This is a genomic window from Streptomyces rectiverticillatus (assembly GCF_013394065.1).
GTDB classification, from domain to species: Bacteria; Actinomycetota; Actinomycetes; order Streptomycetales; family Streptomycetaceae; genus Streptomyces; species Streptomyces rectiverticillatus.
This window is the reverse complement of the sequence record NZ_CP040752.1, coordinates 5,188,992-5,246,387: the sequence shown is the minus strand read 5'-3', so window position 1 is coordinate 5,246,387 and position 57,396 is coordinate 5,188,992. Positions and strand designations below refer to the sequence as shown.

Here is a 57,396-nt window from a genome sequence, read left to right as displayed (position 1 = left end):
GGCGGGTGAAGCAACCGGAGACGGTGGAGTGGTCGCGCGTGCGCTACACCGGCTTCTCGTTCCTCGCGGTCGAGGCCGAGCCGGCCGCACGGGGCGGGCGCCCGCGGCTGCGGGTGACCGCACTGGCGGAGAACGGCGCACGCATCGACCACTTCGACGTCGTCCGCCCCGCGCGGCGGGGCTGACGGCGCACCTGCGGGCGCCCCCGGGGCTCAGTGGCCGGTCACGCCGCCGTTGTCCCGGCGGTCCAGCGCCCGCTGGAGTGCGGCGGCGGCGTTCATCCGGTCGATCGTGCGGTCGGTGCGGTCGGCCGTACGGGCGATGCGGCGGGTCCTGCGGACGGCGGTTTCGGCCATGGGAGTCACGTCTCCTCTGCTGCGTCTGCGGGAGGGGGCACCGGCTGCGGGGGCCCCGGGAACGGTGGGAAGAGCGCCGGGGAAAGGGCGGGGGCCGGTATGCCGCAGGGATCGCCTGCGCTCGCGCACGGGGCCGCAACCGCTTGTCGCTCGATGGAGCGCACGTTCGGCTTCCTCCACGCTAGGACAGCCGTACCGCGCTGTCTGCACAATTACTCGGGCTTCCTACTATCTGAGACGGCGGGCCGGCCGCGGCGCCCCGCAGGGCCGCCCGCAGGGCGCCTCGTACTGAGTTCTGCCCGCCTCGTACTGAGTAGCGGCTGAGTAGGGGTTTGAGTACCCCCGCCGATCCGCGGCCCCGCCCCCTGCGGCGAAAGTGGGGCCCATGAACGGCCTGTACGCACTCAAGCCCTGGTACGCGGCCCGCCTCGGCGGGCTGCGCGCCGCGCTCGCCCGGCGCGGCGTGTCACCGGACACCCTCACCGCCGCCGGCGTGCTCTGCGCGGCCGGCGCGGGGGCGGCGCTCGCGCTGCTGCCCGCACCGGCGGCCGCCGCGCCCGTCGCCCTGCTCCTCGCGGCCCGGCTCGCCTTCGCCAACCTCGACGGCGCGCTCGCCCGTGACACGGGGCGCACCACGCGCAGGGGCTGCGTCCTCAACGAACTCGGCGACCGCGCCGCCGATCTGCTCGTCCTCGCCGGCTTCCTGACACTGGCCCCGCTGTGGCTCGTGGCCACGGCCGCGCTCGCCGCGACGCTGCCCTCGTGGGTGTCCCTCGCGGGCGCGGCGGCGGGGGCCGAGCGGCTCAACGGCGGGCCGGTCGGCAAGACGGAGCGGTGCCTGCTGGCCGTCGTGGCCGCCGCCACGGGCTGGGCCGTGCCCGTGCTGGCCGTCGTGGCGGTGGGCTCGGCGCTGACGGCGGCCTTCCGGATGGGCCGGCTGCGGCGGGTGCTGGGCGAGGCGGATCCGGCCCGGTGAGCACGCTGTACACGAGCGACGTCCTGCCCCGTGTCATACCCGTGGTCGCCGGGGTGCTCGGCGCGGGCGGCCTGGCGGTGGCCTGCCTCCCCGCGCGCGTGGCGATGCGCCGCGAACTGCGGCGGCGCTGGCTGACCTGGGCCGTTGCGGCCCCCCTCTTCCTCGGGGCGATGTTCCTGCACGAGCTGGGGGCGACGGCGCTGGTCTGGCTGCTGGGGCTGATCGCGGTCGGCGAGTACGCCCGGCTGGCCCGCCTGGGGCGGGGCGAGCGGGCGGTGCTGCGCACCGCGGTGGTCCTCCTGCCAGTGCCGGCCCTGCTGGAGCGCTGGCACCTCGCGGACGCCCTCGGACTGCAGACCTTCGCCCTGCTCACCGTCGCGGGCGTGCTGCCCGCGGTGCTGTCGGGCGACACCGCACGGGGCGGCGAGCGCGCGGCCCGCACGGTCTTCGGCCTGCTGTGGATTCCCGTCGCACTGACCGGACTTGTGGTACTGGACGGCACGGCGATCGCCGTCGCCGTGGCGGTCGCGTTCGGCGACGTGGGCGCGTGGTGCGGCGGCATGCTCCTGCGCCGCCTCGGCGGCACCCTCGCCCGCCCCCTGTCCCCCCACTCCCCCGCCAAGACCTGGGCGGGCGTCCTCGGCGCGGGCATGGCCGTGGCCGCGGGGCTGGAGGCCGCAGGCGCCTTCACCGTCACGCTGTGGGCCGCGGTCCTGGCCGGCAGCGTCCTCGGCGACCTGCTCGAATCCATGCTCAAGCGGGAGGCGGGCGTCAAGGACGCCGGCACCTGGCTGCCCGGTTTCGGCGGCCTCCTCGACCGCATCGACTCCCTGCTCCTCGCCCTGCTCCTGGCCATGGTGGTGACGCTGTGACGACGACCTCTCCCTCCGGCACCCTGCGCACGGGGCGGCTGCGCCGCGTCCCGGCGGCACGGGCCGCACGAGCCGCACGAGCCGCACGGCGTGCACGAGGCGGGGCGTACGGGCGCCCCGGCACGGGGCCTGGCCACCGGCGCGGCCTCCGGGCGGCGGTACTCCGCAGCCGCCTGGGGAGGGCCGTGCGGGCGACGCGGCGGCGGCATGGGGCGGCGGCCGCGACCGGCGCCGGTCCGGGGCTTCGTCTGCCGGCGACGCTGCTCGGCCCGTACGGGAGCGGCCGGGCCGGCGAGCGCGCGTGGCGGACGGGCGGAGGCATCCGGGACCGGGCCGGCGGCGGCCCGGGATCAGGCGCCCCGTGCCCGGCCGCCGGCACCGACGACACCGACGACCACGCCGCCCCGCACATGCCGCTCCCGGCGGGGAACGGCGCCCGCCCGGGGCCGCCCCGTGCGGAAACCGGCAGGGCGACCGGGCAGTCGCTGGCGAACACCGCTGCGGGCCTACGCGGCGACGGCGCGCAGCCTCAAGCAGCCCACGGCACACTGCACCGCCGTCCGGCGGGCGACCCGGCCGGGGCACGCGGCGGGCGGCACTTCCGGGCGCGTGCGTGGGGCGGCCCGGGCGTCCGTTCCGTCTCGGCGTCCGGCCCCGTCGAGGCACCCGCGGGGCGGGCTCCCGGGGCTCCCCTTGCTCCCCGGACTCCCCGGACCCCCCGGACCCCCCGGCGGGCCGTTCTCGCCGCCTGGCTGCGCCGTGCCCTGTGGCTGGTGGCGCTCACCCTCACCGGTGGGGTCTCCCGGCGCGGACGCCTCCCGCGGGGCGGCTGTGTCGTCGTCGCCAACCACTCCTCGCACGCCGACACCGCGGCGCTGCTCGCCGCGCTCGATGCGCGCCACGCGCCGCTGATCGGGGCCGCGGCCGACTACTGGTTCGCCCGCCCGGGGCGGCGCCGGGTGTGCCGGTGGCTGGCCGCGGGGTTCCCCGTGCGGCGCACCGGCGGCGGGCTGGGCGACCTGCTGGGGACGGCCGGTGAACTGCGCGCGGGGCGCGCCGTGGTGCTCTTCCCGGAGGGCACGCGGGGGAAGGACGGCGGGCTCGGCGAGTTCCGCAGGGGCGCGCTGCTGCTCGCCGAGCAGGCGGGGGTGCCCGTGGTGCCGGTGGGGCTGGCGGGCACGGACCGGCTGCTGCCCAAGCACGGGCGGCTCCGCCCGGCCCTGGTGCAGGTGCGCATCGGCGAGCCACTGCGCGGCCCCGTCTCCCCCGAGCGGGCCCGCGCCGCCGTCGCGGAGCTCGCCGGCGAGGCGGCCGCGCGCCCGGAGCGGGACTCCGCGCTGCGGCGCCGTACCGCCGCGGTCGTGGCGTCCCGCCGGGGGCTGCCGCTCGCGTTCGCCTGGGCGTTCGCAGAGGCCCTGAGCTGGCCGCTGATGCCGGAGCTGTTCCTGGCCGTCGCCTGCGCGGCGGCGCCCCGTGCGGCGCTGCGGCTGTCGCTCGCGGCGCTGGCCGGAACGCTCGCAGGCGGGCTGCTCGCGCTGCACCTGGCCGCGTCCGGCGCCCATCTGCCGGCGCCGCTGACCACGCCCCGTATGCACGCGGAGGCGGCGGCGCAGATCGGCGTGGAGGGGGCTCGGGCGGTCGCGCACCAGCCGTGGAACGGGGTGCCGTTCAAGGTGTACGCGGCGGCGGCCGGGCGGGCGCGGGTAGCCCCCGGTGACTTTGCTGTGGAGGCGGGGGTGGCTCGCTCCGGGCGGACGGTGAGTGTGGGGCTGGCCTTTGCCGCGCTCGGTGTGGTGGGGCGGCGGTTGCGGCGGTTTTACGCCGTGTATCTGGGGTTGCTGGGTGGTGGGTTCGCGGTCGGACTGGGGCTGATTGTGACGGGGTGGAATTAGGAGGCCCCCGACCCGCCCCTTCCCGTAACCGGGGGCTCCGCCCCCGGACCCCCGGTCCTCAAACTCCCCCAGCTACCGCTGGGGGTGCCCCCAGACGGGCTGAGGGGTTACCGGAATGTGCATGAGGCCCCCGGTCGGCTGTTCAGCCGGCCGGGGGCCTCGTTCAGCAACGGGCAGGTCAGCCCATGTGCGGGTAGCGGTAGTCGGTCGGCGCGACCAGGGTCTCCTTGATGGAGCGGGTCGAGACCCACCGCGTCAGGTTGGACGCGGCGCCGGCCTTGTCGTTCGTACCGGAGGCGCGGCCGCCGCCGAACGGCTGCTGGCCGACCACGGCACCGGTCGACTTGTCGTTGATGTAGAAGTTGCCGGCGGCGAAGCGCAGCTTGGCCATGGCGTCGGCGGCCGCGGCGCGGTCGTTCGCGATGACGGCACCGGTCAGCGCGTACGCCGAGACGGACTCCATCTGGGCGAGCATCGCGTCGAAGTCGGCGTCCTCGTAGACGTGGACGGCGAGGACCGGGCCGAAGTACTCGGTCGTGAAGACCTCGTTCTCCGGGTCGGTGCACTCGATGACGGTCGGGCGGACGAAGTAGCCCACCGAGTCGTCGTAGGTGCCGCCGGCGACGATCGTGCAGGCCGGGTCGGCCTCGGCGCGGTCGATCGCGGCCTTGTTCTTGGCGAAGGCGCGCTCGTCGATGACGGCGCCGATGAAGTTCGACAGGTCGGTGACGTCACCCATGGCGATGCCGTCGACCTCGGCCGCGAACTCCTCCTTGAAGCCGTCCTCCCAGATGGAGCGGGGGATGTAGGCGCGGGAGGAGGCCGAGCACTTCTGGCCCTGGAACTCGAAGGAGCCGCGGGTCAGGGCGGTCTTCAGGACCGCGCGGTCGGCGCTCGGGTGGGCGACGACGAAGTCCTTGCCGCCGGTCTCACCGACCAGGCGCGGGTAGGACTTGTACTTCTCGATGTTGTTGCCGACCGTCTTCCACAGGTGCTGGAAGGTCTTGGTCGAGCCGGTGAAGTGGATGCCGGCCAGCTCGGGGTGGTTGAGGGCCACCTCGGAGACGGCGATGCCGTCGCCGGTCACCAGGTTGATGACGCCCTTGGGCAGGCCCGCCTCCTCCAGGAGCTGCATCAGCAGCACGGCGGAGTGGGTCTGGGTGGGGGACGGCTTCCAGACGACCACGTTGCCCATGAGGGCCGGGGCGGTCGGCAGGTTGCCGGCGATGGCGGTGAAGTTGAAGGGCGTGATCGCGTAGACGAAGCCCTCCAGCGGCCGGTGGTCGCTGCGGTTCCACACGCCGGTGGAGTTGGCGACCGGCTGCTCGGCGAGGATCCGGCGCGCGAAGTGCACGTTGAAGCGCCAGAAGTCGACGAGCTCGCAGGGGGTGTCGATCTCGGCCTGCTGGGCGGTCTTGGACTGGCCCAGCATGGTGGAGGCGGCCAGCGTCTCGCGCCAGGGGCCGGACAGCAGCTCGGCGGCGCGCAGGATGATCGCGGCGCGGTCGTCGAAGGACATCGCGCGCCAGGCCGGGGCGGCGGCGAGGGCGGCGTCGATCGCGTCCTGGGCGTCGGCCTGCGTGGCGTGGTTGAAGGTGCCGAGGACGGCGGCGTGGTTGTGCGGCTGGACGACCTTGAACGGCTCGCCGCCGCCCATGCGCTTCTCGCCGCCGATGGTCATCGGCAGGTCGATCGGGTTGGCCGCCAGCTCCTTGAGCTTGGCTTCGAGGCGGGCGCGCTCGGGGCTGCCGGGGGCGTAGCCGTGGACCGGCTCGTTGACCGGGGCGGGGACCTGGGTCACAGCGTCCATGGGTTCCGTTTCTCCTTCGGGGCTTTGCGGGGGGATGTCGGGGTTCAGCCCTTGGTGAGGATGGACCGGGCGAAGAACAGCAGGTTCGCGGGCTTCTCGGCGAGCCGGCGCATGAAGTAGCCGTACCAGTCGGTGCCGTAAGCCGTGTAGACGCGCATCCGGTGGCCTTCGGCGGCCAGTCGGACGTGCTCCTCGCTGCGGATTCCGTACAGCATCTGGAACTCGTACTCGTCCAGCTTGCGGCCCGCCTGCCGGGCCAGCTCCTGTGTGATGGCGATCAGACGCGGGTCGTGCGACCCGATCATCGGATAGCCCTCGCCCGCCATGAGGATCTTGATGATCCGGACGAACGCCTTGTCGATCTCTGCCTTGTCCTGGTACGCGACGGAGGCGGGCTCCTTGTACGCACCCTTCACGATACGCACACGGCTGCCGGCGGCGGCCAGGCGGCGGGCGTCGTCCTCGGTGCGGAAGAGGTACGCCTGGATGACGCAGCCGGTCTGCGGGAAGTCCTTCCGCAGCTCCTCGTGGATGGCGAACATCGAGTCGAGGGTCGTGTGGTCCTCCGCGTCCAACGTAACCGTGGTGCCGATGGCGGCGGCGGCCTCGACGACGGGGCGGACGTTGGCGAGGGCGAGCTCGTGGCCGCCCTCCAGGGCCTGGCCGAACATGGAGAGCTTGACCGACATCTCGGCCCGGGTGCCCAGGCCGAGCTCCTCGAGCCGGCCGATCAGCTGCAGGTAGGCGTCGCGGGCGGCGTGGGACTGCTCGACGGTGGTGATGTCCTCGCCCACGACGTCCAAAGTGACCTCGAGGCCCTTGGCCGCGGCGTCCTTGACGATCGGGATGACCTGGTCGACGGTCTCGCCCGCGATGAAGCGGTCGACGACCTGCTTGGTGCCCGGGGCAGCCGACACGAAACGGCGCATCTTTTCGCTGCGCGACGCAGCGAGGATCACGGGACCCAGCACGGGCACCTCCACGATGACGGCCGTCCCCACCTGGGGGAACGGCATAAGGAACTCATCGTGAAAACTAGAGATCACCCCGATCCTGGACCATCGACAGCTGTCACGCATCCGTGGCCCGGATCTCAGACAGATGTATGACAATGGTGACCTGTACATAGAACCTTGGGCTGATTCCGGGCCAAAATGACCCGCCGACGGTGGGCCGGGCAGCCCGCACATCGGGGGAAGGAGCGTGGCGGGGCCATGCGCGGCGACTATCAGCACCTCGTCGACGAGATTTCGGCGGCGCTCGGCGCCCCCGCGACGCTCGAGGACCGCGACTTCGTACTGATCGCGTTCGGCGCCCACGGCGGCGAGGACGACCTCGACGTGATGATGGACCCGGTGCGGACCCGCTCGATCCTGCAGCGGCGGTCCACCGCGGCCGTACGGGCGTGGTTCGAGGCGTTCGGCATCGCGCGGGCCCAGGCGCCGCTGCGGATCCCGCCGGACCCGGCGGCGGGGGTCTTCAAGGGCCGCATCTGCCTGCCGGTGCGCCACCGCGGCGTGGTGCACGGCTACGTGTGGCTGCTGGACGACGAGCACCTGGCCGGCCTGGACCTGAGCGTCCCCCACGCCGATCCGCGGCTCGCGCAGGCCATGGAGACGGCCGCCCGCATCGGCGAACTGCTGGCCGCCGAGGCCCGGGCGGGCGCGGAGCTGGGCGAGCTGCTGCGCGAGGTGCTCGCGGGGCGGCCCGCGGGGCGCGACGCGGCGGCCGCGGCGCTGCGGGAGGCGATGGGCCAGGCGGCTGACGGCCCGCTCGGGCTGGTCGCGGTGGCGCCCTGGGCCCTGGGCGAGGGCGAGCACGGCGAGGGCGAGGCGTCCGCGCCCGACGGCGTGGGGTCGGCGCTGGCGGGGCAGTCGGGGGTGGCCGCCCTGTGCACCGTGCCGGACCCCCTGCCCGACGGTTCGGCGGCGCTGGCCGCCCTGGTGCGGCTGCGCACCACGGCCACGATCGCTCCGGCCCGCGCCGCCGCCGAGCGGCTGCTGCGCTCCCCGCGCGCGGGGGCGGGCGCCGCACGGCGCGGCACGGCCGGGCTCGGCGCCCCGCGCCGCGGCCTCGCGGAGCTGCCGGAGGCCTGGCGCGAGGCGCTGGCGGCGGCCCGGGCCGCGGCCGCGGAGCCGCGCCTGGGGCCGGTGGCGGAGTGGGGTGACATCGGCCCGTACCGCGTGCTGGCCGCCCTGCCGGCCGGGGCCGCCGAGGACACCACGGTCCGCCCCCTGCTGACTCCCGCCCACGCCGAACTGGCCCGCACCGCCGAGGTGTTCCTCGACTGCGCGGGCCAGGCGGGCCGCACGGCCGCGGCCCTGGGCATCCACCGCCAGACGCTCTACTACCGCTTGGCGCGCGTGGAGCAGCTCACCGGCCTGGACCTGGACGAGGGCGAGGGGCGGCTGCTGCTCCACATGGCCCTGAAGGCCTCCCGCCTGTAGCGGCTCCGGGGTCCGCAGGTTGATGCGCAATGCCGGGAGATCAACAATGCCGGGTCATCGGCAGAATTCCGCTTCGGCAGCTGCCTGTTCGAGTGCCTGATCGCCCCAGTCGCTGTTCCGGTTGAGCGTGATGACGTGCTCGCCGTCGGCGGTGGCCGCTGTCCGGGTCAGGGAGCCGGGGACTTCGCTTGAGTGTCCCCAGACCTTCAGGCCGCATGCCTTGAGTCCTGCGGCAGGCGCGGGCGGCCGGTGCGGAGATCCGCCACACCGGAAGTGCCGTGCCGGACCTCGCCCGCGCTAGTCCTCCTGCACGGTGACGGCCTGGACGGGACAGGCGCGTGCCGCCTCCCTGACGAGCGGGTCGCCCCCGCCGTCCTCGCTGCCCGGGCGGACGAGGCCGAAGCCGTCCTCGTCCTGGTCGAAGACGCCCGGCGCGGTCAGGACGCACTGGCCCGCGCCGATGCACACGTCGGAGTCGATGGAGACGCGAAGAGAACTCATGGCGGATTCCGTTTCGACGGGCTCACCAGGCGACCGGGAGAGCGAGGAGTCCTTGCAGGGTATCGCCGGGCTTGACGGACACCTCGCCGGGAGCAACGGCGAGGCGCAGGCCCGGGATACGGGTGAAGAGCGCGGACAGGGCGATCTCCATCTCGGCGCGGGCCAGGTTCTGCCCCAGGCACTGGTGGACGCCGTAGCCGAACGCGACGTGGTGGCGGGCCGAGCGGCGGACGTCCAGGGCGTCGGGATCGGTGTAGGCGGCGGCGTCGCGGTTGACGACGGACGTGCCGATCATGACGCCGTCGCCGGTGCGCACGGTCCGCCCGCCGATCTCGATGTCCTGCGTGGCGACCCGTATCAAGCCGTCGGCGATGGACAGGAAGCGCAGCAACTCCTCCACGGCGCCGGGCATGAGGCCGGGTTCGGCACGAAGGGCGGCGAGCTCGTCAGGGTGTTCGAGAAGGGTGTACACGCCGAGCGCGATCATGTTGGACGTGGTCTCGTGGCCGGCGATCAGCAACAGCAGCACCATCATGACCAGTTCGTCGCGGTCGACCTGACCGTCGGCGAGGCGGTCGGCGATGAGCTCGTCGAGTAGGCCGTCGCCGGGCTCGGCCTCCTTGCGGTCCACGAGCCGGTGGAGGTAGTCGCGCAGGTCGTCACGGGCGGCGGTGGCCTCCGCGGCGGTCGGCGCCGCCAGCATCCGCCGGGAGCACGCCTCGAAGAAGTCGTGGTCGTCGTAGGGAACGCCGAGCAGGGCGCAGATCACCATGGACGGCACGGGCAGGGCGTACGCGGAGACGAGTTCCGCGGTGTTGCCCTTGGCGAGCATGGTGTCGATGAGGCCGTCGACGACGCTCCGGATACGGGGCCGCATGGCGGCGGCCCGCTTGAGACTGAAGCGGGGGATCAGCATGCGGCGTTGCCGGGCGTGTTCGGGGTCGTCCACGCCGAGGAGCGGGATCGCCACCGACGCCTGGTTCTCGGCGCGCGGGGCGAGCACGGGAAAGGCCGGATTCTGACGGTTGGACGAGACGCGGGGGTCCGTGAGCAGGGCACGGGCCTCGGTGTGGCCCGTCACCAGCCACACCACGCGCCCGTCGTACAGGGTGACGCGCGTCAGCGGGCCGCGGGTGGCCAGGTCCTGGTGGCTCGCGGGCGGCTGATAGGGGCAGGTGCGGTCGCTGGGGAAGGAGGGAGCCGATGAGGTGGTGGGCTGGATCCCGATGTCGGTCATGTGCTTCCTTCCAGGCGTTCGGACTGTTGTCCTCTACATCCGGTTCATCCAGTCCAAGCCTCTTTCGAGGTTCGGGCTACGAGCAATCCGGCCATATCGCGTACAACGCCCGACAAGCTCCCGCATTCGGCCCGTGACCACACCTTTGCCGCCTTCAGCACGTTCGGCACGTCCCCGTTCGGCCCAGCCCGCCCGGCTCGCACGGCTCGCACGGAGGCGCTCGGTACGGCTGAGCCCGGCGCGGGGCGGGCCCGACGGCGTCCCTCAGCCTTCCGTTCCCTCCGGCCCCTCCGGCGCGTCCAGCACCGTGCCCGCGAGTACCCGCCGGGCACCTTCGATGATCTCCTTGCCGCTCGGCGCCGCGGCGGGGTCGATCAGCCACTGCATCCACAGCCCGATGAACAGGGCGTAGTAGAAGGCGCCTGCCGTGCGGGTCGCCTCCGGGCCGACCTCGCTGTCGTCGACCCCTTCGAAGAGCGCCACCATGCCCTCGCGCCCGGCGGGCTGCACCGCGGCGAACTTGGCCCTGAGCTCCGGGTTCTTCACGAGCTGGCCGACCACCTCCAGCTGTGCCGACCAGAACTCGCGGTCCTTGGCGAAGCCCGCGATCACCCCGTCCAGCGTGGCGGCGAGGCGCTCCTCGCGCGGCGCCTCCGGGTCGGCCGCGGAGGCGATGGCGGGCGCCTCCCCGTCGACCCAATCGGCGGTCAGCTGCAGGAACGCCTCCGTCATCAGCGCTTCCTTCGAGCCGTAGTGGTAGCCGATGGAGGCGAGGTTGGCCCCTGAGGCGGCCACGATGTCGCGCGCCGTGGTGCGCGTCCAGCCCTTCTCGAGCAGACAGCGCTTGGCGCCTTCGAGCAGATCTTCGCGATGTCCCATGCCGGCAGCCTATCCGCGGCCATACGCACGTCCTAGACGACCGTACGAGACGTGCGTCTTACGCAAACGTCTTATACAAGCGTCATAGACAAGCGTTTAAGACGTGCGTATATTCGCTGCCCATGACGACCCCACTGGCGACCCCGCCCGTCCGAACCCACGCGGGCCGCAAGGAATGGACGGCCTTCGTCGTCCTCCTGCTGCCCCTCCTCCTGGTCTCGATGGACGTCTCCGTCCTCTTCTTCGCCATGCCGGCCATCGGCCGGGAGCTGGAGCCGACCGGCACCCAGCAGCTGTGGATCTTCGACAGCTACGCCTTCGCCCTCGCCGGGCTGCTGATCACCATGGGAGCGCTCGGGGACCGCATCGGCCGCCGCAGGCTGCTGCTGGCCGGGGCGTGCGCCTTCGGCGTCGCATCGGTCTTCGCCGCGTACGCGCAGAGCGCGGAGGTGCTGATAGCCGCGCGCGCCGTGCTGGGCCTGGGCGGGGCCACCCTGATGCCCTCGACCATGGCGCTCGTGCGCAATCTGTTCCACGACGACCGGCAGCGCACCAAGGCGATCGGCATCTGGTCGGGCGCCATGGCGGGTGGCATCGCGCTCGGTTCGGTGCTCGGCGGGCTGCTGCTGGAGCACTTCTGGTGGGGCTCGGCGTTCCTCGTCAACGTCCCCGCGATGGTGCTGCTGCTGGTGCTCGCGCCGCTGCTCGTACCGGAGTCCAAGGACCCACGCCCGGGCCGGTTCGACCTGCTGAGCGTGCCGCTGTCGGTCGGCGCCGTGATCCCGGTGATCTACGGGGTCAAGGAGATCGCCGCGGAGGGGTTCGCCGCGGCGCCCGCGGCGAGCGTGGCCGCCGGCCTGCTGATCGGCGCCGTGTTCGTGCGGCGACAGCGCGGCCGGGACGACGCGCTGATCAACCGCGAGCTGTTCCGCCACCGCGCCTTCGGGGCGGGCGTCGGGATCAACACGCTGGCCACGTTCGGCATGATGGGCTCCGCCTACTTCACCACGCAGTACCTGCAGTCCGTGCTCGGCAAGGGCCCGCTGGAGGCGGCGCTGTGGGGCGTCATCCCCTCCGTGGCGGTCGGCTGCGTCGCCCCGCTCGCCGCCGCGGCCGGGCAGCGGGCGCCCAAGGCCTACGTCATGGCGGCCGGTTTCGCCGTCGCGGCCGCCGGCTACGGGCTGCTCGCGGGCGTCGGAACGGACTCTTTGGCCCTGACGCTGGCCGGGTCCGCGGTCATCGCCTCCGGCATCGTCGTGGTCATGGCCCTGGTCAACGACATGGCGCTCGGCAGCGCCCCGCCGGAGAAGGCAGGCAGCGCGGCCTCCCTGCTGGAGACCGGCCAGGAGCTGGGCGGGGCCCTGGGCATGGCGCTCTTCGGCAGCGTGGGCGTGGCCGTCTACCGCCGCGACATGACCGACGGCCTGCCCGCGGACCTGCCGCACGGGGCGCTGGACGCGGCCCGCGAGACCCTCGGCGGGGCGGTGGCCGTCGCCGCGCACCTCCCAGGGCGGGCCGGTGAGGCCGTCCTGACCGCCTCACGCGAGGCCTTCACCCACGGCATGAACGTGGCCGCCGTCGGCGGAACGGCCGTCCTGCTCCTGTCCGCCGCGATCACGGTGGCCGCACTACGCGGGGCACGGGGCGCCTGACCAGGTACCGCACAGGGCGACGCCCGGCCAAAGCGCCTGCCGCAAGGCTCGGCACCGCCGGGCGCACCGTGCAGTAGCGCGCCGTCGCGGCCGTCCGCCCTCGCACGGTGGCCGCACTACGCGGGACACGGGGCACCTCACCAAGTACCGCACGGGGCGGCACCCGATCGGGCAACCCACGGAGCAGGCCCCCTACGAACAGCCGCGCCGCTGCTCGACGTACACGCTCAGCCCGTCCAGCAGCCGGGCCAGCCCGAACTCGAACATCGCGTCCAGGTCGGCATCGGTGCCGCCTCGTGCCCTCCGGGCTGCGGCCCCGTCCTCCAGGTTCACGGCCACGCCGCGCACGTACCCGGCGACCGTGACCCCGATGCGGACCACCGCGCCCGCCTCCAGAGCCGGCCCGGGCCGCGAGGCCGGGGCCGGGGCCATCGCCCGCTCCATGAGGCCGGTGGCGCACGCGGGGAGCCGCGGGCGGGGGACGGACACCATGGCCCTGGCCAGCCACGGATGACGCCGGTAGACGGCCCACTGGTACCGGGCGGCCGCGAGCAGACGGCCGCGCCAGTCGCCGGGTGCGCCTGCGGGCGGGCTGCACTCGCCGAAGGCGGCGTCCGCCATCCGGGCGACGAGATCGTCCTTGCCCGGCACGTGCCGGTACAACGCCATGGTGGGGACGCCGAGTTCGGCCGCGAGCGCACGCATGGACAGGGCCGCGGCACCGTGGGCGTCGGCCAGCGCGATCGCCGTCCGCACGATGCGCTCAGGGGTGAGCTTCCTCAGCGCGCTCGGGCCCGCGCCCGCGCCCGCCGCACGGGGCGGCCGGCCGTTGCGCTCCGCGCAGTCCCCCTCCCCGGGCCCGGCCCCGCCGCACGGGGCGGCAACGACGGTGCCGACCCCGGGCACCGCCCGCACCACGCCCTCCTCGCGCAGCACCGACAGGACCTTGGCGGCGGTCGCCGTCGCGACGCCCCACTCCTGGGCGATCCGCCGCACGGAGGGGACCTTCTCCCCCGGGCCGATCTCCCCGGAGGCGATGCGGGCGCGGAGTTCGGCGGCGATCCGGCGGTACGGGGCGGTCGCCGGAGCCGCGGGCTGTTCCAGTACACCCATGACGGGAAGGCTAGGAGAGCCGCGGGGTGCGGCGGAAGGCGCGCCCCGCCGCCGATGGGCGCGCCGCGGCCGCAGGCTGAACTCCCCTGCCGCGTAAGGGCGGCAGCCCCGGCATCCCGTACGGGATGACCGAGGCCGTCAGTCCGCCAGTCCGTCAGTGCCTCAGTCCGCCAGTGCGTCAGTCCGTCAGATTCACCGCGCGGGCCGACGCCGCGCCGATCTCCTCGGCGATCTCCGACAGCACCGCCGGGGTGACCGACTCGTCGACCGTGAGGGCGACGAGCGCCTCGCCGCCCTCCGTGGCGCGGGAGACCTGCATGCCGGCGATGTTGATGCCGGCCTCGCCGAGGATGCGGCCCAGGGTGCCGACGACGCCGGGGCGGTCGGCGTAGCGGAAGAAGGCCATGTGGTCGGCGAGGGTGAGGTCCACGTCGTGCTCGCCCACGGCGACGATCTTCTGCTGGTTCTTCGGGCCGGCGAGGGTGCCGGAGATGGAGACCTCGTCGCCCCCGGCCAGCGTGCCGCGCACGGTCACCACGTTGCGGTGCTCGGCCGACTCGGAGCTGGTGGTCAGCCGCACCTCGACGCCGCGCTCCTGTGCGAACAGCGGGGCGTTGACGTAGGAGACCGTCTCGTCGACGACGTCCTCGAAGATGCCCTTGAGGGCGGACAGCTCCAGGACCTTGACGTCGTACTGGGTGAGCTCGCCGTAGACCTCGACGTCGAGCCGGACGGCGACCTCGCCGGCCAGGGCCGTGAAGATCCGGCCGAGCTTCTCGGCCAGCGGCAGGGCGGGCTTGACGTCCTCGGCGATGACGCCGCCCTGGACGTTGACCGCGTCCGGCACCAGCTCGCCGGCGAGGGCGAGCCGCACCGAGCGGGCGACGGCGATGCCGGCCTTCTCCTGGGCCTCGCCGGTGGAGGCGCCGAGGTGCGGGGTGGCCACCACGTTGTCGAACTCGAAGAGGGGGGAGTCGGTGCACGGCTCCGAGGCGTAGACGTCGAGGCCCGCGCCCGCGACGCGGCCCTCCTTGAGCGCCGCGGCGAGCGCCGTCTCGTCCACGATGCCGCCGCGCGCGGCGTTGACGATCCGGACGCTGGGCCTGACCTTGCGCAGGGCCTCGTCGCCGATGAGCCCGAGCGTCTCCGGCGTCTTGGGCAGGTGCACGGTGATGAAGTCCGCGACCTCGAGGAGCTCGTCGAGCGTCAGCAGCTTGACGCCCATCTGGGCGGCGCGGGCGGGCTGGACGTACGGGTCGTAGGCGACGACCTTCATCCCGAACGCGGACATCCGCTGCGCGACGAGGACGCCGATCCGGCCGAGGCCGACGACGCCGAGGGTCTTCTCGGACAGCTCGACGCCGGTGTACTTGGAGCGCTTCCACTCGCCGTTCTTCAGCGCGGAGTTGGCCTGCGGGATGTTGCGGGCGGTGGCGATGAGCAGGCCGCAGGCGAGCTCGGCGGCGGTGACGATGTTGGAGGTCGGGGCGTTCACGACCATCACGCCGGCCTTGGTGGCGGCGGAGACGTCGACGTTGTCCAGGCCCACGCCGGCGCGGGCGACGACCCGCAGCTTCTTCGCGGCGGCGATGGCCTGCGCGTCGACCTTCGTGGCGCTGCGCACGAGTACGGCGTCGACGTCGGCGATGGCGGGCAGCAGCTCCGCGCGGTCGGCGCCGTTGCAGTGCCGGATCTCGAAGTCGGGGCCGAGTGCGTCGACGGTGGCCGGGGAGAGCTCCTCGGCGATCAGCACGACGGGTTTGCGGGGCGAAACAGTGCTCACGGAGTCCTCAGTCCTCACTGGTCCATTGCGGACGGCCGTCCCGACGGCCGCAGGCGGTGAAGGGGGCAGGCAGCCGCGTGGAAGACGCACGACGCTGTGAGCCTGGTACGCGCTTGTTGGTGTGCAGTGTATCGGCGGTTGCCGCGCCCTCGCGCGAGCTTCGCCCACAGGCGCCGGGCAGGCCGCCGGGCGGGCCGGTTTCACGGCCCGCCCGGCGCCCGGGCGGCGCGGGGTGCGCCTACTCCTTGTCGTCCACCCAGCTCATCAGCTTGCGCAGCTTCTTGCCGGTGGTCTCCAGCAGGTGGTCCTCGTCGGCCTTCTTGTACTCGTTGTACTTGGGCAGGCCGGCCTGGTACTCCTTCATCCAGTTGTTGGCGAAGGTGCCGTCCTGGATCTCGCCGAGGACCTTCTTCATCTCGGCCTTGGTGCCCTCGTTGACGATGCGCGGGCCGGTGACGTAGTCGCCCCACTCGGCGGTCTCGGAGACGGACCAGCGCATCTTCTCCAGGCCGCCCTCGTACATCAGGTCCACGATCAGCTTGAGCTCGTGGAGGCACTCGAAGTACGCGATCTCCGGCTGGTAGCCGGCCTCGACCAGGGTCTCGAAGCCCGCCTTGACGAGCGCCGACGCTCCGCCGCACAGCACGGCCTGCTCGCCGAAGAGGTCGGTCTCGGTCTCCTCGGTGAAGGTGGTCTTGATGACGCCGGCGCGGGTGCCGCCGATGGCCTTGGCGTAGGAGAGCGCCAGCGCGAAGGCGTTGCCGGAGGCGTCCTGCTCGACGGCCGCGATGCACGGCACGCCGCGGCCCTCCTCGTACTGGCGGCGGACCAGGTGGCCCGGGCCCTTGGGGGCGACCATGCAGACGTCGACGCCAGCCGGGGGCTTGATGAAGCCGAAGCGGATGTTGAAGCCGTGGCCGAAGAAGAGGGCGTCGCCGTCCTTGAGGTGCTCCTTGACGGACTCCTCGTAGACCTTGGCCTGGATCGGGTCCGGGACGAGGATCATGATGACGTCGGCCTCGGCCGCGGCCTCGGCGGGGGTAACGACGCGCAGGCCCTGCTCCTCGGCCTTCTGCTTGGACTTGGAGCCCTCGTGCAGGCCCACGCGGACGTCGACGCCCGAGTCGCGCAGGGACAGCGCGTGGGCGTGGCCCTGGCTGCCGTAACCGAGGACCGCGACCTTGCGGCCCTGGATGATGGACAGGTCGGCGTCGTTGTCGTAGAAGAGCTCGGCAGCCACGTTGGGGATTCTCCTTGTTTCCGGTTTTCCGGTTGTGCGTCCCACCGTATGACGGGCGGGCGGACGGAAGATTTCGGGTCTCGGTATGCGGATCCGTGCGGGGATCCGGGTTCCGCAGGGGGTGCGGGGCCCGCAGAGGTGCAGGGATCCGCAGGGGGTGCGGGGTTCCGCAGGGGTGCGGGGTTCCGCAGGGGTGCGGGGTTCCGCAGGGGTGCGGGGCGCCCGGCCTCAGGCCGAGCGGTCGAGCGCGCGCAGGCTGCGGTCCGTGATGGACCGGGCGCCGCGCCCTATGGCGATCGTCCCGGACTGCACCAGCTCCTTGATGCCGAAGGGCTCCAGCATCTTGAGCATGGCGCCGAGCTTGTCGCTGCCGCCGGTCGCCTCGATGGTGACGGCCTCCGGGGAGACGTCGACGGTCTTGGCGCGGAAGAGCTGGACGATCTCGACGATCTGGGAGCGGGTCTCGTTGTCGGCGCGGACCTTCACCAGGACGAGTTCGCGGTGGATGGCCGCGCTGTCCTCCAGCTCGACGATCTTCAGCACGTTGACGAGCTTGTTGAGCTGCTTGGTCACCTGCTCCAGCGGCAGCGACTCGACGTTGACGACGATCGTGATGCGGGAGATGTCCGGGTGTTCGGTGACCCCGACGGCGAGGGAGTCGATGTTGAAGCCGCGGCGGGCGAACAGGGCGGCGATCCGGGTCAGGATGCCGGGGGTGTTCTCCACCAGGACGGAGAGCGTGTGCTTGGTCATCAGGTTCTCTTCCTCGTCAGGCCTCTGTCGTCTGTCGTCGGCGGTCCGTCAGTCGTCCTCGGTGTCGCCGAAGTCCGGGCGGACTCCGCGCGCGGCGAGGATCTCGTCGTTGGAGGTGCCTGCGGCGACCATCGGCCAGACCATGGCGTCCTGGTGGACGATGAAGTCGATCACGACGGGCCGGTCGTTGATGGCGTTGGCCTTCTCGATGACGGCGTCGAGCTGGTCCGGGCGCTCGCAGCGGATGCCGACGCAGCCCATGGCCTCGGCGAGCTTGACGAAGTCCGGGACGCGGGTGCCTGCGCAGGGCTCGGTGCCGGCGCCCGTGGCGGTGCCGCCGTTGGAGACGGCGGGGCCCGTGTGGAGCACCGTGTTGGAGTAGCGCTGGTTGTAGAACAGGGTCTGCCACTGGCGGACCATGCCGAGGGCGCCGTTGTTGATGATGGCGACCTTGACGGGGATGTCGTTGAGCGCGCAGGTGACCAGTTCCTGATTGGTCATCTGGAAGCAGCCGTCGCCGTCGATGGCCCACACGGTGCGCTCGGGCATGCCGGCCTTGGCGCCCATCGCGGCGGGGACGGCGTAGCCCATCGTCCCGGCGCCGCCGGAGTTGAGCCAGGTGGCGGGCTGCTCGTAGTCGATGAAGTGGGCGGCCCACATCTGGTGCTGGCCGACGCCCGCGGCGTAGATGGTGTCCTTCGGTGCGAGCTGCCCGATGCGCTGGATGACCTGCTGCGGGGAGAGGCTGCCGTCGTCGGGCTGGTCGTAGCCGAGGGGGTAGGTGTCGCGCCAGCGGTTGAGGTCCTGCCACCAGGCCGCGTATCCCGTCCCGGCGGCCTCGCCCGTGCGGCCCTCGGCGTGCTCGGCCTGGACGGCGACGATCAGGTCGGCGATGACCTCGCGGGCGTCACCGACGATCGGCACGTCGGCGGCGCGGTTCTTGCCGATCTCCGCGGGGTCGATGTCGGCGTGGACGATCTTGGCGTACGGGGCGAAGGAGTCCAGCTTGCCCGTGACGCGGTCGTCGAAGCGGGCGCCGAGGGCGATGATCAGGTCGGCCTTCTGCAGGGCGGTGACGGCGGCGACCGAGCCGTGCATGCCGGGCATGCCCAGGTGCTGCGGGTGGCTGTCGGGGAAGGCGCCGAGTGCCATCAGGGTGGTGGTGACGGGGGCGCCGGTCAGCTCGGCGAGGACCTTCAGCTCGGCGGTCGCGCGGGCCTTGAGGACGCCGCCGCCGACGTAGAGCACGGGGCGGGCTGCCTGGCTGATCAGCTTGGCGGCCTCGCGGATCTGCTTGCTGTGCGGCTTGGTGACCGGGCGGTAGCCGGGCAGGTCGGTGTGCGGGGGCCAGCTGAAGGTGGTCTGCGCCTGCAGGGCGTCCTTGGCGATGTCGACGAGCACGGGGCCGGGGCGTCCGGTGGACGCGACGTGGAAGGCCTCGGCGATGGTGCGGGGGATCTCAGCGGGGTCGGTCACCAGCCAGTTGTGCTTGGTGATCGGCATGGTGATGCCGCAGATGTCCGCCTCCTGGAAGGCGTCCGTGCCGATCGCCTTGGAGGCGACCTGGCCGGTGATGGCGACCAGCGGGACGGAGTCCATGTGGGCGTCGGCGATCGGCGTGACGAGGTTGGTGGCACCGGGGCCGGAGGTGGCCATGCAGACGCCGACCTTGCCCGTGGCCTGGGCGTATCCGGTCGCGGCGTGGCCGGCGCCCTGCTCGTGGCGGACCAGGACGTGGCGGACCTTCGAGGAGTCCATCATCGGGTCGTACGCGGGGAGGATCGCCCCGCCCGGGATCCCGAACACGATCTCGGCACCGACCTCCTCCAGCGAGCGGATGAGGGACTGCGCGCCCGTGACGTGCTCGACGGTGGCGGGCTGGTGCGCCGCGCCGTTACGGGCCCGCGGCTGCGGATGGTGGGCCCCGGTGGCCTGCTCGGTCATCGACATTCTCTTCTCGAAGGATTCGACGGGTTCGATCGACGGGTTCGACTGGTTGAGCGGAGGTCGGTTTGGGTGGGTCTGTCACGTTCTAGTGCAACAAAAAACCCCTCGTGCCGTGAGGCAAGCGAGGGGAGCGCGCCGGTGTGGTCAGCAGGGCGTGTGAAAGGGCCTGCTTCAGCCGACGCGCTTTCCAAGTACGAGAATTCGGGTGCGCATGGAACCGACCCTCCACCCGCCACCTGGGAAGTGTCAAGTGGGTGGGACGGGCGTCTCATTATTTGAGCGCAATGGAGCATGGGCGAGTGATCCGGCGCCCCCCGCGGACCCGGATCGCGTAGCGGACGGTACTGCTCCTGCGGGCAGGACACCGCCTCCGACCCACGCTTTCGCGCCATCCACCGGCGCCGGGACGGGGTAGGCCCCGAGGTTCAGCGCGTGCCGCAGGCGGTGCTCGTCGAGCGGCCCGGCGAAGGCGGCGCCCAGGGCGTGGGTACAGCCCATCGCGCGCAGGGCGAGCGCCTGCTCGGGCACGTCGACGCCGTCGGCGACGGACTGCATGCCCAGGTCGGTGGCGATCCTCAGCAGCCCGGCGGTGATCTTGTGCAGCCGGGCGGACTCCACCACGCCGTCGACCAGCCCCCGGTCGAGCTTGAGGGTGTCGATGGGCAGCCGGCGCAGGGCGCTGATGGCGGCGTAGCCGCTGCCGAAGCCGTCGAGGGCGATCCGCACGCCCATCCGGCGCAGGGCGGCCAGGCGCCGCTCCAGCTCGTCCAGCGGCACGCGGGGATCGCTTCCGGACAGCTCCAGCACGAGCGCGCCGGAGGGCAGCCCGTGGCGGATCAGCAGCCCCTCCAGGTTCTTGGCGGGCAGCGACCTGTCCATCAGCCGGGCGGCGGACAGCCGGACGTACACGGGCACGGGGTGGCCGGCGCGGCAGCGCTGGGCGGCCTGCTCGACGGCCTTCTCCACCGTCCAGCGGCCCAGTTCGGCGATGCGGGCGGCCTCGTCGCCCCGGTCGTTCTCGGCCACGCGGAGGTACTCCGCAGGGGTGAACAGTATTCCCTGGGCGGAGCGCCAGCGGGGCTGGGCGGCGACCGCGGTGACCGTGCCGGTGCCCAGGTCGACGACGGGCTGGTGCAGCAGGGCGAACTCGCCCTCGTGCAGGGCGGTGCGCAGCCGCGTGGCGAGCTCGGCGCGGCGGACCACGTCGGCCTGCATCTGCGGTGCGTAGAGCTCGACGCGGCCCTTGCCGGCCTGCTTGGCGCGGTACATCGCGAGGTCGGCGTTGCGCATCAGCTCGCCCGGGGTGGTGCCGGGCTCGGCGAAGGCCACGCCGATGCTGGCGGCGACGCGGACCTCGGTGCCTCCTTCCACGCGGTAGGGCTGGGAGAGGGTGATCCGCAGCCGGTCGGCGATCTCGTGGATGCGGTACTCGCGGGCGGCGGGGTCGCGGGTGCCGTCGCCGATGATCAGCGCCGCGAACTCGTCGCCTCCGAAGCGGGCCGTGGAGTCGCCCGCACGGACGGAGTCCTGGAGGCGACGGGCCGCCTGGACGAGCAGCTCGTCGCCGGCTTGGTGGCCGACGCTGTCGTTCACCGCCTTGAAGCCGTCGAGGTCGATGAAGAGCACGGCGGTGCCCGCGTCGGTCGCTCTGCGGCCGGTGAGGGCCTGCTGGACGCGCTTGGTGAACAGGGCGCGGTTGGGCAGGTCGGTGAGCGGGTCGTGCTCGGCCGTGTGCTGGAGCTGGGCCTGGAGGCGGACGCGCTCGGTGACGTCGCGGCTGTTGAAGATCAGGCCGCCGTGGTGGCGGTTGACGGTGGACTCAACGTTGAGCCACTCGCCGCCGCCGGAGCGGAAGCGGCACTCGATGCGGGTGGTGGGCTCCTCGGCGGGCGGCGCCGCGAGGAAGCGGCGCACCTCGTGGACGACTCTGCCCAGGTCTTCCGGGTGGATCAGCGAGGCCAGCTCGGAGCCGACGAGGTCTTCGGCCTCGCGCCCGTAAACCCCGGCGGCGGCCGGGCTGACGTAGCGCAGTATGCCCGTGGGCGCGGCGATCATGATCACGTCGCTGGAGCCCTGGACGAGGGAGCGGAAGTGGTTCTCCTTCTGGGCCAGTTCCTGGGTGAGGGAGATGTTGTCCAGCAGCATGATGCCCTGGCGGATCACCAGGGCCAGGACGACCGTACAGCCGGTGAACAGGACGACTTTGTCGACCTGGTGGCCGTCCAGGACGTTGTAGAGGATGCCCAGGGTGCACACGGCGGCGGCCAGGTACGGCGTGAGGGCCGCGAGGGAGCCGGCGATGGGACGGCTGGGGTGGTGCGGGTGCTGGGCCGAGCGGGGCGGGGCGGCGTCGTCGCCGTCCTCGCGCGCGACCCAGGGGGCGTACGCCATGAGCATGTAGCCCGCGAACCAGCCGGCGTCGAGGATCTGGCCGGAGCGGTAGTGCGAGCGCAGCAGCGGCGAGGTGAACAGGGCGTCGCACAGGACCGTCAGGGCGAGGGCCGCGATGGCGGTGTTGATGGCGGAGCGGTTGGCGGTCGAGCGCCGGAAGTGCAGGGCCAGCACCATGGACACCAGGGCGATGTCCAGCAGCGGATAGGCCAGGGAGAGCGCGGCGTGGGCGACGCTCTCGCCCTCGAAGTGGGCGGTGTGCGCGAGCGCGAGGCTCCAGGAGAGCGTGAGCAGCGAACCGCCGGTGAGCCAGGCGTCGAGGGCCAGGCACACCCAGCCGGCCCGGGTGACGGGGCGGCGGGCGAGGACCAGCAGGCCGATGATGGCCGGCGGCGCGAAGAGCAGGAAGCAGAAGTCGGCCACGGAGGGCGTCGGGACGCGGGCGTCCAGGACGACCTCGTACCAGCCCCAGACAACGTTGCCGAGGCCGGCCATGGCCGAGGACGCGGCGAAGAGGAACCAGGCGAGCCGGAACCGGGTGCGGTGCGTGCGCCCGTACCAGAAGCAGGAGACGGCGGCGAGGACGGCCGCGCCGCCGAGGCCGAAGTCGCCCATGGCGGAGGCGAGCTCGCTCGATCCCCAGCCGAAGGCCGCGCCCGTGGCATAGCCGCCGCAGACGAGGGCCAGCAGCAGCTGGGAGACCGGGCCCGAGCCGCCGGACGGGCGGGACAGGGCCGCCCCTGGGGCGCTCACCGCGCCGCCGTCCGCAGCAGCGGGATCCATGGGAGCCACAGGAGCAGCGTCGCCACGCAGTGCGGTCGCGGTGCGCGGTGCGGTCGTGGTCGGTGCGTGAGCCGCGTCGGGTTGATCGTCCATTGGCCGTGCATCGCCCGTCGCCCCCCTCGAGTTCCGGTCCTCGCTGCGGCCGTTCCTGTGCACGCCGCAGCCCCCGTCCGGACGATACACCAGACTCGTCACTCAGGGACATAGCTCATATACATAGCGTAATCAGCCACGGGGTTATGGACACTGAGTGCAGTCGAACGGTACCTCTACGTGGTAACTAGCGGGCGATGACTACGACATTTTGCAGTGGCGCGTCCAGGGCGAATCTGGCCAGCTGATCACGCAGCAGCCGCTCGGCGCGCGGCAGAAAGGCCGAAGAGGGCCCACCCACATGGGGGGTGATCAGCACCCCCGGAGCGCTCCACAGGGGGTGCCCGGGTGGCAGCGGCTCGGGGTCCGTGACGTCCAGTGCGGCACGCAGCCGACCTGCGTCCAGTTCGGCCAGAAGGGCTTTGGTGTCGACGACGGCACCGCGCGCCACGTTCACCAGCAGCGCCCCGTCCTTCATCCGCGCCAGGAAACCGGCGTTGACGAGCCCGCGGGTCTCGTCGGTGAGCGGGGTCGCGAGAATCACGACGTCGGCGCCGGGCAGCAAGCCGGGCAGGGCGGCGATCGGATGCACGGGACCGCGCGCACTGTCCCGCGCGGAGCGTGCGACGCGTGTGACCCGCGCGCACTCGAAGGGCACGAGCCGGTCCTCAATGGCGCTGCCGATCGAACCGTAACCCACAATGAGCACCGACTTGTCGGCCAGCGCGGGCCGGAAACCCTGCCGCCACTCCCCCGCGTCCTGCGCGTGCACGAAGCCGGGGATGTCGCGCAGCGAGGCGAGGGTGAGGGCCAGGGCGAGTTCGGCGGTGCTCGCGTCGTGCAGTCCGCGGGCGTTGCACAGCACGGCGCCCTTCGGCAGCCGCTCCACGGCGGGCAGCAGGTGCTCCACGCCCGCGGTGAGCGCCTGCACGACCCGTACGCGCGTCATGGCGGGCAGCGGGCGCAGGCACGGCTCGGGGTCGGTGACGTACGGGACCGCGTAGAAGTCGCAGCGGGCGGGGTCGGTCGGGTAGTCCGGTCCGCCGTCCCAGAAGACGTAGTCGAGGCCCTCCGGGAGCCCTTCGATCCGCTCGGGCGGGAAGGGCAGCCAGACCAGGGGGCGGGCGGAACCGCTGTCATCTGCACTCATGCCTGGAGGCTATGCGATCGGGCCGGCGCGGCAGAGGTTAGTTTGGGGGCGAGGAACGGGAGGGGTACGGCCGGTGGAGCGCAGGAATATCGGTGCGGCGGCGCTCGAAGTGGGCGCGATCGGCCTGGGGTGCATGCCCATGCACTGGGGATACAGCGCCTCCCAGCGGAGCGGGCAGGGTGCGCTGCGCACGGTGCACGCGGCGCTCGACGCGGGCACGACCCTGCTGGACACCGCGGACATGTACGGGCCGTTCACCAACGAGCTGCTGGTGGGGCGGGTGTTGCGGGAGAGGCGCTCCGAGGCCTTCGTGTCGACCAAGTGCGGGCTGCTGGTGGGCGACAGCCACATCGTCGCCAACGGCCGCCCGGGCTATGTGAAGCGGGCCTGCGACGCCTCGCTGCGCCGGCTGCAGACCGACGTGATCGACGTCTACCAGCTGCACCGGCCCGACCCCGAGGTGCCGGTCGAGGAGACCTGGGGGGCGATGGCGGAGCTGGTCTCCGCGGGCAAGGTGCGGGCGCTGGGCTGGTGTGCGATCGGCGCGCGCACGCACCGCCGGTCGCGCGCGGGGCTGTACGACGCGACCATCCGGCAGCTGGAACGGGTGCAACAGGTGTTCCCGGTGAGCTGTGTGGAGGTGGAGTTGTCGGTGTGGTCCCGGGAGGCGCTCGATGCGCTGGTGCCCTGGTGTGCCTCCCGGGGCGTCGGCATGCTGGCCGCCATGCCCCTGGGGAATGGTTTCCTCAGTGGCACGCTCACGCCGGGGCAGGGCTTCGAGCCGGAGGACCTCCGGGCGCGCCACCCGCGCTTCACCGCCGAGATGATGGCCGCCAACCAGCCGATCGTGGCGGGGCTGCGCCGGGTCGCGCTGCGCCACGACGCGACGGCCGCGCAGGTCGCCCTGGCCTGGGTGCTGGCGCAGGGCCGGCACGTGATACCCGTACCGGGCACGAAGAAGCCGGTGTGGGCGGTGCAGAACGCCGCGGCGGCGCGGCTCCGGCTCACCGCCGAGGACTTCGCGGAGATAGCGGCACTGCCGCGGGCGATGGGTTCCTGGGACTAGCGTCACGCCTGCGGGCGCATCCAAAACCACGGCACGGCCGTCCGGCGGCGCCGCAGTGCCGGCCGGCTTCCGGGCCGCGCCTCCACGGAGATCCGCCCGCCTCCTGTGGGACAGTGCCGGTTGAACGAGAACCCGCCCGGCGAGAGGAACCGCACCGTGCACCGACGTAGTGCCCGTACCGCCGCCGCGCTGGCCGCCGCCGCGCTGCTCGGCGTGCTCGGCGTCGCGGGCTGTTCGAGCGAGGACGGCTTCCCGGGCGAGGGCCCGCGGCAGGGCTCGGCGGCCAAGTCGCCCGGTGAAGAGGCCTCTTCGCGCACCCCTTCGGCCCCGCCGGCGCCCGCCAAGGGCTCGGTCAAGGTCGTCCGGACGCTCACCGCGAAGCTGGGCTCGCCGTGGGGCGTCGCGGCGCTCCCCGGGGGCGACCTCCTGGTCGCCTCCCGCGACACCGGAAAGATCGCCCGGGTGGCGGTCAAGGACGGTGCGCAGAGCGAGGTGGGCGAGGTGCCCGGCGTCGTCAAGGGCGGCGAGGGCGGCCTGCTGGGCCTGGCGGTATCGCCCGGCTTCGCCACCGACCGCCTGGTGTACGCGTACTTCACCACCGATTCGGACAACCGCATCGCACGCCTGCGCTACGACGAGCGCAAGCCCGCGGGGCAGCGGCTGGGGGCGCCCGACACGGTCCTCCGGGGCATCCCCAAGGGCACCGTCCACAACGGCGGTCGCATCGCCTTCGGCCCCGACCGGATGCTCTACGCCGGGACGGGCGAGGGCGGGGAGCGCGACCTCTCCCAGGACAAGAAGTCCCTCGGCGGGAAGATCCTCCGCATGACCCCGGACGGCCGCCCCGCGTACGGCAACCCCGAGGAGAACTCGGTGGTCTACTCCTACGGCCACCGCAACGTGCAGGGCCTGGCCTGGGACGCGGGCAAGCGCCTGTGGGCGTCGGAGTTCGGCCAGAACACCTGGGACGAGCTCAACCTGATCCGGCCGGGCGGAAACTACGGCTGGCCCGTCGTCGAGGGCAAGGCGGGCCGCTCCGGCTACACCGACCCCGTCGAGCAGTGGAAGACCTCCGACGCCTCCCCCAGCGGACTCGCCTTCGCCAAGGGATCGCTGTGGATGGCGGGCCTGCGCGGCGAGCGCCTGTGGCGGATCCCGCTGGACGGCACGAAGCCGGTGGCCGGCCCCCAGGCGTTCCTGAAGGGCGAGTACGGGCGGCTGCGCACGGTGCTGGCCACCGACGACGGCGGGCTGTGGCTGACGACGAGCAACACCGACGGGCGCGGGAAGCCCGGCGGCGAGGACGACCGGATCCTGCGGCTCGAAGTGAGCTGACGCATCACGGCGCACACCTTTGCCGGGACCGTACATGCATCCGCCTAGACTGGACGGACAGTGCGGCGACGGGAGTTGAAGATGTTCAACGTGTTCGAGGAACTGTTCGCACCGGGCCGGAAGCACACCGACGAGGAGCAGAATCGCCTCGAACTGACCCGCGAGGACGTCGGTGACGGCGACCCCGCGCGCGGCCCGGTCGACCTCGACTCGGGCCACGTGGTCATACGCCCGCCCCGGCAAGGCTCCTCTCGGGACTGACCGGGAGGGGCTCCCGGGCCCCGTCCACCGGCTCCGGTGCGTCCACCGGCTCCGGCGGCTCGATGCTGATCCGGGGCAGGCGGCGCTCCAGCCACGCCGGCAGCCACCAGTTGGCGCCGCCCAGCATGTGCATAAGGGCCGGGACGAGCAGCGTGCGCAGCACGAAGGCGTCGAGGGCGACGGCCGCCGCGAGGCCGATGCCGAACATCGCGATGACGCGGTCTCCGCTGAGGACGAAGGCGAGGAAGACCGAGATCATGATCACCGCCGCGGAGTTGATGACGCGGCTGGTCTCGGCGAGGCCGACGCGCACGGCGCGGGTGTTGTCGCGCGTGGCGAGCCACTCCTCGTACATCCGGCTGACCAGGAAGACCTGGTAGTCCATGGACAGGCCGAAGAGGACGGAGACCATGACGACGGGCAGGAAGGGCTCTATCGGCCCGGCGCCGCCGAGGCCGAGGAACTCGGCGCCCCAGCCCCACTGGAAGATCGCGACGACGATGCCGAAGGACGAGGCGACGGCGGCGATGTTCATCACCGCGGCCTTCAGGGGGATGCCGATGCTGCGGAAGGCCAGCAGGAGCAGCAGGCAGCCCAGGCCGACGACGGTGCCGACGAAGAGCGGCAGCTTGCCGAGGATGATGCCGGCGAAGTCGTCGTAGCTCGCGGTCATGCCGCCGACCTGGACGTCCACGCCGGTACCGGCGGTCGCCTTCGGCAGTACGGTGCCGCGCAGCCGGTCCACGAGGTCGCTGGTGTCGCGCGACTGCGGGGAGGTGGTGGGGACGACGCTGATGACGCCCGTGTCGCCGCTGGGGTTCACCTGGGCGGGCGAGGCGGAGGCGACGCCCTCGGTGTGCCGCAGGGCGTCCGGGATCTCGGTGAAGGCGAGCCGGTCGGCGGCGCTGTCGAGGTCGGCCACGAGCGTCAGGGGGCCGTTGACGCCGGGCCCGAAGCCGCGGCCGAGCATGTCGTACGCCTGCCGTGTGGTGGACGAGGCCGGGTTGTTGCCCTGGTCGGAGGTGCCCAGGTGGAGGGAGAACGTGGGCAGCGCGAGCACCAGCATGACGGCGGCGGCCACGGCGCCCAGCAGCTTGGGGTGGCGCTCCACGAACGCCGACCAGCGGGCGGCCAGTCCGGTGGGCAGCTCCGGGCGGGGGCCGCTGTCCGCGAGGCGGCGGCGCTCGCGGCGGCTGAGGGCGCGGTCGCCGATGACCCCGAGGAGCGCGGGCAGCAGCGTGATCGAGGCGGCGACGGTGAGGACGACGGTGAGCGAGGCGGCGAGGGCGACCCCGTTGAGGAAGCTCAGCCGCAGGATGAGCATGCCCAGCAGGGCGACGCACACGGTGCCGCCCGCGAAGACGACGGCGCGGCCGGTGGTGGCGACGGCCCGCTCGGCCGCGACGGCCACGGGCAGCCCCGCCCGCAGGCCCTTGCGGTGCCGGGTGACGATGAACAGGGCGTAGTCGATGCCCACGCCGAGTCCGATGAGGGTGCCGAGCATGGGCGCGAAGTCGGCGACGGTCATGACGTGGCCGAGCAGCTGGGTGCCCATGTAGGCGGTGCCCACGCCCACGAGGGCCGTGGCGATCGGCAGCAGGCTCGCGGCCAGCGAGCCGAAGACGACGAAGAGCACGACGGCGGCGACGGCGATGCCGATGATCTCGCTGAGGTGGCCGCTCGGGGCCTCCCCGGTGGCGATGCCGGTGCCGCCGAGGGCGACCTCCAGATCGCCGTCCGCCGCGGACCGGGCCGTCTCGACGACCTGGTGCACCAGCTCCTTGCCGGGGTCGCCGGGCGAGGTGAAGGTGACGGAGGCGTACGCGGTGTGCCCGTCGGGGCTGATCCTGGCGGCGCCGTCGGGGCCGCTGTACGGGCCGCTGACGGACTCGACGCCGGGCAGGGCCGCGACGTCGCGCAGGGTCTCGGTCATGCGCTGCTCGACCGCAGCGGCGCGCACGGTGCCCCGGTCGGTGTGCCAGACGATGGTGTCGTCGCCGCCCCGGCCCGGGAAGCCCGCTTCCAGGAGCGCGCCCGCGCGGGCGGCCTCGGTGCCGGGGACGGCGTAGTCGTTGGAGTACACCGGGCCGGTCAGGGTCGCGGCCGCGGCGGTGCCCGCGAGGGCCACGATCCACAGCACGATCACGGCGAAACGACGGCGCAGGCACCATCGGGCGAGTGAGGTCATTCGGGCTGCTTCCCGGTCGTCGCGTCGATCCCGCCGGGAGAACTGCCCCGTGCATTTCCGAGCGCATGAGCTGCTGGGCCTGGGACCCCGCAGCGCGAGAGGCGCGGTGGGGGCCCCTTGCCGAACCACTGTGGCAGCGGAAAAAGATCCTTTGTCCGCTTTGTGGCCCACCCCACACCGGGGCCGCCAAGGACCGCCCGGCGCGGGGACCGCAGGCTCGGCGCGGGGACTACCAGGTGGCAGGGCCTACCAGGTGTGGGCGACGTCCACGACGATGCGGTTGCGTTCCTGGAAGACCCGGTAGGGCAGCCGTGCGCGGACGCCGAGGCCGATCAGGGTGTCGCCCTCGAAGCTGCCGGCGAAGCGGGTGTCCTGGAAGGTGCGGAAGCCGGTGAGGTCCACGCCGGTCAGCGGCTGTCCGGCGCGGCCGGGGTAGCGCGGCTCGCCGGTGCTCGGGTCGTAGCTCGGAGCGGCCACGCGGACGGCCAGGATCGCGCCGCCGCCGACCGGGATCACGTCGCCGGAGCCGTCCTGGCGCAGCTGGTCCACGTACTCCACGCGGTAGCCGATCGGGCGGTCGCCGATGCCCTGGACGTCGAAGACCAGGCGGTCGTAGCACTCGTGCCGGCCGGCCCGGATGTCCAGCAGCGGGCGGTACGCCGTGTCCGTGCTGACCTTGGGCAGGCTCCCCCAGCCCGCCTCGCACTTCACCGTGGCCGCCGCCTCCGTGGCCGCGCCGGCCGGGACCGTCGCGACCAGCAGGCCGGCGCCCGCCAGCGTGAGTGCAGCCAGCGTCCTGCTCAACCGTCTCATGTGCCAACCCCCAGATTCCTGATGCGGGCACACGGTGGGCCCGCAGTCGGGATCATGCCGGACGGGGGACACGAAGGCCATAGACCGAAGGAAACCAGCCAATCCCGGACCATTCCCGGACAGACAATGGCCGCCCCTTCAAAAAGGGGCGGCCATGAGGTGTCGCAGAACGCTGCCGAAGAGCAGCTGATCGGCCCGGGGGCGATCGGCTCTCAGCCGGTCAGCCCCCAGCCGGTCAGCCCTCGACGCCGAGGCGCTCCAAGATGAGCTCCCGGACACGGGCCGCGTCGGCCTGGCCGCGCGTGGCCTTCATGACCGCGCCGACCAGCGCACCCGCCGCCGCGACCTTGCCGCCGCGGATCTTGTCCGCGATGGCGGCGTTGGCAGCGATGGCCTCGTCCACGGCGGCACCCAGGGCGCTGTCGTCGGAGACGACCTTCAGGCCGCGCTTCTCGACGACCGCGTCCGGGTCGCCCTCGCCCGCGAGCACGCCCTCGATGACCTGGCGGGCCAGCTTGTCGTTGAGCGAGCCCTCGGCGACGAGCGCCGCCACCCGGGCGACCTGCGCCGGGGTGATCGCCAGCGCCGCGAGGTCCGTACCGGACTCGTTGGCGCTGCGGGCCAGCTCGCCCATCCACCACTTGCGGGCGGCGGCGGAGTCGGCACCGGCCTCGACGGTGGCGACGATCAGGTCGACCGCGCCCGCGTTGAGGATCGACTGCATGTCGTGCTCGGTGACGCCCCACTGCTCGCGCAGGCGGTTGCGGCGCACGCGCGGCAGCTCGGGCAGGCCCGCCCGCAGCTCCTCGACCCACTCGCGGGAGGGGGCCACCGGCACCAGGTCCGGCTCGGGGAAGTAGCGGTAGTCCTCGGCCTCTTCCTTGATGCGGCCGGACGTGGTCGACCCGTCCTCCTCGTGGAAGTGGCGGGTCTCCTGCACGATCGTGCCGCCGGCCGAGAGGACAGAGGCGTGCCGCTGGACCTCGAAGCGCACCGCGCGCTCGACGGAGCGCAGCGAGTTGACGTTCTTGGTCTCGGAGCGGGTGCCGAACTTCTCGGTGCCGTTCGGGCGCAGCGACAGGTTGACGTCGCAGCGCATCTGGCCCATCTCCATCCGGGCCTCGGAGACGTCCAGCGCCTTGATGAGCTCGCGCAGCTCGGCCACGTAGGCCTTGGCGACCTCCGGGGCCCGCTCGCCCGCGCCCTCGATCGGCTTGGTGACGATCTCGATCAGCGGGATGCCGGCACGGTTGTAGTCCAGCAGGGAGTGCTGGGCGCCGTGGATGCGGCCGGTGGCACCGCCCACGTGGGTGGACTTGCCGGTGTCCTCCTCCATGTGGGCGCGCTCGATCTCCACGCGGAAGACCTCGCCGTCCTCCAGCTGCACGTCGAGGTAGCCGTTGAAGGCGATCGGCTCGTCGTACTGGGAGGTCTGGAAGTTCTTCGGCATGTCCGGATAGAAGTAGTTCTTCCGGGCGAAGCGGCACCACTCGGCGATCTCGCAGTGCAGCGCGAGGCCGATCTTGATGGCGGACTCGACGCCGGTGGCGTTGACCACCGGCAGGGCGCCGGGCATGCCGAGGCAGACCGGGCAGGTCTGGGTGTTGGGGTCCGCGCCCAGCTCCGTGGAGCAGCCGCAGAACATCTTCGTCTTGGTGCCGAGCTCGACATGGACCTCCAGGCCCATGACGGGGTCGTAGGAAGCCAGCGCGTCCTCGTACGACACCAGTTCAGTGACGGTCACGGAAAACTAACCTCTCAGGTCCTGGCTCAGTCCGCGAGGACGTCGTCGCTGTTCATCCGGCGCAGCTCGCGCACCAGCAGCGCGACGCCGGTGGCGATGGCCGCCGCGGAGACGATCGCGTCGACCAGCTGGAGCGTGTCCTGCTCGCCGCGCGCCTTCTTCGCCTGCTTGATCACGCTGACGGCGCCGAACAGCGTGGTGCCGATCGACAGATACGTGCCGGGCTTGGACTTCTTGAAGCCCTTGGCCTTCTTCAGAGCGCTCGCCTTGCTCACTTCTGCACTCACAGCGACGGTGCCTCCTCGAGCAGGTGGTGACCCCAGCGGGCGGTGAACGCGGCCTCGACCGCGGCACCGACCTTGTAGAGCCGGTCGTCCTTCAGGGCGGGAGCGATGATCTGCAGACCGACCGGCAGGTTGTCCTCGGGCGCCAGGCCGCAGGGCAGCGACATGGCCGCGTTGCCGGCCAGGTTGGTCGGGATGGTGCACAGGTCCGCGAGGTACATCGCCATCGGGTCGTCGGCGCGCTCGCCGATCGCGAAGGCGGTGGTCGGGGTGGTCGGCGAGACGATCACGTCGACCTGCTCGAAGGCCTTCTCGAAGTCGCGCGTGATGAGCGTGCGGACCTTCTGCGCCGAGCCGTAGTAGGCGTCGTAGTAGCCCGAGCTCAGGGCGTACGTGCCGAGCATGACGCGGCGCTTGACCTCGGGGCCGAAGCCGGCCTCGCGGGTGAGGGCGGTGACGTCCTCGGCGGAGCGGGTGCCGTCGTCCCCGGCGCGCAGGCCGTAGCGCAGGCCGTCGAAGCGGGCCAGGTTCGAGGAGCACTCGGACGGCGCGATCAGGTAGTACGCGGCCAGGGCCAGGTCGAAGGACGGGCAGTCCAGCTCGACGATCTCGGCGCCCAGCTCCTTAAGCAGCTCGACGGACTCGTCGAAGCGCTGCACGACGCCGGCCTGGTAGCCCTCGCCGCGGAACTGCTTGACGACGCCGACGCGCATGCCCTGCACGCTGCCGCTGCGCGCGGCCTCGACGACCGGCGGGACCGGGGCGTCGATGGACGTGGAGTCCATCGGGTCGTGGCCGGCGATCACCTCGTGCAGCAGGGCCGCGTCCAGGACCGTACGGGCGCAGGGGCCGCCCTGGTCGAGGGAGGAGGAGAAGGCCACCATGCCGTAGCGCGAGACCGAGCCGTAGGTCGGCTTGACGCCGACGGTGCCGGTCACGGCGGCGGGCTGGCGGATCGAGCCGCCGGTGTCCGTGCCGATGGCCAGGGGGGCCTGGTACGCGGCGAGCGCCGCGCTGGAGCCGCCGCCGGAGCCGCCGGGGATCTTGGTCAGGTCCCAGGGGTTGCCGGTGGGGCCGTAGGCGCTGTTCTCCGTGGAGGAGCCCATCGCGAACTCGTCCATGTTGGTCTTGCCGAGGATGACGACGTCGGCGTCCTTCAGGCGCTTGGTGAGCGTCGCGTCGTACGGCGGGATCCAGCCTTCGAGGATCTTCGAGCCGACCGTGGTCGGGATCCCCTTGGTGGTGAAGATGTCCTTCAGCGCCAGCGGGACGCCGGCCAGCGGGCCGAGCTTCTCGCCGCGCTCGCGCTTGGCGTCGACCTCGCGGGCCTGGGCGAGGGCACCCTCGCGGTCCACGTGGAGGAAGGCGTGCACCTTCTCGTCGACGGCGTCGATGCGGGCCAGGTGGGCCTCGGTGACCTGGACGGCGGTGAGCTCGCCGGAGGCGATCTTCTCCGCGATCTCGGAGGCGGTGAGCTTGATGATGTTGATGTCCGTCATGGCTGACTAGTCCTCCCCCAGGATCTGCGGCACCTTAAAACGCTGCTGCTCCTGGGCGGGGGCGCCGGAGAGCGCCTCCTGCGGGGTCAGCGACGGACGGACCTCGTCCGGGCGCATGACGTTGGTCAGCGGCAGCGGGTGGGACGTCGGGGGGACGTCCTGCTCGGCGACCTCGGAGACGCGGGCGACCGCGCCGATGATGTCGTCGAGCTGGCCGGCGAAGTGCTCGAGCTCTTCGTCCTTGAGCTCCAGACGTGCCAGCCGGGCGAGGTGGGCTACCTCCTCGCGCGTGATGCCAGGCATGCGGCGATCCTCAGGGGTTGTGACGGATTCTGGGCGGGTTGTGCGCCCAATCCTATGGCGCGGGGCGCAGTGCCTGCTAAACGCTTTCCGGGGCGCCGTGGTCAAGGTCGCTCCGGGGCCGCCGGGTAAGCCGGTGGGGGCTGATCACCGCGGCGCCGGAAGAGAGTGCCCGGAGTGTCCGGACGTCCTTGCAGGCAGGATGGTTCGGCACCGCCGGAACGGCCGGTCGGGGGCTGATCGCCATCGCGGCGGAGAAGTGTCCGGCGCGGCCGGAGCGCCCGGGCGGACGTCGTACCGGCACGCCCGCATCGGCCGTCCCCGCGGCAACACCGGCACCTGCCCGCCGGGCAAGGTCTTCCGCCGCCGCGGTGATCGGCCCCCACCGGGGGGCCTGGCGGTACCCAGCCGGGTGCCACCCCTACGTGACCGCGTCTACGTGACCGCGTCCTCCTCCGCGGCGGCGGCCCCCGCCGCTGCCGCGGACCCCGCGGCCACGCGCTCGGCCTCCCGGTGCCAGCCGGACTCGTTGCGCAGGCGCAGCCAGGCCGTGGTCTCGTCCGGCGGCATGGCCGCGGCGACGAGCCAGCCCTGGACCGCGTCGCAGCCCAGGTCCCGCAGCCGCTCCCAGGTCTCGTCGTCCTCGACGCCCTCGGCGACGACGAGCAGGCCGAGGGAGTGGGCGAGGTCGAGCGTGCAGCGGACGATCTCGGCGTCCTCGTTGTCGATGGCGAGGCGGGCGACGAACGAGCGGTCGATCTTCAGTTCGCTGACCGGGAGCCGGCGGAGGTGGACCAGGGAGGAGTAGCCCGTGCCGAAGTCGTCCAGCGACATCTTCACCCCGTGCCCCGTCAGCCCCGCCAGGGTGTCCGCGGCCCGCTGCGGATCCTCCAGCAGGACGTGCTCGGTTATCTCCAGCTGCAGCGCCCCCGCAGGGACCCCGTGCCGGGCCAGCCGCGCCGCGACCGATCCCGCGAACCCGGGAGTGTGAACGTCGCGCGGGGAGACGTTGACGGCGACCGGCACCTCCAGGCCCATGGCCCGCCACTTCGCCACCTGGCCGAGGGCCGTCTCCAGGACGTACTCGGTGAGCCTCGGCATGAGGCCGGAGGATTCGGCGATCGCGATGAACTCGTCCGGGGAGACCCGGCCGCGCTCCGGGTGGACCCAGCGCACCAGCGCCTCCAGGCCCTCGACGTGCCCGTCGAAGCCGACCTTGGGCTGGTAGTGCAGCTCGACGTCGCCCGCGTCGAGCGCGCGCCGCAGGTCGCCGAGCAGGCCGAGCCGGTCGGGGGTGTTGCCGTCGCGGCGGGCCTCGTAGACCTCGACGCCGCTGCGGTCGCGCTTGGCCTGGTACATGGCGACGTCGGCCCGGCGCAGCAGCCCTTCGGCGTCGAGGGCGTGATCGGGGTAGACGGCGACGCCGGCGCTGGCCTCCAGCACGAGGGTGAGCCCGTCGAGGTCGAGCGGCGAGCCCAGCGCGGCCACCAGGGAACGGGCCACGCGCTGGGCGCCGGTGAGGGAGTCGGCGGTGGGCAGGAGCACCGCGAACTCGTCGCCGCCGAGGCGCGCCGCCTCCGCGTCGCGCGGCAGGGCGAGGCGCAGACGCTCGGCTATCTGCAGCAGCAGCCGGTCCCCGGCGAGGTGGCCGAGGGTGTCGTTGACGGAGCGGAAGCGGTCGAGGTCGATGAGGACGAGGGCGGAGCGGGTGCCGGCGCGCTCGGCCTCGTCGAGCGCGCTCCAGGTGCGCTCCAGCAGCCACTGGCGGTTGGGCAGTCCGGTGAGGGGGTCGCGCAGCTGTTCCTCGGCGCGGGCGCGGGCGATCCACAGCGTGGAGTCGAGGGCGATGAGGGGGACGGCGAACAGCGGCAGCAGCAGCGGCGCGTGGTCGGCGACGACGGCGATCAGCGGGGCGATGCCGAGGAGGGCGCCGCCGACGAGGGCCTGCCGGACGAGGGCGGTGCGGGCGATGGTGCTGAGGCCGGCCCGGGGGGCCATGGAGTACCAGAGCAGGGTGCGGGTGACGGCGAGGTACATGAAGGCGGCGAGGGCCACCTTGGGGATGGCGGTGAGCGGCCACTCGTCGGGCAGCCAGGGGCGCTCGACGGTGGAGACGACGCCGCACACGGCGAGGGCGAGCCCGGCGGCGCCGATGCCGAGGATGTCGACGGCACCGTGGAGTAAGGCCTGGCGCCAGCGGTGGCGGCGCGCCGTGGCGACGAGCAGGACGACGGCGATGCTGATCAGGACGGCGGGCAGCCAGCCGTAGAGGAGGAGGACGGCGAGGGTGAGGGCGGCTCCGGAGCCCGTGCCGCCCCACCAGCGGTCGCGCCCGAGGGCGACGAGGTGGGCGACGATGAGGCCGGTGAGAACGGCCAGCGACCAGCCGACGGTGTGTCCGGGGAAGACGGAGTGGCCCGCGGTGAGCACCCGGCAGATCCCCGCGGCCAGTGCGAGCACCGCCACGGCGACGCAGACCGTCGGCAGCGCGGGCGGAGGAACCCGGCGCAGCCGGGATGCCGGTTCGGCGCTGTCGGTGGGTTTCATGCCCGTCCCTCTCACAGCCGGCGGTGCCCGCGCCACGGCAGGCGCACATCTCAACAGTAGGCCGCAGAAGGCTACGGCGGGCAGCGATCGGCAGCGGTTGCCCGATTGGGATCCGGCCTCTTGTAGCCATCTGGTATGCGCTGTAGGGGTAATGCCCACTGACTATGCGGGCATTACTCCGCTGGGGTGGCGACCGGTGTGCGAACCTGCCTTCCGCCGGCGGCGCCGCTCCGCGTGAGGCGGGTGACGGCGCGGGTGGTGGGGGGTGCGGAGGGGCTACCCGCACCCCCTGCCCACTACGCCTTGCCGTGGGTGCTCTCGTCCTCGCCCGCGCCCCCGCCCGCTCCCGCGCCCTCTTGCGGGACGGCCGCTTCCCGCGCCGCGTCGGGGCCTTCGGCGAGGAGCACGGCGAAGCCGTCCTCCTCCAGGACGGGGACCTTCAGCTGCATGGCCTTGTCGTACTTGGATCCGGGGTTGTCGCCGACGACCACGAAGTCCGTCTTCTTCGACACCGAGCCGGTGACCTTGGCGCCCTGCTGCTGCAGCGCCTCCTTGGCCGCGTCGCGGGTGTACGAGGCGAGCGTGCCGGTGACGACGACCGTCAGGCCGGCGAGGGGGCGCGGGCCTTCGTCCTCCCCGGCCTCCTCCTCCATCCGGACGCCGGCGGCGCGCCACTTCTCGATGATCTCGCGGTGCCAGTCCTCGGCGAACCACTCGCGGACGGCGGCGGCGATGGTGCCGGAGACGCCGTCCACGGCGGCGAGCTCCTCCTCCGTCGCCGCAGCGAGGCGGTCGATCGACCGGAACTCGCGGGCGAGGGCGACGGCCGCGACCGGGCCGACGTGACGGATGGACAGGCCGTTGATGATGCGGGCGAGGGGGCGCTGCTTGGCCGCCTGGATGTTCTCCAGCATGGCCAGGGCGTTCTTCTTCGGCTCGCCCTTCTGGTTGGCGAAGAAGGTGACGACCTTCTCCTCCCCCGTCTTCGGGTCGCGCTTGGGCAGGCCGGAGTCCGGGTCCACGACGTAGGACTTGATGGGCAGCAGCTGTTCGATGGTCATGCCGAACAGATCGCCTTCGTCCCGCAGGGGCGGCTCGGCGGGCTCCAGCGGCTGGGTGAGCGCCGTGGAGGCCACGTAGCCGAAGTTCTCGATGTCGAGGCACTGGCGGCCGACGAGGTAGAACAGGCGCTCGCGGATCTGGGCGGGGCAGGCGCGGGCGTTGGGGCAGCGGAGGTCGATGTCGCCCTCCTTCATGGGCCGCAGGCCCTCGCCGCACTCGGGGCACTCCGCGGGCATCACGAACTCCCGCTCGGTGCCGTCCCGCAGGTCCACCACGGGGCCGAGGATCTCGGGGATGACGTCGCCCGCCTTGCGCAGGACGACGGTGTCGCCGATGAGGACGCCCTTGGCCTTGACGACGTCCTGGTTGTGCAGGGTGGCGAACTCGACCTCGGAGCCCGCGACCGTGACCGGCTCGACCACGGCGTACGGCGTGACGCGGCCCGTGCGGCCGACGCCCACCCGGATGTCCACCAGCTTGGTGTTGACCTCTTCCGGGGCGTACTTCCACGCGATGGCCCAGCGGGGGGCGCGGGAGGTGGAGCCGAGGCGCCCCTGCAGGGCGATCTCGTCGAGCTTGACCACGACGCCGTCGATCTCGTGCTCCATGGAGTGGCGCACGTCGGGGTCGCCGTAGTGGGCGATGAACTTCCGTACGCCCGCCAGGTCACGCACGACCTCGGCGTGCGCCGCCGTGGGCAGGCCCCACTCGCGCAGCAGCCCGTAGGCCTGCGACTGGCGGTCGATGTCGAAGCCCTCGCGGGCGCCGACGCCGTGGACGACCATGTGCAGCGGGCGGGTGGCGGTGACGCGCGGGTCCTTCTGGCGCAGCGAGCCGGCCGCGGCGTTCCTCGGGTTGGCGAAGGGGGGCTTGCCGGCCTCCACCAGGGCGGCGTTGAGCTCCTCGAACTTCTCCATCGGGAAGTAGACCTCGCCGCGGACCTCGACGAGGGCCGGGATGCGGTCGCCCTTGAGGCGGTCGGGGATCTCGGAGATGGTGCGGACGTTGGGGGTGATGTCCTCGCCGGTGCGGCCGTCGCCGCGGGTGGCGGCGCGGGTGAGGCGGCCGTGCTCGTAGGTGAGGTTGACGGCGAGGCCGTCGACCTTGAGCTCGCACAGGAAGTGGTACGGCGTGCCGCCGCCGATCTCCTTGGCGATGCGCTCGGCCCAGGCGGCCAGTTCCTCGTCGTCGAAGGCGTTGTCGAGGGAGAGCATGCGCTCGCGGTGCTGGACGGCTGTGAACTCCGTCTCGTAGGCCCCGGCGACCTTCTGGGTGGGCGAGTCCGGCGTGCGCAGCTCCGGGTGCTCCTCCTCCAGGGCCTCCAGCGCGCGCAGCAGCTTGTCGAACTCGGCGTCGCTGACGACGGGGGCGTCCTTGACGTAATACCGGAAGCGGTGCTCCTCGACCTGCTCGGCCAGCAGTGCGTGCTTCTCCCGCGCCTTCGCGGGCACGGCGGAGCCCGCCGCGAGCTCTTCGCCCTGCCGTCCGCCTTGCCGTTCGACAGCCACCGTCTCGTCCTCCCGTTGATCCATGAGCGCCGTCACTCAGGGTTGTCTGCGAGTGATTTCGCCGCCCGGGCGCAGTGGGTGAGTGCCGCACGGGCATATGCGGGCGAAGCGCCCGCGAGCCCGCACGAGGGCGTGACGACCACGGACTCCGCGAGAGTCCCCGGTGCCAGCCCCAGCCTGCGCCACAGCGTCCTGACACCCATGACGCTACCGGCAGGGTCTGACAATGGGCCGTCCGTGCCCGGCACCACGCCCACGAACAACGCGGTACCCGCCTCCACCGCCTCTCCCACCGCTTCTTCCTCACGCTCGGTGAAGAGCGAGAAATCGAACGAGATGCCCTGGAAGCCGGCCCGGCGCAGCAGCGCGAAGGGCACGCCGGGGGCGCACGAGTGCACGACCGGCGCCTCGCCGGTGGCCTCGCGGGCGACCGTCACCAGATCGCGCAGGGCGCCCTCGACCACGGCCCGGTCGACGGCCCGGTAGGTGCGGTACCCGCTGGCGGTGCGCACGTGCCCGGTGAGGACGGCGGTCAGCGACGGCTCGTCCAGCTGCAGCACGACGCGGGCGCCGGGCACCCGCCGCCGCACGTCGGCGAGATGGTTACGCAAGCCCTCGGCCAGCGAGGCCGTCAGGTCGCGGCAGGCGCCGGCGTCGCCGAGGGCGGCCTCGCCGCCGCGCAGTTCGAGGGCGGCCGCGAGGGTCCACGGGCCGACGGCGGAGACCTTGAGCGCGCCCTCGTAGCCCTGCGTGTACTCCTCCAGCGCGTCCAGGTCCTCGCCCAGCCAGGAGCGGGCGCGCTTGGTGTCGCGGCCCGGCCGGTCGCTGATGCGCCAGCCGCTGGGCTCCACGTGCGCGTAGACGTCCACCAGCAGTCCGGTGGTGCGCCCGATCATGTCGGCGCCGGGGCCGCGGGAGGGCAGCTCCGGCAGGTACGGCAGGGTCTCCAGGGACCCGGTGACGGTCTTCGCGGCCTCGCGGGCGTCGCCGCCGGGCATCGACCCGACGCCGGTGGCCGCACCGGCGCCCCAGATCTTCCCCGCTCCCGGCGGACGGCCACCGGACCCCTGCTCGTTGTCGCTCTTGTCGCTCACGCAGGAAGACTACGGGGCGCGCGGCGGCCGGCGCGCAGGCCGAGCCAGGCGACGAGCCCGGCCGCCGCGTAGGCGCCCGCGGTCAGCCCGAAGGACGCCGCCGCGCCCGCGTACCAGCCGTCCGCCGCGGTGAGCACGGCGCTGACGGCGGCGACGCCGACCAGGGAGCCGATCTGGCGGTTGGCGTTGAGCGCGGCGCCCGCGATGCCGGAGTGCTCGGTGCCGGCGGACTCCATGGTGGCGCCGGTCATCGCCGGGGAGGCCATGCCGATGCCGACGTTGAGCGTGGCGAGGACGGTCGCGAGCACCCAGTACGGCATGCCGGGCGAGACGGTCAGGGCCAGGGCGAGGGTGCCGGCGGCGGAGACGGTGAGGGTGACCGCGAGGATCACGCGGTTGCCGATGCGAGGGCCGGTCTTCGCATAGAGGACGTTGCCGAGGAGCCAGACGGCCTGGACGGGCAGCAGCTCCAGACCGGCCTGCACGGGGCTCGCGCCGCGCGCGTTCTGCAGGAAGAGGCCGAGCATGAACAGCCCGCCGAAGAGGCCGAAGTTGAAGAGGAAGCCGATGGCGTTGGCGGCCGGGAAGCGGGCGTCGGAGAAGAGCGCGCGGGGCAGGACGCGGACCGCCGCGCGGCGCTCGCGGACGACGAAGGCGGCGCCGGCGAGGACGGCGACGGCGAGCGGGACCAGCACGCGCGGCGCGGCCCAGCCCAGGTCCGGGCCCTCGATGAGCCCGTAGCTGAGGGCGGCCAGGGCGAGCAGGCCGAGGGCGTGGCCGGCCGCGGCGAGCGGGGCGGGCCGGCCCGGCAGGGGGGCGATGACGCGGCGGGCGAGCACGAGGCCGAGCAGGCCCAGCGGCAGATTGATCAGGAAGACGGAGCGCCAGCCGAACGTGCCGACGAGCAGGCCGCCGACGGCCGGGCCGAGCCCGGCGGCCACGGAGACGATCGCGGACCACAGGCCGAGGACGCGGGCCCGCTCCCGGGCGCCGGGGAAGGCGGCGAGGAGCAGCGTCAGCGAGCTGGGCATGAACAGCGCCGCGCCGGCGCCCTGCAGGACCCGCCCGGCGATGAGCACGCCCGCCCCGGGCGCGACCGCGGCCAGCAGCGAGGCCGCGGTGAAGAGCGCGAGCCCGGCGAGGTAGGTGCGGCGCGCGCCGTAGCGGCCGGCGAGGGAGCCGGCCAGGAGCAGGAGGGCGGCGAAGGCGAGGACGTAGCCGCTGACGACCCAGGTCAGGCCGGACAGCGAGAGCCCGAGGCCCGCGCGGAGGGAGGGGCCGGCGACGTTGATGATCGTGACGTCGAGCGAGGCCAGCACGAAGCCGAGGGCGAGCGTGAGGATGGCGAGCCCCGGCCGGGCGGGGGCGGCGGGCGGGGCCGGCGCGGCGGAGGCGGCCGCGGAGGAACGGGTCTGAGCGATCATGAGAATAGTTAAAGCTATATCGATTACTCAGACAATCATTACAGCTATAACTTTACGAGGGCTATACGAAAGCCCCCGGAGCATCCGTCCCGGGGGCTTCCTCGTGCCCGCACATCGCGGCGCCTACGCGCCTTCCAGCGCCTTCGCCAGCTGGTCCCGCAGGGCCGCCCGCTCCTCGTGCGACATGTGGTCCAGCGGAGAGTCGCGCCCGATGCGCCGCAGCAGCTCCAGGCGCAACTCCCGCCCCGCATCGGTCAGGACGAGCTGCTTGGCCCGTCTGTCCTGCGGGTGCGGCTCGCGCACGACCAGGCCGCGCTTCTCCAGCTTGTCCACCACATAGGTGACGTTCGGCGGCTCGCAGCTGAGGATCGCCGCCAGCTCGCGCGCCGTCCTCGGCCGCCCGAGCTCCTCCAGGGCCTTCGCCTGGGTCGGCGTGAGATCGAACTCGGCGCTGCGGCCGCGCTGGTGCGCGTCCATGCGCTTGTTGAGCTCGACGACCAGGGACCGTATCTCCTTGACCGAGCACCCGACGGCCGCCGTGTCCCGCACTGCGCTGCTGCTCATGCCGTCAGCGTACGCCGCCGCGTCAGCGACCGGGCCGGACGGACAGGTCGTTGATCTCCGCGTCGCGCGGGAGGTCGATCGCGAGCAGGATCGTCGACGCGACCGACGCGGGGTCGATCCACTGCGACGGGTCGTACTCCTTGCCCTCCTGCTGGTGCACCTTCGCCTGCATGGGGGTCGCGGTGCGGCCCGGGTAGACGCTGGTGACGCGCACGCCCGCCGCGTGCTCCTCGGCCCGCAGCGAGTCCGCGAGGGCCTTCAGGCCGTGCTTGCTCGCGGCGTACGCGCTCCAGCCGGCGTGGGCGTGCAGCCCGGCGCCCGAGTTGACGAAGACGACGTGCCCCTTCGTCACGCGCAGCTGCGGCAGGAAGAGCCGCGTCAGCTCGGCCGGGGAGACCAGGTTGGCGGCGAGCGTGGCGTTCCACGTCTTCGGCGTCAGCTCGCCGACGTCGCCGAGGTCGACGACGCCCGCGATGTGCAGCAGCGTGTCGACCCGGTCGGGCAGCGACTGCTTGTCGAGAGCCCAGGAGAGCCGGTCCGGGTTGGCCAGGTCGGCCACGAGCGTGTGGGCGCCGGGGAACGCGGCGGCCAGCTCCCTGGCCCGGCCGGCGTCCCGCGCGAAGAGGTGGACCTCGTCGCCCCGGTCGAGGAGGCGGCGCGCGACCGCCTCCCCGATGCCGGAGCCGGCCCCGGTGATCAGATGTGTTGCCATGGGAGCCAGCTTGCCCTACCGCGGGTGCTACTGCAGACCCGCCGACTCCTCCAGGTACGCCATCGCCCCGAGCCCGTCCTCCGCGAAGAAGACCAGCTCCGACAGGGGAAGCGGCAGGAAGCCCTCGTCCTCCATCCGCTGGAACTGCGCCTTGAGGCCGTCGTAGAAGCCGGCCGCGTTGAGCAGCACGACGGGCTTGTCGTGGATGCCGTGCTTCTTCAGCTCCAGGATCTCCGTCGCCTCGTCGAGCGTGCCGGTGCCGCCCACCATCACGACGACGGCGTCGGCCCGCGCGAGCAACTGCGCCTTGCGCTCGGCGAGATCGCGGGTGACGACCATCTCGTCGGCGCCGCTCCGGGCCCGCGCGGCGAGGAACTCCACCGTCACGCCCACCAGCCGGCCGCCGCTCTCCTGCACCCCGTCGGCCATGACCTTCATCAGGCCGGATTCGGAGCCTCCCCACACCAGCGTGTGACCGCCCCTGCCGATGAGTTCGGCGAATTCGCGGGCGGGGACGGTGTAGCGGGCGTCGAGGTCGGCGGCGGAACAGAAGACGGCGATGTTCATGGACGCCACCGTACGCGGCCGCGGTGGTCCGGCCGCTCTGGGCGGTTTTCGGACCGTTCCTGTCCTTGCCCTGTCCCTGTTACGGCCCCGTTCGGTTGCGGGTTCGTCACAGGGAGCGGCTTGGTTTGGCTGCTTGTAAGAGCGCTGTTAGCGTGACGTGCACTCGTCAGCCGGGCGTCAACAGGCGCTGTTTCCAGCCAATTATCGGGGGAAGTTACCAGTGAAGCTTCGTCATGTCCGCGCGGCCGCGGTCTTCGGAATTGCCGTCGTCGCCCTGACCGGAGCCCGTGGCAGCCACGGCGGCGGCTGCGGCGGTGGCGGCTCCAGCCACCACAGCAGCAGCTCGACTTCGGGCGGCACGACCACGACGGGCGGTACGACCGGCGACGCCAGCACCGGCGGATCGACCGGCGGCGGCACGAGCACGGACGGCGGCCTCACCACGGGCGGCACCTCCGGCCTCACCACCGGCGGCGGGTCCACGAGCAGCGGGACGTCGACCAGCGGCATCACCACGGGCGGCAGCACCGGCGGCAGCGCCTCGCGCGACCTCAAGATCGTCAGCTGTGACTACAGCGACACCCGCGGCATCACCGCGAAGATCTCCGTCACCAACCCCAGCCTGACGGACAACTACACCTACACGTTCTCGGTGAAGTTCACCGACTCGAACGGCACCCTCATCGGCACCCGCAACCGCACGATCCCCTACGTCGGCCCCGGCAAGACCGACACGCAGGACGTCTCCCAGTCGTACGTGCCGAAGGCGGGCACCAGCGTCAGCGGCAAGTGCGCGGTCAGCAACGTGATGCGCACCAAGTCGTAACGCACGTCCCCTCGCGGCCTGCCGGGCGCGCGGGGCGGGCCCGGGCGGGCCGCGGGTCAGGCGCTGTGCGCCGCCGGCGCCGTCCGCGCCGCCGCGCGCTCGGTGGTCGCGATCGTCGCCGAGCCGACCACGCGCGTGCCGTCGTAGAGCACGATCGCCTGGCCCGGGGCCACGCCGCGGACCGGCTCGGTGAAGGCCACGTGCAGCTCGCCGCCGATCAGCTCGGCCGTCACCTCGGTCTCGCCGCCGTGGGCGCGGAGCTGGGCGGTGTACGTGCCCGAGCCCTCGGGGGCCACGCCGCACCAGCGGGGGCGGATGGCCGTCAGGGCGATGACGTCGAGCGCCTCCACCGGGCCCACCGTCACCGTGTTGTTCACCGGCGAGATGTCCAGGACGTAGCGCGGCTTGCCGTCCGGGGCCGGGTGGCCGATGCGCAGGCCCTTGCGCTGGCCGATCGTGAAGCCGTACGCGCCCTCGTGGGTGCCGACCTTCGTGCCCGTCTCGTCGACGATGTCGCCCTCGGCCCTGCCGAGGCGCTTCGCCAGGAAGCCGCGGGTGTCGCCGTCGGCGATGAAGCAGATGTCGTGGCTGTCGGGCTTCTTCGCCACGGCCAGGCCGCGGCGCTCCGCCTCCGCGCGGATCTCGTCCTTCGTGGTGACCGTGTCGCCCAGCGGGAACATCGCGTGGGCCAGCTGCCGGTCGTCCAGCACGCCGAGGACGTAGGACTGGTCCTTCGCCATGTCGCTCGCGCGGTGCAGCTCGCGGGTGCCGTCCTCGTTGAGGACGACCGTCGCGTAGTGGCCGGTGCACACCGCGTCGAAGCCCAGCGCGAGCGCCTTGTCCAGCAGCGCCGCGAACTTGATCTTCTCGTTGCAGCGCAGGCAGGGGTTGGGCGTGCGCCCGGCCTCGTACTCGGCGACGAAGTCCTCGACGACGTCCTCGCGGAAGCGCTCCGCCAGGTCCCAGCAGTAGAAGGGGATGCCGATGACGTCCGCGGCGCGGCGGGCGTCGCGGGAGTCCTCGATGGTGCAGCAGCCGCGCGCGCCCGTACGGAAGGACTGCGGGTTCGCGGACAGCGCGAGGTGCACGCCGGTCACGTCGTGCCCGGCCTCGGCGGCGCGGGCCGCGGCGACGGCGGAGTCGACGCCGCCGGACATGGCAGCGAGCACGCGGAGCCCCTTGCGGGGGGCGCGGAGGTCGGGGGCACCGGGGAAGTCAGTCATAGCCCTACCAGGGTACGGGGGCGGCGGGCGCCGCGGCTCCCGGGTTTGTACGGGGCGCGCTACCGCGCGGCGGACGGTGCCGGCCGGCACGGGGCGGACGGTGCCGACTGGCACGGGTGATCGGCACCGCCGGAACGCGACGTCCCGGTTTCCCGCCGTCGCGGCGGGAGATCTTGCCGAGGCCCGGCGTTCTTTCCACCGCCGCAGCGGCGCAGCACCCCCGCGGCGCGGACCGGCGGTGCCCGGCCGGCATGCTTGCCCGGCCCGGCGCCCTTCCCCCGCGGAGCGGACCGGCGGCCCCGGATTCGGTTCAGTTGTGGAACGGTGGCGGTGGTGTGTGCGTTTCGGGCAGGTAGGGGGCGTGCACGTCAGGGGGTACGGGATGGAACCGGAGCACATAGGGCGCCGCCGGGTGCTGATCGGGGGTGCTGCCGCGCTCGTCGGCGCGGGTGCCGCCGGGTACGCCGGGCGGGACGGGGTCGAGCGCTGGTGGTGGCGGGTCTCCGGTAAGGAGAAGCCGCGTACGGACGGCGTCCTCGACCACCCCGGCGCCGAGTGGGTCGCCGCGTCGTCGGCGAACTGGCGCCGCGCCGAGCGGCCGGACGACTACGCCGTCGACCGCATCGTCGTCCACGTCGTCCAGGGCGGCTACGACGACGCCCTCCGCGTCTTCCGCGACCCCCTGCACGAGGCCGCCGCGCACTACGTCGTGCGCAAGGACGGGCACATCGCCCAGACCGTCCGCGAGCTGGACGTGGCCTTCCACGCCGGGAACCGCCGGTTCAACGAGCGCAGCATCGGCATCGAGCACGAGGGCTACGTGGACCGCCCCCGCGGCTTCACGGACGCCATGTACGCCTCGTCCGCCCGCCTCGCGGCCGGGATCTGCGCCCGCTACCGGATCCCCGTGGACCGCACGCACATCGTCGCCCACTCCGAGGTTCCGGGGACCGACCACACCGATCCCGGCCCCCACTGGGACTGGGATCGGTACCTGCGGCTCGTGCGGGAGGCCCCGGTCAGCTGAGGCCCGCCGAGCGGGCCCGCTCGACCACCGGGCCGATGGCCTCCGCCACGGCCGCGACGTCCGCCTCCGTGGAGGTGTGGCCCAGCGAGAAGCGCAGCGTGCCGCGGGCCAGCTCCGCGTCCGTGCCCGTGGCCAGGACGACGTGGCTCGGCTGGGCCACGCCCGCCGTGCACGCGGAGCCCGTGGAGCACTCGATGCCGCGGGCGTCCAGGAGCAGCAGCAGGGAGTCGCCCTCGCAGCCGGGGAAGGAGAAGTGTGCGTTGGCGGGGAGCCGGCCGGCGGGGTCGGGGTCGCCGCCGAGGACGGCGTCCGGGACGGCCTTCCGTACGGACGCGATCAGGCTGTCGCGCAGCGCGCCGACCTCGCGCGCGAAGTCCGCGCGCCGTGCGGCGGCGAGCTCGCCCGCGACGGCGAAGGCGGCGACGGCGGGCACGTCGAGCGTCCCGGAGCGCACGTGGCGCTCCTGGCCGCCGCCGTGGAGCAGCGGCACGGGCGCGTACTGACGGCCCAGGAGGAGCGCGCCGATGCCGTACGGGCCGCCGATCTTGTGCCCGCTGACGGTCATCGCGGCCAGCCCGGACGCGGCGAAGTCGACGTCGAGCTGGCCGACGGCCTGCACGGCGTCCGCGTGCAGCGGGACGTCGAACTCGGCCGCGGCGGCGGCGAGTTCGTGCACCGGCATGACGGTGCCGATCTCGTTGTTGGCCCACATGACGGTGGCCAGGGCGACGTCGGCGGGGTTGCGGGCGATGGCCTCGCGCAGGGCGTCGGCGTGCACCCGGCCGTAGGAGTCGACGGGCAGGTACTCGACGGTGGCGCCCTCGTGCTCGCCGAGCCAGTGCACGGCGTCGAGGACGGCGTGGTGCTCGACGGGGCTGGCGAGGATGCGCGTGCGGGCGGGGTCGGCGGCCCGCCGGGCCCAGTACAGGCCCTTGACGGCGAGGTTGTCGGCTTCCGTGCCGCCCGCGGTGAACACCGTTTCGCTGGGGCGCGCGCCGAGCGCCGAGGCGAGGGACTCGCGGGCCTCCTCGACGGTGCGGCGCGCCCGCCGCCCGGCGGCGTGCAGCGAGGAGGCGTTTCCGGTGAGGGCGAGCTGGGCGGTCATCGCCTGCACCGCCTCCGGAAGCATCGGGGTGGTGGCGGCGTGGTCGAGGTAGGCCATGGTGGGGACGATTCTACGAGGCGCGGCCGGGCGGCGTACCGGGCGTTCCGGCCCTCGGGCCGCCGCCTGCCCGTGGGGCGCCGTCAGGGCGCCGCGGCCCGGCCCCCGTACATCTCGGCCGTCGCCGCCGCGACCCGTGCGAAGTCCGCCCGGACCTCCTCCGGGGAGAGGACCTCGACGTCGGGGCCGAAGGAGAGCAGGGAGCGGGCGGCGCGGAGTTCGGGCAGGCGGAGCTCGACGACGGCGGGGTCGCCGCCGGAGGGCGGGGCGGCGACGGCGGGGCCGAGGATGCGCAGGAACATGTCGAGCCGTGAGCGCCGCACCGTGGCGGTCACGCGGAGGTCCGCCGGGCGCTCTTCGACCTCGCGCCGCAGCACCTCCCACGCGTCGGCGAGCTCGACGCCCGCGCGGCGGCGCACCGGGTCCGCGGTGACGCTCACGGCGGCCATGCGGTCGGCGCGGAAGAGCCGGGGCCGGGCCCGCCGGTCGGCGACGAGGTACCAGACGCCGGCCTTGGCGACGAGGCCGTAGGGGTCGACGGTGTACGTGCGGGCCTGTTCCTGCCCTCCGTGGCGGTAGCGCAGGCGCAGCCGCCGGTCGGTGAAGACGGCCGCCTGCAGCTCCCCGACGTCGGCACCCTCGTGGCCTCCCCCGGGGCCGCTCAGCCAGCGGACGGGGTCGACGAGGATGCGGCGGCTGGTGGCCTCGGCGGCGGGCCGGTGCGGGGCGGGCAGGGCGGCCATGACCTTGCGCAGGGCGGAGCCGAGGGCGCCGTCGAGGCCGAGGTCGGCGTGCGTGCTCCCGGTCGCGAGGACGAACAGGGCGCGGGCCTCGTCGGCGGTGAGGCCCGTGACGTCCGTCCGGTAGCCGGGGAGCAGCGCGATGCCGCCGTGGCGGCCGCGTTCGGCGTAGACGGGCACTCCTGCGGCCGACAGGGATTCGACGTCGCGGTAGACGGTGCGGACGGACACCTCCAGCCGGTCGGCCAGTTCGCGGGCGGGCACGCGGCCGCGGGTCTGGAGGAACAGCAGGATCGACAGCAGGCGGTCGGATTTCACGGGACCAAGGATCGCCCGGGGAACGGCCCGTGGGACCACCGGTGGAACCGGCCCGGAAAACTTGACGGCGGATGTCAGGTTATCGGGGGAAGCTCTGTCCGTCCCGGCGGGCCGCCTCCGACGGCCACCGGGTACCCGATCTCCTTCGCACACTTGGAGCTGCGCATGACCGCCGAGGCCGCCCTCACCGACCCCCGCCCCCTGATGGACCGCGCCGTCGCCCAGGTGGCGGCCCTCGTCGCCGCCGTGCCCGCGGAGCGGCTCGGCGACCCGACCCCGTGCGCGGAGTTCGACGTACGGGCCCTGCTGGGCCACCTCGTGGCCGGCGTGCACGACGGCGCACAGCTGGGCGAGAAGGGCACGGTGGAGTGGAGCAAGCCGCCCACGGGCATCGCGGACGACGGCTGGGGCCGCGCTTACGACGAGGGGCGGGCACGGCTGGCGGCCGCCTGGGCGGACGACGCCAAGCTGGCGCGGACGGTGAGCGTGGAGTGGGGGACGTTCCCGGGGGCCGTGTACCTGACGTCCGGAATGGTGCTGGAGAGCGTCACGCACGCCTGGGACCTGTCGCAGGCGCTGGGGCATCCGCTCCCGCTGGACCAGGAACTGGCAGAACTGGCGCTGGGCTGGGCGGAGCGGTTCCTGCCGGCGGACCGGCGGGGCGAGGAGGTCCCGTTCGGTCCGGTGCGGCCCGCGCCCGAGGGCGCGGACGCGTACGCGCGGCTGGCGGCGTGGCTGGGCCGGGAGGTGGCGTAGCCCCCCGTACCCCGCCGTACCGCGTACCCCGCGGCACCGGGGGGCTCCGGCCCGTCAGTGCCGCGGGGCCGCCGCCAGCTGCCGGGACTGGGCGACGAGGCGGTCCTCGCTGTCCCAGACCTCCGCGTCCTCCTCCAGGTAGCCGCCCGCCAGGTTGCGCGTGGTGACGGCGATGCGGACGGGGCCGGGGGCGGGCCGGCAGCGGATGTGGGCGGTCAGCTCGACGGTGGGCACCCAGCCGGTCAGGCCCAGCTCGAAGGTGGTCGGCGGCAGGGCGTCGACCGCGAGCAGCAGCGCCAGTGGGTCGAGGGGGCGGCCGTCCGCCAGGCCGAACCAGGCGCGCATCTCGCCGCGCCCGCCGGGCCGCCCGACCGCCCAGCCCGCGGTCGCGGGGTCGAGGCGGATGTCGAGGCGGGCGGCGATCTCGGCGAGCGGGTGGGCGGCGTCGTTGTGCTCCTTGCCGAGGCAGTGCTCGTACGGGGGCATGGCGGGCGGCTTGGCCGTGGTGCGGACGTCGTCGCTGAGGGTGCCGAGGTCGCCGTAGGTGGCGAGGACGCGGATGCGCTCGCTCTCGCTGCCGTCGGCGGCGGTCTGCACGAGGGAGGCCTGGCCGGTGGAGAGCGCGCGGCCGGTGCGCACGGTCTCGGTGCGGATGACCGCGGGGCCGGGCCGGGTGACGGACAGGTAGTGCGCGGTGACGGTGAACGGGTCGGGGTGGGGCAGGTGCGCGCCGAGGCCCCGGCCGAGCAGGGCGAGGAGGTAGCCGCCGTTGACGGCGCCGCCGATGCTCCACCCGGCGGGGAGTTCCACGTCGTGGACGCCGGGGGCGCGGGGGGTCAGTGCGGTGTCGCGGTCGAATTCGCTGTCACCGAGGGTTGCCTGTGCCATGCCGGTCACGCTACACCCGGAAGTTACTCATCGGTAGGGGTTGGGTGAAGGCTCAACGACCACCGCGAGAAGGACCCTCCTCGGCGCCCCCGGGGCCCCTCACACCTCTTCCGAAGCGGCGCTCCGGCGGTGCCACGCGCGCGGCGCCCGCCAGTGGAAGTGCATCGCGAGCAGCCGCAGGACGAACGCGGTCACCACCGGCAGCGCGTACGTCGATCCGTCGAGCGCCTCGAAGCGGATCAGCAGCGCGGCCAGCGCGGCCCCCACCATCGCCGGCACCGCGTACAGGTCGCGGTCCCAGCGCAGCAGCGACGGCACCTCGTGCGCGAGTATGTCGCGCAGCACGCCGCCGCCGACCGCCGTGGCCAGCCCGAGCGTGGCGGCGAAGACCAGACCCAGCCCGTGCCCGTACGCCTTGACCGTGCCCGTGACGCAGAACAGCCCGAGCCCCGCGGCGTCGAAGACCCCCACCGCCTTGGTGATCCGCTCGACCTCCGGGTGCAGGAAGAACACGATCACCGTGGCGATCAGCGGCGTGAGGAAGTAGCCGAGGTCGGTGAAGGCCGCGGGCGGCACGGCACCGATGATCACGTCCCGGATCAGCCCGCCGCCCAGCGCCGTGACCTCCGCCAGGACCGCCATGCCGAAGACGTCGAAGTTCTTCCGGACGGCGAGCAGGGCACCGGAGATCGCGAAGACGAAGATCCCGGCGATGTCCAGGGAGTGCTGGACGGAGGGGCTGAACAGGTCGGTGAGCACCAGACATTCTTACTCGTCCCGGACGCTGCTCCGGACGCGCTGACGGACGCCCTTGCGGACGCTCACCCCGCCGGGGCCGGCGGACGCTCACCCCGCCGGGGCCGCCCCCGCCGCTCCCGCCGCCGTCCCCGCCGCCCCCGGCGCGTTCTCCGGGTGGTGGCAGGCCACCTGGTGCCCCGGCTCCAGCGCCACCAGCGGCGGCTCCTGCGTCTTGCAGACCTCCGTCGCCTTCCAGCACCGGGTGTGGAAGCGGCACCCGGACGGCGGCGAGATCGGCGAGGGCACGTCGCCCTGGAGCAGGATCCTCTCGCGCTTGGTGCGCCGCTTGGGGTCGGGCACGGGCACGGCGGACAGCAGCGCCTTGGTGTACGGGTGCATCGGCTTGGTGTAGAGCGACGTGCGGTCGGTGAGCTCCACGAGCTTGCCGAGGTACATCACGGCGATGCGGTCCGAGACGTGGCGGATGACCGACAGGTCGTGCGCGATGATCACGTACGTCAGGCCGAGCTCCTCCTGGAGGTCGTCGAGCAGGTTGACGACCTGGGCCTGGATCGAGACGTCCAGCGCGGAGACCGGCTCGTCCGCGACGACGAGCTTCGGCTTGAGCGCGAGGGCGCGCGCGATGCCGATGCGCTGCCGCTGGCCGCCGGAGAACTCGTGCGGGTAGCGGTTGTAGTGCTCCGGGCTGAGCCCCACCAGCTCCAGCAGCCGCTGCACCTCCTTCTTCACCCCGCCCTCGGGGGCGATGCCCTGCAGCTTGAAGGGCGCGCCGACGATGGTGCCGACGGTGTGCCGGGGGTTCAGCGAGGAGTACGGGTCCTGGAAGATCATCTGGATGTCGCGGCGCAGCGGGCGCATCCCCGCCACGCTCAGGTGGCTGATGTCCTTGCCCCGGAACGCGACCCGGCCGCCCGTCGGCTCCAGCAGGCGGGTGATCAGCCGCCCCATGGTGGACTTGCCGCAGCCGGACTCCCCCACCACGCCCAGGGTCTCCCCCGTGCGGACGTCGAAGGTGAGGCCGTCCACGGCCTGCACCGCGCCGACCTGGCGGCGCAGCAGCCCCTTGGTGATCGGGAAGTGCTTGACCAGGCCCTCGACCGTGAGGAGGGCCTCGGGTCCGTCGTTCGCCTGCTGCGCGGGAATGGTCATCTTGTGGTCCTTCACAGCTTCGGCGCGATCTCTTCGGTCCAGATGCGGGTCCGTTCCTCCGGGGCCAGGTGACAGGCGGACCAGTGCCCGCCGCTCCCCGGGGCGGCGGCGGCGCCGGACACCGGGCGCAGCTCGGGCCGCTCCGTGCGGGTGACCCCGCCGGCGGGCAGGTCTGCGTACGGGCAGCGCGGGTTGAAGGCGCAGCCGGACGGCACGTTGATCAGGCTGGGCGGGGAGCCCTTGACCGGGATCAGCCGGTCGGTCTGCTCGCGGTCGATGCGGGGCATGGAGCCGAGCAGGCCCCAGGTGTAGGGGTGCTGGGGCTCGTAGAAGACCTTCTCGGCGGGCCCGCGCTCCACGCAGCGGCCGCCGTACATCACGAGGATGTCGTCGGCCAGCTCGGCGACGACGCCGAGGTCGTGGGTGATGACGATGACGGCCGAGCCGAACTCCTTCTGCAGGTCGCGGATGAGGTCGAGGATCTGCGCCTGCACGGTCACGTCCAGGGCGGTGGTCGGCTCGTCCGCGATGAGGAGCTCGGGGTTGTTGACGAGCGCCATGGCGATCATGGCGCGCTGGCGCATGCCGCCGGAGAACTGGTGGGGGTAGTCGTCCACCCTGCGGTCCGGCTGCGGGATGCCGACCCGGTCCAGGAGCTCGACGGCACGCTTGCGGGCGGCCTTCTTGTCCGCGCCGTTGTTGTGCACCAGATACGCCTCGGTGATCTGGTGGCCGATCGTGAAGTACGGGTGCATGGCCGACAGCGGGTCCTGGAAGATCATCGCCATCTCGCGGCCGCGCAGCCGCCGCACCTCGTCGGGGTCGGCGGTCATCAGCTCCTTGCCGTCGAGCCAGATCTCGCCGGAGATGCGGGCCTTGCCGCGGCCGTACTGGCCGACGGTGTGCAGGCCCATGATGCCGAGCGAGGTGACGGACTTGCCCGACCCGGACTCCCCGACGATGCCGAGCGTCCTGCCCTTCTCCAGCTGGAAGGAGAGCCCGTCGACGGACTTGACCAGCCCGTCGTCGGTGGGGAAGTGGATGCGCAGGTCGCGCACGTCGAGGAAGGCGGCGGGGGTCTGCCCCGGATGCGGGGCGGGGCCGGTGGTCACGAGAGCCTCACTCGGGGGTCGATCACGGCGTACAGGAGGTCCACGACCAGGTTGGCGAAGACGACGGCGGAGGCGGTGATCAGCGTGACGCCGAGGATCATCGGCAGGTCGCGCTCGTTGATCGCCGCGACCGCGGCCTGGCCCAGGCCGGGCAGGCTGAAGGCCGTCTCGGTGAGGATGGCGCCGCCGACCAGCGCCCCGAGGTCCATGCCGAGCACGGTGAGGATCGGGGTCATGGTGGAGCGCATCGCGTGCTTGCCGATGACGACGGGTTCGGCGAGGCCCTTGGCGCGGGCCGTGCGGATGTAGTCCTCGCCGAGGACCTCCAGCATGGTGGCCCGGGTCAGCCGGGCGTACATGGCCGCGTAGAGGAAGGCGAGGGTCACCCAGGGCAGGATCAGGCCGCCGAACCAGCCGCCGGGGTCGTCCGCGAACGAGGTGTACTCGCCCCCGACCCAGCCGAGCTTGTACTTGAAGACCGCGAGCGAGAGCAGGGCCGTGAAGTAGATCGGCAGGGAGACCCCGCTCAGGGCCACGGTCATGGCGGTGCGGTCCCAGACGGTGCCGCGCTTGAGGGCGGAGACGACGCCGGTCAGGACGCCGCCGGTGACCCACAGCACGCAGGCGCCCCCGGCGAGCGAGAGGGTGACGGGCAGCCGGCTGGTCAGCTCGGGCCAGATGGGGCTCTCGTGGCGGAACGAGTAGCCGAAGCAGGGCGCCGGGCAGTGGGTGGAGTCGCCCTGGCTGACGTAGTCCCGCCCGGCGAAGAGCCCGGTGACGAAGTTCCAGAACTGTTCGAGGATCGGCTTCCCGAGCCCCAGCTTCTGCCGGATGCCCTCGATGGCCGCCGGGTCCGCCTGCTTGCCGACGTACATCAGCGCGGGGTCGGATCCGGTGAACTTCGGGATCGCGAAGAAGATGCCGAAGGTCACCAGGATGACCACGAGCAGCATCACGATGACGGCGAAGAGCCGCCTGACGATATAAGCGAACACTGCGGTCGGCCCGGCGGCGGCCCGGAGGCGCCCCCCTGGGGAAGAGGGGGGCGTCCCCGGTCGTCGCGCTCGGCCCTCACCTGCCCTTCGTGCCTAGCGGCGGGTGCGCCGGCGGAGCGGACGGACTGTCACTTGACGACGCCCAGCGAGGCGTAGTCGTAGCGGCCGTTGTAGGCGTCGGCCGTGTAGACGTTGGTCAGCCGGGAGCTGCGCCAGATGATGTTCTTCTCGTAGGTGAAGGGCAGGTACCAGGCGCCTTCCATGACCTTCTTGTTGGCCTCCTGGTAGACCTTCCCGGCCTTCTCGGGGTCGGTCTCGGCGATGCCGTCGTCCAGCAGCTTGTTGACCGCCGGGTCGTCGAGCTCGGGGTAGTTCTGGTTGCCGCTCTGCTGGATGAAGCGGCCGTCCACGATCGGCTGCAGGAAGCCCTGGCCGCTGGGGAAGTCCGAGCCCCAGCCCATGATGATGATGCCGTAGCCCTTGGCCTTGACGTTCTTGGGCGAACCGATGATGCCGGTGCTCTGCGCGCCGTCGTACTTGTCGATCTGCGCCTCGATGCCGATGGCCTTCAAGGACGCCTGCAGCGACTCCGCGGAGGCGACCTCCTGCATCTTGTTGTTGCGCACCGCGATGGTCGTCTTGAAGCCGTCCGGCTTGCCGCAGGCCTTCAGCTCCTCCTTGGCCTTGGCCACGTCGGGCTTGCCCTGCTTCATGTTGTACGGGTCGTAGCCGGGGTCGTGGCCCTTGACGGCCGGCGGCAGCATGCTGATGCCGATGTCGCCGCCCGCCTGGGGGCCGCCGCGCGCGGTCTGCAGCGAGGTGTGGTCGGCGCCGTAGAGGACGGCCTTGCGGCAGTGCTCGTTGTCGAACGGGGCGACGGTCTTGGGGAACGCCGCGTAGCGGATGAAGCCGGTCTGCGGGTTGTCGACGTTGCCCTTGCGCTCCTTGAGGGCCTTCTGCCGGCCCGCCGAGCCCATGCCGGTGGCGTTGATGTCGAGGTCGTAGTCGCCCTTGATCAGCCGGTTGTCCATGTCGTCGGCGTTGGTGATCAGGGTGACGGAGATCTTGTCCGGCAGGGCCTTGCGGACCGGGTCGGAGTCCTTGTTCCACTTGTCGTTGCGGACCAGCTCCAGCCCCTTGTTCGGGCTGTACGAGACGAACTTGTAGGGCCCGCTGGAGAAGGGCTTCTGCCCGTAGCGCTCCGCGGTGTCCTTGTCGGGGCGGACCGGGGCCGCGGCGGGCAGCGCGAGCATCTGCAGGAAGTCGCCGTTGGGCTTGGGCAGCTTGAAGACGATCGTCTTCTCGTCCGGCGTCTCGATCGCCTTCAGGCCCAGCTTGTCCTTGCTCTCGTCCTTGTACGGGCCCTTGTAGGTCTTCTCCGGGTCCAGGACCTGCATCAGCCAGGTGGGCCCGCCGGAGATCTTGTCGGTGGCCCAGGTGCGCTCGATGCCGTACTTGATGTGCTGAGCGGTGACCGGCTGGCCGTCCTCCCAGGTCAGGCCCGGCCTGAGGGTGAAGGTGTAGGTCTTCTTGTCGCCTGAGACCTTGCCGGTGTCGGTGGCCATGTCCGGCACGACCTCGGAGCTCTCGGCGCCGGGCGCGGGCTTGGAGGTGACCAGGGTCCGCGTGTAGTAGCGGGCGAAGTCCCACATGAATCCGTAGTAACCGCGCTGCGGGTCCCAGGAGTCGGCGTCCTGCGTGCCGATGAACTTGAGCTCGCCGCCCTTCTTGTCCGAGGCCGCGGCGAGCTTGCCGACGCCGGCGTTGAAGCCCGCGCCCTTGCCGTCCCCGCTGTCGCTCTTGCTCCCGCCGCCGCCACAGGCGGCGGTGGTGACCAGGGCCGCGACCACGAGGGCCGCCCCGGCGGCCGGCCTCCGCCTCGAAGTTCTCTGTGTTCTCAAGGTGTCGCGACCTCCGTGATCGTCGCCGTCCGGGGAAGCGGGCGGCGGGTTTGCGGACAGAGCCTCCTGACGGGCCGACAGGGGCGGTGGGACACGTGCGAGCCGGCGGAGCGGAGCCGCCGGGGGCGGGGCGCTAGCGCGAAGCCTTGGGATCCAGCGCGTCCCGTACGCCGTCGCCGAAGAGGTTGAAGGCGAGGACGGTGACGAAGATGGCGAGGCCCGGGATGATCATGAAGATCGGGTCCGCCTCGTAGTGGTCGACGGCTCTGGCGAGCATCTCGCCCCACGATGCCGTGGGGGGCTTGACTCCGGTACCGAGGAAGCTGAGGGCGGCCTCGGTGAGGACGTTGGTGGGGATCATCAGCGTGGTGTACACGGTGATCGGCGCCACCAGGTTGGGCAGCAGCTCGCGGAAGAGGATGTAGCCGCGGCCCGCGCCGAGGCTGCGCGCCGCCTCGACGTACTCCCGTTCCCGCAGCGAGAGGGTCTGGCCGCGCACGATCCGCCCGATGTAAGGCCAGCCGAAGAAGCCGATCACCGCGATCAGCACGCCCATGCGCACGCCCGAACCGGTCAGCCCCCAGAGGGAGTCGGGGACCACCGACACCAGCGCGATGATGAACAGCAGCTGCGGGAAGGCCAGCAGCAGGTCCATCACCCGGCTGATCACCGCGTCGACCCAGCCGCCGAAGAAGCCGGCGACGATACCGAACACCGTGCCGATGACCACCGCGACGACGGCCGAGAGGAAGGCCACGAGCAGCGAGACCCGGGCCCCGTAGACGATGCGGCTGAAGACGTCGCGCCCGTTCGTCGGTTCGACGCCCAGCAGGAAGTCCGAACTGATGCCGCCCCAGTCCCCCTTGGGCGTGCTGAACAGCGGGTCGATCTGGTCCTCGTGGAACTCGTTGGGCGGATGGCCCAGCAGGCTCACGATCACCGGCGCGAGGATCGCCACCAGGATGAGCAGCAGGACGACGACACCGCCGGCCAGCGCGAACTTGTCCCGCTTGAGCCGGATCCAGGCGATCCGCCAGGGGGAACGGCCCTCGATCGCCTTGGCCGGGACGCCGGCGGCGACGTCGACGGCTGCGGTCTCCGCCGCGCCCGTGTCGTGCAGTGGTGCCGTCATCGTCTGGTGGACCCCTCTCGGCCGGTGCCGACCGGCCCAACGCCCGCCGCGCATGCGGCTGGTTCACATCACTGGTGCGAAAGGTGCGATGGTGCGGGAAGTTCACGCGGAGCAGGCCGTACACAGGACGTACGCGGGACCGTACGCAGGACCGGGAGTCCTTGTGGCGGGAGTCTTCAACGCCCCCGCGATCACCCGCCAGACCCGGTCGTCAAAGGATGCGCAACCGTGATGTGTGGAGAGGAGTTCCGTTATACGGACAACAGCGGCCCGTCGGCGGTCAGTAGACGCCGGCCTGAGGGGGCTGCGGAGGGTATCCGTAGCCCGACGGCGCGGCCTGCGAGCCGCCCGCCGCAGCGCCCCCGTAGGCGTCGCGGTCGTAGAACGGGCGGGCGTTGGCCCGCATCCACATGGCGACCGGGTCGTGCTCGTCCGACATCGCCACCGTGGAGACCGGCAGCCCCTCCGGGACCGCGCCGATCGACTGCTGCATCATCAGCCGCACGGACTCCACGGACCCCTGCGAGCTGTCGTAGAGGTCCAGGCCGATGGCCAGGTACGCGGT

General features: G+C 72.8%; 49 protein-coding genes (2 of these 49 running past the window's edge). 12 read left to right on the top strand and 37 right to left on the bottom strand.

Annotated features, from left to right (window positions below):
* Positions 1–185, top strand: the end of a protein-coding gene (locus tag FGW37_RS23060; protein WP_179082792.1) for a purple acid phosphatase family protein. It extends 1,444 nt beyond the left edge of the window; the window shows 185 of its 1,629 coding nt (coding positions 1,445–1,629); its start codon lies beyond the left edge, outside the window; it ends in the stop codon at positions 183–185.
* A gap of 27 nt (positions 186–212) precedes the next feature.
* Here the strand turns inward: FGW37_RS23060 and FGW37_RS23055 are convergent, their stop codons facing one another.
* On the bottom strand, positions 213–356 hold the full coding sequence (locus FGW37_RS23055; RefSeq protein ID WP_168095098.1) for a hypothetical protein: 144 nt from the start codon (positions 354–356) through the stop codon (positions 213–215).
* 385 nt (positions 357–741) lie between these two features.
* Between FGW37_RS23055 and FGW37_RS23050 the strand changes: the two genes are divergently transcribed.
* The 3 genes from FGW37_RS23050 to FGW37_RS23040 all read left to right on the top strand — a co-directional run bounded on the left by FGW37_RS23050 (position 742) and on the right by FGW37_RS23040 (position 4,096).
* Positions 742–1,332 carry a CDP-alcohol phosphatidyltransferase family protein gene (locus FGW37_RS23050; protein WP_179082791.1) on the top strand — a complete coding sequence of 197 codons (591 nt, stop codon included), beginning with the start codon at positions 742–744 and terminating at the stop codon, positions 1,330–1,332.
* Positions 1,329–2,204 (top strand): phosphatidate cytidylyltransferase, encoded by an 876-nt coding sequence (locus tag FGW37_RS23045; RefSeq protein WP_246430514.1) that lies wholly within the window; start codon positions 1,329–1,331, stop codon positions 2,202–2,204. Before FGW37_RS23050 ends, FGW37_RS23045 begins: the two co-directional genes overlap by 4 nt.
* A 185-nt stretch (positions 2,205–2,389) precedes the next feature.
* Positions 2,390–4,096: a lysophospholipid acyltransferase family protein gene (locus FGW37_RS23040; protein ID WP_246430513.1), complete on the top strand. Its 1,707-nt coding sequence runs from the start codon at positions 2,390–2,392 to the stop codon at positions 4,094–4,096.
* A 178-nt stretch (positions 4,097–4,274) separates the two neighbouring features.
* Here the strand turns inward: FGW37_RS23040 and pruA are convergent, their stop codons facing one another.
* The gene (pruA, locus tag FGW37_RS23035; protein WP_179082790.1) at positions 4,275–5,906 is read right to left on the bottom strand and encodes an L-glutamate gamma-semialdehyde dehydrogenase; all 1,632 of its coding nucleotides are present in this window, start codon (positions 5,904–5,906) and stop codon (positions 4,275–4,277) included.
* Between the two features lie 44 nt (positions 5,907–5,950).
* Positions 5,951–6,877 carry a proline dehydrogenase family protein gene (locus tag FGW37_RS23030; RefSeq protein WP_179084864.1) on the bottom strand — a complete coding sequence of 309 codons (927 nt, stop codon included), beginning with the start codon at positions 6,875–6,877 and terminating at the stop codon, positions 5,951–5,953.
* 243 nt (positions 6,878–7,120) lie between these two features.
* On the opposite strand from FGW37_RS23030, the gene FGW37_RS23025 reads away from it, so the two are divergent.
* Positions 7,121–8,353 carry a PucR family transcriptional regulator gene (locus FGW37_RS23025; protein ID WP_179082789.1) on the top strand — a complete coding sequence of 411 codons (1,233 nt, stop codon included), beginning with the start codon at positions 7,121–7,123 and terminating at the stop codon, positions 8,351–8,353.
* A gap of 297 nt (positions 8,354–8,650) precedes the next feature.
* Here FGW37_RS23025 and FGW37_RS23020 read toward each other — a convergent pair whose 3' ends face one another.
* The 3 genes from FGW37_RS23020 to FGW37_RS23010 form a co-directional block, all read right to left on the bottom strand.
* Positions 8,651–8,854: a ferredoxin gene (locus FGW37_RS23020; RefSeq protein WP_179082788.1), complete on the bottom strand. Its 204-nt coding sequence runs from the start codon at positions 8,852–8,854 to the stop codon at positions 8,651–8,653.
* Between the two features lie 22 nt (positions 8,855–8,876).
* Positions 8,877–10,091: a cytochrome P450 gene (locus FGW37_RS23015; protein ID WP_179082787.1), complete on the bottom strand. Its 1,215-nt coding sequence runs from the start codon at positions 10,089–10,091 to the stop codon at positions 8,877–8,879.
* Positions 10,092–10,355: 264 nt separating this feature from the next.
* The gene (locus tag FGW37_RS23010; protein WP_179082786.1) at positions 10,356–10,970 is read right to left on the bottom strand and encodes a TetR/AcrR family transcriptional regulator; all 615 of its coding nucleotides are present in this window, start codon (positions 10,968–10,970) and stop codon (positions 10,356–10,358) included.
* 122 nt (positions 10,971–11,092) lie between these two features.
* Here FGW37_RS23010 and FGW37_RS23005 point away from each other — a divergent pair, with 122 nt between their 5' ends.
* Entirely contained in the window at positions 11,093–12,622 is a 1,530-nt protein-coding gene (locus FGW37_RS23005; protein ID WP_179082785.1) for an MFS transporter, read from the top strand.
* A 192-nt stretch (positions 12,623–12,814) separates the two neighbouring features.
* Here FGW37_RS23005 and FGW37_RS23000 read toward each other — a convergent pair whose 3' ends face one another.
* The 7 genes from FGW37_RS23000 to FGW37_RS22970 all read right to left on the bottom strand — a co-directional run bounded on the left by FGW37_RS23000 (position 12,815) and on the right by FGW37_RS22970 (position 23,875).
* Entirely contained in the window at positions 12,815–13,735 is a 921-nt protein-coding gene (locus FGW37_RS23000) for a GntR family transcriptional regulator (protein ID WP_179082784.1), read from the bottom strand.
* 178 nt (positions 13,736–13,913) lie between these two features.
* On the bottom strand, positions 13,914–15,518 hold the full coding sequence (gene serA / locus FGW37_RS22995) for a phosphoglycerate dehydrogenase (protein WP_179082783.1): 1,605 nt from the start codon (positions 15,516–15,518) through the stop codon (positions 13,914–13,916).
* Between the two features lie 238 nt (positions 15,519–15,756).
* Entirely contained in the window at positions 15,757–16,758 is a 1,002-nt protein-coding gene (gene ilvC, locus FGW37_RS22990) for a ketol-acid reductoisomerase (RefSeq protein ID WP_168093834.1), read from the bottom strand.
* 228 nt (positions 16,759–16,986) lie between these two features.
* Positions 16,987–17,511, bottom strand: a complete 525-nt coding sequence (gene ilvN, locus FGW37_RS22985) for an acetolactate synthase small subunit (RefSeq protein ID WP_058046407.1) — start codon at positions 17,509–17,511, stop codon at positions 16,987–16,989.
* Between the two features lie 48 nt (positions 17,512–17,559).
* Positions 17,560–19,455, bottom strand: a complete 1,896-nt coding sequence (locus FGW37_RS22980; RefSeq protein WP_179082782.1) for an acetolactate synthase large subunit — start codon at positions 19,453–19,455, stop codon at positions 17,560–17,562.
* Between the two features lie 249 nt (positions 19,456–19,704).
* Complete coding sequence (locus tag FGW37_RS22975; RefSeq protein ID WP_246430512.1) at positions 19,705–22,632, bottom strand: putative bifunctional diguanylate cyclase/phosphodiesterase; 2,928 nt, start codon at positions 22,630–22,632, stop codon at positions 19,705–19,707.
* A gap of 280 nt (positions 22,633–22,912) precedes the next feature.
* The gene (locus FGW37_RS22970) at positions 22,913–23,875 is read right to left on the bottom strand and encodes a 2-hydroxyacid dehydrogenase (protein WP_179082780.1); all 963 of its coding nucleotides are present in this window, start codon (positions 23,873–23,875) and stop codon (positions 22,913–22,915) included.
* 73 nt (positions 23,876–23,948) lie between these two features.
* Here FGW37_RS22970 and FGW37_RS22965 point away from each other — a divergent pair, with 73 nt between their 5' ends.
* From FGW37_RS22965 to FGW37_RS22955, 3 genes are all read left to right on the top strand, one after another.
* The gene (locus tag FGW37_RS22965; protein ID WP_179082779.1) at positions 23,949–24,941 is read left to right on the top strand and encodes an aldo/keto reductase; all 993 of its coding nucleotides are present in this window, start codon (positions 23,949–23,951) and stop codon (positions 24,939–24,941) included.
* 156 nt (positions 24,942–25,097) lie between these two features.
* Positions 25,098–26,276: a PQQ-dependent sugar dehydrogenase gene (locus FGW37_RS22960; protein WP_179082778.1), complete on the top strand. Its 1,179-nt coding sequence runs from the start codon at positions 25,098–25,100 to the stop codon at positions 26,274–26,276.
* 81 nt (positions 26,277–26,357) lie between these two features.
* A complete protein-coding gene (locus FGW37_RS22955) occupies positions 26,358–26,537 on the top strand; it encodes a DUF6191 domain-containing protein (RefSeq protein WP_179082777.1) in 180 nt (59 codons plus the stop codon).
* On the opposite strand, the gene FGW37_RS22950 is transcribed toward FGW37_RS22955, so the two are convergent.
* The 13 genes from FGW37_RS22950 to FGW37_RS22890 form a co-directional block, all read right to left on the bottom strand.
* Positions 26,500–28,725, bottom strand: coding sequence for an MMPL family transporter (locus FGW37_RS22950; protein ID WP_179082776.1), 2,226 nt, complete (start codon positions 28,723–28,725; stop codon positions 26,500–26,502). The genes FGW37_RS22955 and FGW37_RS22950 overlap by 38 nt on opposite strands.
* A 246-nt stretch (positions 28,726–28,971) precedes the next feature.
* Positions 28,972–29,538, bottom strand: coding sequence for an AMIN-like domain-containing (lipo)protein (locus tag FGW37_RS22945; RefSeq protein ID WP_179082775.1), 567 nt, complete (start codon positions 29,536–29,538; stop codon positions 28,972–28,974).
* Between the two features lie 235 nt (positions 29,539–29,773).
* The gene (gene gatB, locus FGW37_RS22940) at positions 29,774–31,282 is read right to left on the bottom strand and encodes an Asp-tRNA(Asn)/Glu-tRNA(Gln) amidotransferase subunit GatB (RefSeq protein ID WP_179082774.1); all 1,509 of its coding nucleotides are present in this window, start codon (positions 31,280–31,282) and stop codon (positions 29,774–29,776) included.
* 26 nt (positions 31,283–31,308) lie between these two features.
* On the bottom strand, positions 31,309–31,569 hold the full coding sequence (locus tag FGW37_RS22935; RefSeq protein ID WP_246430511.1) for a hypothetical protein: 261 nt from the start codon (positions 31,567–31,569) through the stop codon (positions 31,309–31,311).
* Entirely contained in the window at positions 31,566–33,065 is a 1,500-nt protein-coding gene (gene gatA, locus FGW37_RS22930; protein ID WP_179082773.1) for an Asp-tRNA(Asn)/Glu-tRNA(Gln) amidotransferase subunit GatA, read from the bottom strand. Before gatA ends, FGW37_RS22935 begins: the two co-directional genes overlap by 4 nt.
* A gap of 6 nt (positions 33,066–33,071) precedes the next feature.
* Complete coding sequence (gene gatC / locus FGW37_RS22925; protein WP_030368121.1) at positions 33,072–33,368, bottom strand: Asp-tRNA(Asn)/Glu-tRNA(Gln) amidotransferase subunit GatC; 297 nt, start codon at positions 33,366–33,368, stop codon at positions 33,072–33,074.
* A gap of 432 nt (positions 33,369–33,800) precedes the next feature.
* Positions 33,801–35,912, bottom strand: a complete 2,112-nt coding sequence (locus FGW37_RS22920) for a putative bifunctional diguanylate cyclase/phosphodiesterase (protein WP_179082772.1) — start codon at positions 35,910–35,912, stop codon at positions 33,801–33,803.
* Positions 35,913–36,208: 296 nt separating this feature from the next.
* Positions 36,209–38,506 carry an NAD-dependent DNA ligase LigA gene (ligA, locus tag FGW37_RS22915; RefSeq protein ID WP_179082771.1) on the bottom strand — a complete coding sequence of 766 codons (2,298 nt, stop codon included), beginning with the start codon at positions 38,504–38,506 and terminating at the stop codon, positions 36,209–36,211.
* Positions 38,507–38,514: 8 nt separating this feature from the next.
* Entirely contained in the window at positions 38,515–39,516 is a 1,002-nt protein-coding gene (locus FGW37_RS22910; protein WP_281394938.1) for a methionine synthase, read from the bottom strand.
* A 56-nt stretch (positions 39,517–39,572) separates the two neighbouring features.
* Positions 39,573–41,000 carry an MFS transporter gene (locus tag FGW37_RS22905; protein ID WP_179082769.1) on the bottom strand — a complete coding sequence of 476 codons (1,428 nt, stop codon included), beginning with the start codon at positions 40,998–41,000 and terminating at the stop codon, positions 39,573–39,575.
* A 123-nt stretch (positions 41,001–41,123) separates the two neighbouring features.
* Positions 41,124–41,564, bottom strand: a complete 441-nt coding sequence (locus FGW37_RS22900; RefSeq protein WP_246430510.1) for a MarR family winged helix-turn-helix transcriptional regulator — start codon at positions 41,562–41,564, stop codon at positions 41,124–41,126.
* Positions 41,565–41,586: 22 nt separating this feature from the next.
* Positions 41,587–42,285, bottom strand: coding sequence for an SDR family oxidoreductase (locus tag FGW37_RS22895; protein ID WP_179084862.1), 699 nt, complete (start codon positions 42,283–42,285; stop codon positions 41,587–41,589).
* 18 nt (positions 42,286–42,303) lie between these two features.
* The gene (locus tag FGW37_RS22890) at positions 42,304–42,843 is read right to left on the bottom strand and encodes an LOG family protein (RefSeq protein ID WP_179082768.1); all 540 of its coding nucleotides are present in this window, start codon (positions 42,841–42,843) and stop codon (positions 42,304–42,306) included.
* 220 nt (positions 42,844–43,063) lie between these two features.
* Between FGW37_RS22890 and FGW37_RS22885 the strand changes: the two genes are divergently transcribed.
* Positions 43,064–43,669, top strand: coding sequence for a hypothetical protein (locus FGW37_RS22885; protein ID WP_179079116.1), 606 nt, complete (start codon positions 43,064–43,066; stop codon positions 43,667–43,669).
* 56 nt (positions 43,670–43,725) lie between these two features.
* Here FGW37_RS22885 and mnmA read toward each other — a convergent pair whose 3' ends face one another.
* Positions 43,726–44,892, bottom strand: coding sequence for a tRNA 2-thiouridine(34) synthase MnmA (gene mnmA / locus FGW37_RS22880; RefSeq protein ID WP_179082767.1), 1,167 nt, complete (start codon positions 44,890–44,892; stop codon positions 43,726–43,728).
* A gap of 382 nt (positions 44,893–45,274) precedes the next feature.
* Between mnmA and FGW37_RS22875 the strand changes: the two genes are divergently transcribed.
* Positions 45,275–45,919, top strand: a complete 645-nt coding sequence (locus tag FGW37_RS22875) for an N-acetylmuramoyl-L-alanine amidase (RefSeq protein WP_179082766.1) — start codon at positions 45,275–45,277, stop codon at positions 45,917–45,919.
* Here FGW37_RS22875 and FGW37_RS22870 read toward each other — a convergent pair.
* Entirely contained in the window at positions 45,912–47,081 is a 1,170-nt protein-coding gene (locus FGW37_RS22870; RefSeq protein WP_179082765.1) for a cysteine desulfurase family protein, read from the bottom strand. The genes FGW37_RS22875 and FGW37_RS22870 overlap by 8 nt on opposite strands.
* An 83-nt stretch (positions 47,082–47,164) precedes the next feature.
* Positions 47,165–48,139, bottom strand: a complete 975-nt coding sequence (locus tag FGW37_RS22865; RefSeq protein ID WP_179082764.1) for a helix-turn-helix transcriptional regulator — start codon at positions 48,137–48,139, stop codon at positions 47,165–47,167.
* A gap of 165 nt (positions 48,140–48,304) precedes the next feature.
* Here FGW37_RS22865 and FGW37_RS22860 point away from each other — a divergent pair, with 165 nt between their 5' ends.
* Positions 48,305–48,895, top strand: coding sequence for a TIGR03086 family metal-binding protein (locus FGW37_RS22860; protein ID WP_179082763.1), 591 nt, complete (start codon positions 48,305–48,307; stop codon positions 48,893–48,895).
* Between the two features lie 54 nt (positions 48,896–48,949).
* Here the strand turns inward: FGW37_RS22860 and FGW37_RS22855 are convergent, their stop codons facing one another.
* The 8 genes from FGW37_RS22855 to FGW37_RS22820 all read right to left on the bottom strand — a co-directional run.
* Entirely contained in the window at positions 48,950–49,783 is an 834-nt protein-coding gene (locus FGW37_RS22855) for a thioesterase family protein (RefSeq protein WP_179082762.1), read from the bottom strand.
* Between the two features lie 99 nt (positions 49,784–49,882).
* Positions 49,883–50,542, bottom strand: coding sequence for a trimeric intracellular cation channel family protein (locus FGW37_RS22850; RefSeq protein WP_179082761.1), 660 nt, complete (start codon positions 50,540–50,542; stop codon positions 49,883–49,885).
* Between the two features lie 87 nt (positions 50,543–50,629).
* Complete coding sequence (locus FGW37_RS22845; protein ID WP_179082760.1) at positions 50,630–51,691, bottom strand: ABC transporter ATP-binding protein; 1,062 nt, start codon at positions 51,689–51,691, stop codon at positions 50,630–50,632.
* An 11-nt stretch (positions 51,692–51,702) separates the two neighbouring features.
* Positions 51,703–52,803, bottom strand: coding sequence for an ABC transporter ATP-binding protein (locus tag FGW37_RS22840; protein ID WP_179082759.1), 1,101 nt, complete (start codon positions 52,801–52,803; stop codon positions 51,703–51,705).
* Positions 52,800–53,798 (bottom strand): ABC transporter permease, encoded by a 999-nt coding sequence (locus FGW37_RS22835; RefSeq protein ID WP_179082758.1) that lies wholly within the window; start codon positions 53,796–53,798, stop codon positions 52,800–52,802. Before FGW37_RS22835 ends, FGW37_RS22840 begins: the two co-directional genes overlap by 4 nt.
* A 128-nt stretch (positions 53,799–53,926) precedes the next feature.
* Positions 53,927–55,699, bottom strand: a complete 1,773-nt coding sequence (locus FGW37_RS22830; protein ID WP_179082757.1) for an ABC transporter substrate-binding protein — start codon at positions 55,697–55,699, stop codon at positions 53,927–53,929.
* Positions 55,700–55,832: 133 nt separating this feature from the next.
* Positions 55,833–56,831: an ABC transporter permease gene (locus tag FGW37_RS22825; protein WP_179082756.1), complete on the bottom strand. Its 999-nt coding sequence runs from the start codon at positions 56,829–56,831 to the stop codon at positions 55,833–55,835.
* Between the two features lie 280 nt (positions 56,832–57,111).
* On the bottom strand, positions 57,112–57,396 hold the 3' portion of the coding sequence (locus tag FGW37_RS22820; protein ID WP_179084861.1) for an enhanced serine sensitivity protein SseB C-terminal domain-containing protein. Its footprint extends 483 nt past the window's final position; 285 of the gene's 768 nt are visible here — the last part of the coding sequence; its start codon lies off the right edge, out of view — the gene reads right to left on this strand; it ends in the stop codon at positions 57,112–57,114.

Bases quoted from the DNA above. Each gene is read 5' to 3' on its own strand.
- FGW37_RS23055 (WP_168095098.1), bottom strand. From the start codon at position 356: ATGGCCGAAACCGCCGTCCGCAGGACCCGCCGCATCGCCCGTACGGCC.
- FGW37_RS23050 (WP_179082791.1), top strand. From the start codon at position 742: ATGAACGGCCTGTACGCACTCAAGCCCTGGTACGCGGCCCGCCTCGGC.
- pruA (WP_179082790.1), bottom strand. From the start codon at position 5,906: ATGGACGCTGTGACCCAGGTCCCCGCCCCGGTCAACGAGCCGGTCCAC.
- FGW37_RS23025 (WP_179082789.1), top strand. From the start codon at position 7,121: ATGCGCGGCGACTATCAGCACCTCGTCGACGAGATTTCGGCGGCGCTC.
- FGW37_RS23020 (WP_179082788.1), bottom strand. From the start codon at position 8,854: ATGAGTTCTCTTCGCGTCTCCATCGACTCCGACGTGTGCATCGGCGCG.
- FGW37_RS23015 (WP_179082787.1), bottom strand. From the start codon at position 10,091: ATGACCGACATCGGGATCCAGCCCACCACCTCATCGGCTCCCTCCTTC.
- FGW37_RS23010 (WP_179082786.1), bottom strand. From the start codon at position 10,970: ATGGGACATCGCGAAGATCTGCTCGAAGGCGCCAAGCGCTGTCTGCTC.
- FGW37_RS23005 (WP_179082785.1), top strand. From the start codon at position 11,093: ATGACGACCCCACTGGCGACCCCGCCCGTCCGAACCCACGCGGGCCGC.
- FGW37_RS23000 (WP_179082784.1), bottom strand. From the start codon at position 13,735: ATGGGTGTACTGGAACAGCCCGCGGCTCCGGCGACCGCCCCGTACCGC.
- ilvN (WP_058046407.1), bottom strand. From the start codon at position 17,511: ATGACCAAGCACACGCTCTCCGTCCTGGTGGAGAACACCCCCGGCATC.
- FGW37_RS22980 (WP_179082782.1), bottom strand. From the start codon at position 19,455: ATGACCGAGCAGGCCACCGGGGCCCACCATCCGCAGCCGCGGGCCCGT.
- FGW37_RS22975 (WP_246430512.1), bottom strand. From the start codon at position 22,632: ATGGATCCCGCTGCTGCGGACGGCGGCGCGGTGAGCGCCCCAGGGGCG.
- FGW37_RS22970 (WP_179082780.1), bottom strand. From the start codon at position 23,875: ATGAGTGCAGATGACAGCGGTTCCGCCCGCCCCCTGGTCTGGCTGCCC.
- FGW37_RS22955 (WP_179082777.1), top strand. From the start codon at position 26,358: ATGTTCAACGTGTTCGAGGAACTGTTCGCACCGGGCCGGAAGCACACC.
- FGW37_RS22950 (WP_179082776.1), bottom strand. From the start codon at position 28,725: ATGACCTCACTCGCCCGATGGTGCCTGCGCCGTCGTTTCGCCGTGATC.
- FGW37_RS22945 (WP_179082775.1), bottom strand. From the start codon at position 29,538: ATGAGACGGTTGAGCAGGACGCTGGCTGCACTCACGCTGGCGGGCGCC.
- gatA (WP_179082773.1), bottom strand. From the start codon at position 33,065: ATGACGGACATCAACATCATCAAGCTCACCGCCTCCGAGATCGCGGAG.
- gatC (WP_030368121.1), bottom strand. From the start codon at position 33,368: ATGCCTGGCATCACGCGCGAGGAGGTAGCCCACCTCGCCCGGCTGGCA.
- FGW37_RS22920 (WP_179082772.1), bottom strand. From the start codon at position 35,912: ATGAAACCCACCGACAGCGCCGAACCGGCATCCCGGCTGCGCCGGGTT.
- ligA (WP_179082771.1), bottom strand. From the start codon at position 38,506: ATGGATCAACGGGAGGACGAGACGGTGGCTGTCGAACGGCAAGGCGGA.
- FGW37_RS22905 (WP_179082769.1), bottom strand. From the start codon at position 41,000: ATGATCGCTCAGACCCGTTCCTCCGCGGCCGCCTCCGCCGCGCCGGCC.
- FGW37_RS22900 (WP_246430510.1), bottom strand. From the start codon at position 41,564: ATGAGCAGCAGCGCAGTGCGGGACACGGCGGCCGTCGGGTGCTCGGTC.
- FGW37_RS22890 (WP_179082768.1), bottom strand. From the start codon at position 42,843: ATGAACATCGCCGTCTTCTGTTCCGCCGCCGACCTCGACGCCCGCTAC.
- mnmA (WP_179082767.1), bottom strand. From the start codon at position 44,892: ATGACTGACTTCCCCGGTGCCCCCGACCTCCGCGCCCCCCGCAAGGGG.
- FGW37_RS22875 (WP_179082766.1), top strand. From the start codon at position 45,275: ATGGAACCGGAGCACATAGGGCGCCGCCGGGTGCTGATCGGGGGTGCT.
- FGW37_RS22870 (WP_179082765.1), bottom strand. From the start codon at position 47,081: ATGGCCTACCTCGACCACGCCGCCACCACCCCGATGCTTCCGGAGGCG.
- FGW37_RS22860 (WP_179082763.1), top strand. From the start codon at position 48,305: ATGACCGCCGAGGCCGCCCTCACCGACCCCCGCCCCCTGATGGACCGC.
- FGW37_RS22855 (WP_179082762.1), bottom strand. From the start codon at position 49,783: ATGGCACAGGCAACCCTCGGTGACAGCGAATTCGACCGCGACACCGCA.
- FGW37_RS22845 (WP_179082760.1), bottom strand. From the start codon at position 51,691: ATGACCATTCCCGCGCAGCAGGCGAACGACGGACCCGAGGCCCTCCTC.
- FGW37_RS22825 (WP_179082756.1), bottom strand. From the start codon at position 56,831: ATGACGGCACCACTGCACGACACGGGCGCGGCGGAGACCGCAGCCGTC.